The organism is Microbacterium ureisolvens (assembly GCF_015278315.1).
Lineage (GTDB): Bacteria > Actinomycetota > Actinomycetes > Actinomycetales > Microbacteriaceae > Microbacterium > Microbacterium ureisolvens.
In genome coordinates, this window is record NZ_JADIJE010000016.1 from 1 (window position 1) to 56,766 (window position 56,766).

General features: G+C 71.0%; 54 protein-coding genes (1 of these 54 only partly in view). 7 read left to right on the forward strand and 47 right to left on the reverse strand.

What is annotated here, in order from left to right:
- Positions 1 to 112: 112 nt before the first annotated feature.
- The 3 genes from IM767_RS18615 to tyrS all read right to left on the reverse strand — a co-directional run bounded on the left by IM767_RS18615 (position 113) and on the right by tyrS (position 2,532).
- A complete protein-coding gene (locus tag IM767_RS18615) occupies positions 113 to 289 on the reverse strand; it encodes a hypothetical protein (RefSeq protein WP_194398942.1) in 177 nt (58 codons plus the stop codon).
- Positions 290 to 375: 86 nt separating this feature from the next.
- Entirely contained in the window at positions 376 to 1,191 is an 816-nt protein-coding gene (locus IM767_RS18620; protein WP_109211816.1) for a DUF4184 family protein, read from the reverse strand.
- A gap of 39 nt (positions 1,192 to 1,230) precedes the next feature.
- The gene (gene tyrS / locus IM767_RS18625) at positions 1,231 to 2,532 is read right to left on the reverse strand and encodes a tyrosine--tRNA ligase (protein ID WP_109211817.1); all 1,302 of its coding nucleotides are present in this window, start codon (positions 2,530 to 2,532) and stop codon (positions 1,231 to 1,233) included.
- A 261-nt stretch (positions 2,533 to 2,793) separates the two neighbouring features.
- Here tyrS and IM767_RS18630 point away from each other — a divergent pair, with 261 nt between their 5' ends.
- The gene (locus IM767_RS18630) at positions 2,794 to 3,393 is read left to right on the forward strand and encodes a sigma-70 RNA polymerase sigma factor region 4 domain-containing protein (RefSeq protein WP_109211818.1); all 600 of its coding nucleotides are present in this window, start codon (positions 2,794 to 2,796) and stop codon (positions 3,391 to 3,393) included.
- Positions 3,394 to 3,397: 4 nt separating this feature from the next.
- On the forward strand, positions 3,398 to 3,994 hold the full coding sequence (locus IM767_RS18635; protein ID WP_109211819.1) for a hypothetical protein: 597 nt from the start codon (positions 3,398 to 3,400) through the stop codon (positions 3,992 to 3,994).
- A gap of 36 nt (positions 3,995 to 4,030) precedes the next feature.
- Here the strand turns inward: IM767_RS18635 and argH are convergent, their stop codons facing one another.
- The 19 genes from argH to infC all read right to left on the reverse strand — a co-directional run bounded on the left by argH (position 4,031) and on the right by infC (position 23,834).
- On the reverse strand, positions 4,031 to 5,461 hold the full coding sequence (argH, locus tag IM767_RS18640; RefSeq protein WP_109211820.1) for an argininosuccinate lyase: 1,431 nt from the start codon (positions 5,459 to 5,461) through the stop codon (positions 4,031 to 4,033).
- 73 nt (positions 5,462 to 5,534) lie between these two features.
- Positions 5,535 to 6,653, reverse strand: a complete 1,119-nt coding sequence (locus IM767_RS18645) for a heparan-alpha-glucosaminide N-acetyltransferase domain-containing protein (protein ID WP_239453462.1) — start codon at positions 6,651 to 6,653, stop codon at positions 5,535 to 5,537.
- A 19-nt stretch (positions 6,654 to 6,672) separates the two neighbouring features.
- Positions 6,673 to 7,596 carry an ornithine carbamoyltransferase gene (argF, locus tag IM767_RS18650; protein WP_109211821.1) on the reverse strand — a complete coding sequence of 308 codons (924 nt, stop codon included), beginning with the start codon at positions 7,594 to 7,596 and terminating at the stop codon, positions 6,673 to 6,675.
- A complete protein-coding gene (locus IM767_RS18655; RefSeq protein WP_109211822.1) occupies positions 7,593 to 8,825 on the reverse strand; it encodes an acetylornithine transaminase in 1,233 nt (410 codons plus the stop codon). The genes argF and IM767_RS18655 overlap by 4 nt, the downstream gene beginning before the upstream one ends.
- A complete protein-coding gene (gene argB, locus IM767_RS18660; RefSeq protein WP_109211823.1) occupies positions 8,822 to 9,721 on the reverse strand; it encodes an acetylglutamate kinase in 900 nt (299 codons plus the stop codon). Before argB ends, IM767_RS18655 begins: the two co-directional genes overlap by 4 nt.
- Complete coding sequence (gene argJ, locus IM767_RS18665; RefSeq protein ID WP_109211824.1) at positions 9,718 to 10,875, reverse strand: bifunctional glutamate N-acetyltransferase/amino-acid acetyltransferase ArgJ; 1,158 nt, start codon at positions 10,873 to 10,875, stop codon at positions 9,718 to 9,720. Before argJ ends, argB begins: the two co-directional genes overlap by 4 nt.
- Before the next feature lie 49 nt (positions 10,876 to 10,924).
- Positions 10,925 to 11,971 (reverse strand): N-acetyl-gamma-glutamyl-phosphate reductase, encoded by a 1,047-nt coding sequence (gene argC, locus IM767_RS18670; protein ID WP_109211825.1) that lies wholly within the window; start codon positions 11,969 to 11,971, stop codon positions 10,925 to 10,927.
- 289 nt (positions 11,972 to 12,260) lie between these two features.
- Complete coding sequence (locus IM767_RS18675; protein WP_109211826.1) at positions 12,261 to 13,235, reverse strand: hypothetical protein; 975 nt, start codon at positions 13,233 to 13,235, stop codon at positions 12,261 to 12,263.
- 125 nt (positions 13,236 to 13,360) lie between these two features.
- Positions 13,361 to 14,341: an NAD-dependent epimerase/dehydratase family protein gene (locus IM767_RS18680; protein WP_109211827.1), complete on the reverse strand. Its 981-nt coding sequence runs from the start codon at positions 14,339 to 14,341 to the stop codon at positions 13,361 to 13,363.
- A 69-nt stretch (positions 14,342 to 14,410) separates the two neighbouring features.
- Positions 14,411 to 16,948 (reverse strand): phenylalanine--tRNA ligase subunit beta, encoded by a 2,538-nt coding sequence (pheT, locus tag IM767_RS18685; protein ID WP_109211828.1) that lies wholly within the window; start codon positions 16,946 to 16,948, stop codon positions 14,411 to 14,413.
- Positions 16,948 to 17,997: a phenylalanine--tRNA ligase subunit alpha gene (pheS, locus tag IM767_RS18690; protein ID WP_109211829.1), complete on the reverse strand. Its 1,050-nt coding sequence runs from the start codon at positions 17,995 to 17,997 to the stop codon at positions 16,948 to 16,950. Before pheS ends, pheT begins: the two co-directional genes overlap by 1 nt.
- A gap of 73 nt (positions 17,998 to 18,070) precedes the next feature.
- Entirely contained in the window at positions 18,071 to 19,021 is a 951-nt protein-coding gene (locus IM767_RS18695) for an amino acid ABC transporter permease (RefSeq protein ID WP_109211830.1), read from the reverse strand.
- On the reverse strand, positions 19,018 to 19,665 hold the full coding sequence (locus IM767_RS18700) for an amino acid ABC transporter permease (RefSeq protein ID WP_109211831.1): 648 nt from the start codon (positions 19,663 to 19,665) through the stop codon (positions 19,018 to 19,020). The genes IM767_RS18695 and IM767_RS18700 overlap by 4 nt, the downstream gene beginning before the upstream one ends.
- Positions 19,666 to 19,746: 81 nt before the next feature.
- A complete protein-coding gene (locus IM767_RS18705) occupies positions 19,747 to 20,616 on the reverse strand; it encodes a glutamate ABC transporter substrate-binding protein (protein WP_109211832.1) in 870 nt (289 codons plus the stop codon).
- A 77-nt stretch (positions 20,617 to 20,693) separates the two neighbouring features.
- Positions 20,694 to 21,491: an amino acid ABC transporter ATP-binding protein gene (locus IM767_RS18710; protein WP_109211876.1), complete on the reverse strand. Its 798-nt coding sequence runs from the start codon at positions 21,489 to 21,491 to the stop codon at positions 20,694 to 20,696.
- 90 nt (positions 21,492 to 21,581) lie between these two features.
- On the reverse strand, positions 21,582 to 22,382 hold the full coding sequence (locus IM767_RS18715; RefSeq protein WP_109211833.1) for a TrmH family RNA methyltransferase: 801 nt from the start codon (positions 22,380 to 22,382) through the stop codon (positions 21,582 to 21,584).
- Positions 22,383 to 22,524: 142 nt separating this feature from the next.
- Positions 22,525 to 22,908: a 50S ribosomal protein L20 gene (rplT, locus tag IM767_RS18720; protein ID WP_109211834.1), complete on the reverse strand. Its 384-nt coding sequence runs from the start codon at positions 22,906 to 22,908 to the stop codon at positions 22,525 to 22,527.
- A 32-nt stretch (positions 22,909 to 22,940) separates the two neighbouring features.
- Entirely contained in the window at positions 22,941 to 23,135 is a 195-nt protein-coding gene (gene rpmI / locus IM767_RS18725) for a 50S ribosomal protein L35 (RefSeq protein ID WP_045297246.1), read from the reverse strand.
- A gap of 72 nt (positions 23,136 to 23,207) precedes the next feature.
- The gene (infC, locus tag IM767_RS18730) at positions 23,208 to 23,834 is read right to left on the reverse strand and encodes a translation initiation factor IF-3 (RefSeq protein WP_239453463.1); all 627 of its coding nucleotides are present in this window, start codon (positions 23,832 to 23,834) and stop codon (positions 23,208 to 23,210) included.
- Between the two features lie 321 nt (positions 23,835 to 24,155).
- Between infC and IM767_RS18735 the strand changes: the two genes are divergently transcribed.
- Positions 24,156 to 24,572 carry a DUF1844 domain-containing protein gene (locus IM767_RS18735; RefSeq protein WP_194398943.1) on the forward strand — a complete coding sequence of 139 codons (417 nt, stop codon included), beginning with the start codon at positions 24,156 to 24,158 and terminating at the stop codon, positions 24,570 to 24,572.
- A 31-nt stretch (positions 24,573 to 24,603) separates the two neighbouring features.
- On the opposite strand, the gene IM767_RS18740 is transcribed toward IM767_RS18735, so the two are convergent.
- From IM767_RS18740 to IM767_RS18775, 8 genes are all read right to left on the reverse strand, one after another.
- Positions 24,604 to 25,998, reverse strand: coding sequence for a pyridoxal phosphate-dependent decarboxylase family protein (locus IM767_RS18740; protein WP_109211835.1), 1,395 nt, complete (start codon positions 25,996 to 25,998; stop codon positions 24,604 to 24,606).
- Between the two features lie 104 nt (positions 25,999 to 26,102).
- Positions 26,103 to 27,518, reverse strand: a complete 1,416-nt coding sequence (locus tag IM767_RS18745; RefSeq protein WP_109211836.1) for a pyridoxal phosphate-dependent decarboxylase family protein — start codon at positions 27,516 to 27,518, stop codon at positions 26,103 to 26,105.
- A gap of 76 nt (positions 27,519 to 27,594) precedes the next feature.
- Entirely contained in the window at positions 27,595 to 28,440 is an 846-nt protein-coding gene (locus IM767_RS18750) for an SseB family protein (RefSeq protein WP_109211837.1), read from the reverse strand.
- Positions 28,424 to 29,170, reverse strand: a complete 747-nt coding sequence (gene priA, locus IM767_RS18755; RefSeq protein ID WP_109211838.1) for a bifunctional 1-(5-phosphoribosyl)-5-((5-phosphoribosylamino)methylideneamino)imidazole-4-carboxamide isomerase/phosphoribosylanthranilate isomerase PriA — start codon at positions 29,168 to 29,170, stop codon at positions 28,424 to 28,426. The genes IM767_RS18750 and priA overlap by 17 nt, the downstream gene beginning before the upstream one ends.
- Before the next feature lie 72 nt (positions 29,171 to 29,242).
- Complete coding sequence (gene hisH, locus IM767_RS18760) at positions 29,243 to 29,914, reverse strand: imidazole glycerol phosphate synthase subunit HisH (RefSeq protein WP_109211839.1); 672 nt, start codon at positions 29,912 to 29,914, stop codon at positions 29,243 to 29,245.
- Positions 29,911 to 30,519, reverse strand: coding sequence for an imidazoleglycerol-phosphate dehydratase HisB (gene hisB / locus IM767_RS18765; protein WP_109211840.1), 609 nt, complete (start codon positions 30,517 to 30,519; stop codon positions 29,911 to 29,913). The genes hisH and hisB overlap by 4 nt, the downstream gene beginning before the upstream one ends.
- Positions 30,516 to 31,610, reverse strand: coding sequence for a histidinol-phosphate transaminase (locus IM767_RS18770; protein WP_194398944.1), 1,095 nt, complete (start codon positions 31,608 to 31,610; stop codon positions 30,516 to 30,518). Before IM767_RS18770 ends, hisB begins: the two co-directional genes overlap by 4 nt.
- A 64-nt stretch (positions 31,611 to 31,674) precedes the next feature.
- Positions 31,675 to 32,067, reverse strand: a complete 393-nt coding sequence (locus IM767_RS18775) for a LysM peptidoglycan-binding domain-containing protein (protein WP_109211841.1) — start codon at positions 32,065 to 32,067, stop codon at positions 31,675 to 31,677.
- A gap of 261 nt (positions 32,068 to 32,328) precedes the next feature.
- On the opposite strand from IM767_RS18775, the gene lexA reads away from it, so the two are divergent.
- Together lexA and IM767_RS18785 are read left to right on the forward strand one after the other, a co-directional pair.
- Positions 32,329 to 33,009, forward strand: coding sequence for a transcriptional repressor LexA (lexA, locus tag IM767_RS18780; RefSeq protein WP_109211842.1), 681 nt, complete (start codon positions 32,329 to 32,331; stop codon positions 33,007 to 33,009).
- A 70-nt stretch (positions 33,010 to 33,079) separates the two neighbouring features.
- Positions 33,080 to 34,600, forward strand: coding sequence for a hypothetical protein (locus IM767_RS18785; protein WP_109211843.1), 1,521 nt, complete (start codon positions 33,080 to 33,082; stop codon positions 34,598 to 34,600).
- On the opposite strand, the gene metE is transcribed toward IM767_RS18785, so the two are convergent.
- Positions 34,597 to 36,945, reverse strand: coding sequence for a 5-methyltetrahydropteroyltriglutamate--homocysteine S-methyltransferase (metE, locus tag IM767_RS18790; RefSeq protein ID WP_109211844.1), 2,349 nt, complete (start codon positions 36,943 to 36,945; stop codon positions 34,597 to 34,599). The two genes, IM767_RS18785 and metE, sit on opposite strands and share 4 nt — an antisense overlap.
- 94 nt (positions 36,946 to 37,039) lie before the next feature.
- The gene (locus IM767_RS18795) at positions 37,040 to 38,002 is read right to left on the reverse strand and encodes a methylenetetrahydrofolate reductase (RefSeq protein ID WP_109211845.1); all 963 of its coding nucleotides are present in this window, start codon (positions 38,000 to 38,002) and stop codon (positions 37,040 to 37,042) included.
- Positions 38,003 to 38,291: 289 nt separating this feature from the next.
- Here IM767_RS18795 and IM767_RS18800 point away from each other — a divergent pair, with 289 nt between their 5' ends.
- Positions 38,292 to 40,220: a S9 family peptidase gene (locus IM767_RS18800; protein ID WP_239453464.1), complete on the forward strand. Its 1,929-nt coding sequence runs from the start codon at positions 38,292 to 38,294 to the stop codon at positions 40,218 to 40,220.
- A gap of 25 nt (positions 40,221 to 40,245) precedes the next feature.
- Here the strand turns inward: IM767_RS18800 and hflX are convergent, their stop codons facing one another.
- Positions 40,246 to 41,763, reverse strand: coding sequence for a GTPase HflX (hflX, locus tag IM767_RS18805; RefSeq protein ID WP_109211847.1), 1,518 nt, complete (start codon positions 41,761 to 41,763; stop codon positions 40,246 to 40,248).
- Between the two features lie 155 nt (positions 41,764 to 41,918).
- On the opposite strand from hflX, the gene IM767_RS18810 reads away from it, so the two are divergent.
- A complete protein-coding gene (locus tag IM767_RS18810) occupies positions 41,919 to 42,566 on the forward strand; it encodes a class I SAM-dependent methyltransferase (RefSeq protein ID WP_109211848.1) in 648 nt (215 codons plus the stop codon).
- Positions 42,567 to 42,593: 27 nt separating this feature from the next.
- Here the strand turns inward: IM767_RS18810 and dapF are convergent, their stop codons facing one another.
- The 14 genes from dapF to IM767_RS18880 all read right to left on the reverse strand — a co-directional run.
- Complete coding sequence (gene dapF / locus IM767_RS18815) at positions 42,594 to 43,481, reverse strand: diaminopimelate epimerase (protein ID WP_109211849.1); 888 nt, start codon at positions 43,479 to 43,481, stop codon at positions 42,594 to 42,596.
- Positions 43,482 to 43,522: 41 nt separating this feature from the next.
- Complete coding sequence (locus tag IM767_RS18820) at positions 43,523 to 43,945, reverse strand: GNAT family acetyltransferase (RefSeq protein WP_109211850.1); 423 nt, start codon at positions 43,943 to 43,945, stop codon at positions 43,523 to 43,525.
- Positions 43,942 to 44,859, reverse strand: coding sequence for a tRNA (adenosine(37)-N6)-dimethylallyltransferase MiaA (gene miaA, locus IM767_RS18825; protein WP_109211880.1), 918 nt, complete (start codon positions 44,857 to 44,859; stop codon positions 43,942 to 43,944). Before miaA ends, IM767_RS18820 begins: the two co-directional genes overlap by 4 nt.
- Positions 44,860 to 44,899: 40 nt before the next feature.
- Positions 44,900 to 46,450, reverse strand: a complete 1,551-nt coding sequence (gene miaB / locus IM767_RS18830) for a tRNA (N6-isopentenyl adenosine(37)-C2)-methylthiotransferase MiaB (RefSeq protein ID WP_109211851.1) — start codon at positions 46,448 to 46,450, stop codon at positions 44,900 to 44,902.
- Positions 46,451 to 46,563: 113 nt separating this feature from the next.
- Positions 46,564 to 47,562 (reverse strand): phosphotransferase family protein, encoded by a 999-nt coding sequence (locus tag IM767_RS18835; RefSeq protein WP_239453465.1) that lies wholly within the window; start codon positions 47,560 to 47,562, stop codon positions 46,564 to 46,566.
- 85 nt (positions 47,563 to 47,647) lie between these two features.
- Positions 47,648 to 48,598 (reverse strand): regulatory protein RecX, encoded by a 951-nt coding sequence (locus tag IM767_RS18840; RefSeq protein WP_109211852.1) that lies wholly within the window; start codon positions 48,596 to 48,598, stop codon positions 47,648 to 47,650.
- Positions 48,598 to 49,653, reverse strand: coding sequence for a recombinase RecA (gene recA / locus IM767_RS18845; protein WP_109211853.1), 1,056 nt, complete (start codon positions 49,651 to 49,653; stop codon positions 48,598 to 48,600). The genes IM767_RS18840 and recA overlap by 1 nt, the downstream gene beginning before the upstream one ends.
- 317 nt (positions 49,654 to 49,970) lie before the next feature.
- Positions 49,971 to 50,195 carry a DUF3046 domain-containing protein gene (locus tag IM767_RS18850; RefSeq protein WP_109211854.1) on the reverse strand — a complete coding sequence of 75 codons (225 nt, stop codon included), beginning with the start codon at positions 50,193 to 50,195 and terminating at the stop codon, positions 49,971 to 49,973.
- Between the two features lie 40 nt (positions 50,196 to 50,235).
- Entirely contained in the window at positions 50,236 to 50,544 is a 309-nt protein-coding gene (locus tag IM767_RS18855) for a helix-turn-helix domain-containing protein (protein WP_109211855.1), read from the reverse strand.
- A 165-nt stretch (positions 50,545 to 50,709) separates the two neighbouring features.
- Positions 50,710 to 51,171, reverse strand: coding sequence for a CinA family protein (locus IM767_RS18860; protein ID WP_109211856.1), 462 nt, complete (start codon positions 51,169 to 51,171; stop codon positions 50,710 to 50,712).
- Positions 51,168 to 51,740 (reverse strand): CDP-diacylglycerol--glycerol-3-phosphate 3-phosphatidyltransferase, encoded by a 573-nt coding sequence (gene pgsA, locus IM767_RS18865; RefSeq protein ID WP_109211857.1) that lies wholly within the window; start codon positions 51,738 to 51,740, stop codon positions 51,168 to 51,170. Before pgsA ends, IM767_RS18860 begins: the two co-directional genes overlap by 4 nt.
- 59 nt (positions 51,741 to 51,799) lie before the next feature.
- Complete coding sequence (locus tag IM767_RS18870) at positions 51,800 to 54,559, reverse strand: FtsK/SpoIIIE family DNA translocase (RefSeq protein ID WP_109211858.1); 2,760 nt, start codon at positions 54,557 to 54,559, stop codon at positions 51,800 to 51,802.
- A 113-nt stretch (positions 54,560 to 54,672) separates the two neighbouring features.
- Entirely contained in the window at positions 54,673 to 55,167 is a 495-nt protein-coding gene (locus IM767_RS18875; protein WP_109211859.1) for a GNAT family N-acetyltransferase, read from the reverse strand.
- 58 nt (positions 55,168 to 55,225) lie between these two features.
- Positions 55,226 to 56,766: the 3' portion of a ribonuclease J gene (locus tag IM767_RS18880; protein WP_109211882.1), read on the reverse strand. It continues 136 nt past the right edge of the window; only the last 1,541 of its 1,677 coding nucleotides appear in the window; the start codon falls outside the window, past its right edge; the stop codon is at positions 55,226 to 55,228.

Sequence of the window (56,766 nt, forward strand, 5' to 3'; positions counted from 1 at the left end):
CCGGCCTTCCGCTCTACCCTTTGGGGCGAACAACAAGAACATTACGCCGAACCCGCACCGACGTCGAATCGGCCCCACATCCCGGGCGTGTCGCACCCCGCCACCCGCGGAATCACGCGGATCTCGCGCGCTGAGCCGCCTCTGCCGCCGCCCGCAGATCGGCGGCAAGGCCGGCGGTCGCGGTGCGCCACAGCTCGCAGCCGCGGCATCCCTGAACGGCCTCGCGCAGCTCCGCCAGCTGCGCGCGCTCGGGCACCCAGCGCTCGGCGCCCGGGCGTTCCACGTCCATGTCCGCACGGTACGTCCGCGGGCGACGACCCGCAGAGACCCTGGTCGGAGCCTCGCTTCAGGCGTATCGTTCGCGCGATGCGACCATCAGCGTGTCGCCGCCGTGCGCTGTCGCATCACCTGCACCGCTATGCAGAGGGCGATCGTCGCCGCACCCCACACCGCGCACGCCGGCGGGAGCACCCGATACGCGAGGTGGGCCGGCGTGAACTCCTCGTCCAGCCCCCCGTACACCGCGAGGCCCCACACCCATGCGCCCACGAGCACCAGCGGCAGCGAGGCCCACCAGGCCCAGCGGACCGGGTCGGGCAGAACGCGGATGACGGATGCCCCGACCTCGCGTCGCGCGATCCACACGAGCATCCAGATCCCGATGATCGAGAGTCCGATCACGCTCGAGCCGTGCTGCAGCCACTTGTAGCCCGGCAGAGGTCCCCACACGTCTTCGAGCCCGGGAACCGCGGTCGTTCCCCAGCGGCCCTCGTGGGTGAACAGGTCCCAGACGATGTGGCTGACGACGCCGAGCGCGAGCGACAGCACGAGGAGCGACATCCGTCTCCACGACAGGCGTGCCGGCGAGGCCGCATCAATCCCGAAGGTCTCGCGGAGGGCCGCCGCGGCCCCGGCATCCCACTCGGCCGGCAATCGCGCCGCGAGGCGACGCGGAGCCAGCTCGCGCGTCGCGGGCCGGAGCACGCAGCGCCACACGAGCAGCAGCACCAGCGCCAGCGCGATAGTGACCGGCAGCCAGGCGAAGGTGTGGGTGATGCCGTAGTGCAGCGGCAGTCCCCTCACGAACAGCGGCAGGTCGGGGGTCATCGCGCCGATCGCGATGGCCGCCGGCACGAGCGGCGTGCGGATGAATGGCAGCGCGACGACCGCGTGGCTGGGAGTGAACGGCATCCGTCACTCCCCCGCCCGCGGCGCCGCGCTGCCCACGGGTCAGCCGACGAAGACGCCGGCCAAGGTCTTCTTGCCGCGGCGGAGCACGGATACGCCGCCGGGCAGTCCGCCTGACACGGTCGCCGACTCGTCGTCGACCTTGGCGCCGTCGAGCGAGACGCCGCCCTGGGCGATCGCCCGGCGACCCTCCGACATGCTCGAGACGAGGCCGGTGTCGACGAGTGCCTGCACGACGTTCGTCCCGCGGGCCACCGACGCGTTGGGCAGCTCCTCCAGCGCGTGGCGCAGCGTGGTCGCGTCGAGCGCGGCCAGATCACCCTGCCCGAACAGGGCCTCGGACGCGGCGATGACGGCGGCTGCGGCATCCGTCCCGTGCACGAAGGCCGTGACCTCGAGCGCGAGGCGCTTCTGCGCGGCGCGGCGGAACGGCTCGTGGGCGACCAGGCGCTCGTACTCCTCGATCTCGGCGCGCGTCAGGAACGTGAAGATCTTGAGGCGCGGGATCACGTCGGCGTCGTCGGTGTTCAGCCAGAACTGGTACATCCGGTACGGGCTGCACATCGCGGCATCGAGCCAGATCGCGTTGCCCTCGCTCTTGCCGAACTTGGTGCCGTCGCTGTTGGTGATCAGCGGGGTGCCGATGGCGTGGACGTGCGTGCCCTCGACCCGGTGGATGAGGTCGGTGCCGCTGGTCAGGTTGCCCCACTGGTCACTGCCGCCGGTCTGCAGGACGCAGCCGTACTGGCGGTACAGCTCCAGGTAGTCCATGCCCTGCAGGATCTGGTAGCTGAACTCGGTGTAGCTGATGCCCGCCTCGGAGTTCAGTCGCGCCGCGACGGCGTCCTTCTTGAGCATCGTGCCCACGCGGTAGTGCTTGCCGATCTCGCGCAGGAAGTCGATCGCGCTCATCGGCGCGGTCCAGTCGAGGTTGTTGACGATGCGCGCGGCGTTGTCACCCTCGAAGCTCAGGAACCGCTCGACCTGCGAGCGCAGGTAGCCGACCCATTCGCCCACCGTCTCCTTCGTGTTGAGCGTGCGCTCGGCAGACGGGCGCGGGTCGCCGATGAGACCGGTCGACCCGCCGACGAGGCCGAGGGGCTTGTGGCCGGCGAGCTGGAGACGCCGCATGGTGAGCAGCTGCACGAGATTGCCGAGGTGCAGGCTCGGTGCGGTCGGGTCGAAGCCGCAGTAATACGTGATCGGGTCCCCGGAGAGCAGGGCGCGCAGCGCCTCCTGATCGGTGGACACATGCACGAGTCCACGCCACACGATCTCGTCCCACACGTTCTCGAACGAAGGGTCGATCGCGGGCGCGGTCGCGCTCACGACGGTTTCTGACACGCGTGCCAGGCTATCAGCGACGGATGCCTCGACCCGCCCGCCGTCGGGCCTGCCGCTGCCGACCCGACCCCCGCCAGCCGCCGCCAGCGACCGCGTGTCGTCGGGCCCGGCTGGTGGCGGGCGACAGCTGCGACGACGAGAGATCACAGCACTTGAATACACAGGCTGATGTTGGTGGTGCTTCAGCCTGCAGGCTTGCACAGCTATCACTTGAGGCCTAAACTGTTGTGAGATTCAGCCCACAGCATAAGGATTTCCGCCATGTTCGTCGTCACCGCCGACCAGCGCGACAGCCGCACCAGCCCGGATCTCGTGCCCGAGGCGCTGCACGCGGTACAGGCGGTCGCCGGGCCGGGGCTCGCGCTGCCTCCCGAGCGGACGGCGGGCGATGAGGTCCAGGTGGCGGTGGCCGAGGCGGACGCGCTGCTCGCGATCGTCCTCGATCTCACCCGCGGAGGCCGGTGGAGCGTCGGCGTCGGCGTCGGCACCGTCGAGTCCCCGCTGCCGGCCAGCGTCCGTGCGGGCCGCGGCGACGCGTTCGTGAACGCACGCGACGCCGTGGACCGGGCGAAGAAGGCGGCCACGCGCCTGGCAATCACCGCGCCCGAGGGCGGTGAGGACGCCGAGGCCCTCGTCCGCCTCATCGTCGAGCTGAGGGATCGACGCACCGCCGAGGGGTGGGAGGTGTACGACCTCCTCGCGGAGGGGATCACGCAGCGAGAAGCGGCCGCGCGGCTGGGGATCACCGAGGGCGCGGTCAGCATGAGGGTGAAGTCGGCGGGCCTTCGCACGGAGGAGGCTGCGGCCCCCGCACTCGCCCGCGTGCTCGCCCGCCTCGACGCGACCGCCGTGCCAGACTGACGCCATGGTCTCCCCCGACGTGCTGCTCGTCGCCGCGCTCTCGATCTTCCTGTTCCTCGCGCTGTGCGGGGCGCTCGTGCTCGTCGTGATCAGCCTTCGCAAGCCGACCGATATCCCGCTCATCGTGGCCGGCGTGCTGGTCGTGCTCTGCCTGATCGTCGTGACCGTGTCCGCGTTCAACGTCCCGCTGCTCGTGGGTCTCGCCATCGCACTCCTCGGCACCGCGCTGGCGGTGCTGGGCGGGAACCCCGTCACGCGGCGCGTTCTCGACATCGCCAGTCACGGCCGCGTCGAGGAAGGCGACAACGGCGGCATCCTGCTGCGGGCGCCGTCGTCACCGGGCGTCGCCGGCGACGACGATGCGGTGCGCGAAGTGATGCGCGGCGGCACCACCATCGGCTACCTCGAGCGGCTCGCGGTGACGCTCGGGATCATCGCGGGCTTCCCCGAGGCGATCGCGGTCGTCGTGGCTCTCAAGGGCATCGGCCGCTTCTCCGAGTTGGCGGCCGCGGAGGCCCGCGAGCGCTTCATCATCGGAACCCTCGCCAGCCTGGTGTGGGCGTGCATCGTCGCAGGCCTCGTGCGCCTCGCGATCTGGTGACCGGCTCCGGCGTGATCGTCCGAGGCGGCTGATCGCCTACAGCCCGAGGGCGTGCGCTGCCGCCTGCACGCGCTCGATCAGCTCGGCGCGCTGCTCGGCGACCCGTACCGGGGCGGTGCCGCCGGCGCCCGTGCGGCTCGCTACCGAGCCCTCGACGCTCAGCACCTCGCGAACCTCCGGGGTGAGGTGCGCCGAGACCGTCGCCAGCTGCTCGTCCGACACCTCGTGCAGCTCGATGCCGTTCTCTTCGCACACCCGCACCAGATGGCCCGAGATCTCGTGCGCGTCGCGGAACGGAACACCTCGCTTGACGAGCCACTCGGCGACGTCGGTCGCGAGCGAGAAGCCCTGCGGGGCAAGCGCCGCCATGCGCTCGGTGTGGAACCGCATGGTCGCCACCATGCCGGCGAACGCCGGCAGCACGGTCTCGAGCGTGCGGACCGAGTCGAAGACCGGCTCCTTGTCCTCCTGCAGGTCGCGGTTGTAGGCGAGCGGCAGCGCCTTGAGCGTCGCGAGCAGGCCCGTCAGGTTGCCGATCAGGCGACCCGCCTTGCCGCGGGCGAGCTCCGCGATGTCGGGATTCTTCTTCTGCGGCATGATGCTCGACCCGGTGGAATAGCCGTCGTCGAGCGTGACGAACCCGAATTCGCGCGTGTTCCAGAGGATGATCTCTTCGGCGAACCGCGACACGTCGATGCCGATCATCGCGGCGATGAAGGCGAACTCGGCGACGACGTCGCGCGCCGCGGTCCCGTCGAGCGAGTTCTCGGCCGGCCGATCCAGGCCCAGCTCACGGGCGACCAGCTGCGGGTCCAGCCCCAGCGTCGACCCGGCGAGTGCGCCCCCGCCGTAGGGCGAGACGCCCGCCCGGGCCGACCAGTCGCGGAGCCGCTCGAGGTCGCGGACCAGAGGCCACGCGTGCGCCTGCAGGTGGTGCGCCAGAAGCACAGGCTGTGCGTGCTGCAGGTGGGTGCGGCCGGGCATGATGGCGTCGGGATGCGCCTCGGCCTGCGCGACGAGCGCATCGACGAGCCGCAGGATCTCGCGTGCGACGGTGCGCGAGTGGTCGAGCAGAAACATGCGGACGAGCGTCGCGATCTGGTCGTTGCGGCTGCGCCCGGCGCGCAGCTTGCCGCCGAGCTCCGGGCCGACGACGCCGATCAGCGCCTGCTCGAGCGCGCCGTGGACGTCCTCGTCGGATGCCGCGGGCAGCAGCGTCCCGTCGGTGACCCCCTGTGCCAGCTCATCGAGGCCGTCATGCATCGCGCGTTCTTCGTCGGCCGTGAGATACCCCGCGGCGGCGAGCGCCTTCGCGTGGGCATGGGAGCCGGCGATGTCGTACAGTGCGAGATCCCAGTCGAAGTGGGTGGAGCGGCTCAGTTCGGCCAGCTCCGGGGACGGCCCCGTCGCGAAACGGGCTCCCCACAGTGCGCCTTCGTTGGTGCCGTCGCCCTTCGATTCACTCACCCGTCCAGCCTACCGACGCCCCGCGGCGCGAACCGCCGGTGTGACACCCGCCGCGGGGGGGGTGCGGCATCCGTCACCTGAGGGGTGGGCCGTCCGGGAGGGTGACGCGGTCGGGCACCGCGAAGCGCGACGCCGCATCGAGCACGGTCTCGAGCGGACCGCGCCCGACCAGCAGCGCCCAGGCCGTGCACAGCAGAATGATCGCGATCGTGAGGGGCCAGAAGGGCTCGAGGGCGCGGAAGCCCGCCAGGTCGCCGACGCGGTCGAGCTCCGACGCGGCGATGGCGGCCCAGACCACGAGCTGCAGCGTGTACGCGGAGAGCGGCATCGCCCCCACGGCTCGCACGGGCAATGCCGCCCACACGAGCACCGTGCGGCATGCGAGCAGGCAGGCGCCGAGCACGGCGAGCGCGAACCCGCCGGAGCCGACCACCTCGAGCAGCCCGGTGGAGTGCGGACGGGCAGTCCACAGCGCGCCGAGGTACGAGGCTCTCTCGGCGATCTGGTCGGCGCCGGTCGCGGCATCCGTCCCGTACCCGACTATCGCGAGCGCCGCTCCCGCCGCGACCAGCCACACCTGCACCCGCAGGCGGCCGATTCCGGCTCGCGCGACCCCGAGCCCCGCGATCACGAAGGCGATCCAGGTCGTGAACGGGTAGTGCCAGCCGATCGCGAGCGACAGCGCGTTGCCGGTCGCGGTGCTCCACACGGGCAGTGCATCGAGCACGACCTGCACGAAGGGCAGGACGAGCGCGAGCGCGCCGGCCAGGGGCAGCAGCACGCGCGCCGGCAGCGACGTGAGCGGCAGCGCCAGCAGGAACATGAGCGCGTACGCCGGCAGGATCACGTAGACGGGCACACCTGTCGCGATCAGCAGGATGCCGATGACCCACAGCAGGCCGGCCCGGATGGCGAGCCGGCGCCGGGCCGTGACCATGCGATCACGGGGAAGCGGTCGCGGTCCCCCCGTCATCAGGCCGATCGAGACCCCCGCGAGCGTCGCGAACAGGATCGACGAGCGGCCCGACACGACGGCGATCCACGTCGACGGGTCGGCCAGGTCGAAGGATTCGCGGATCCACAACAGGTGCGCGGCGAACATCCCGAGCACCGCCAGCCCGCGCGCGAGATCGACCCCGCCGATGCGCGCGGGTCCGTTCAGGCGCTCCCAGCGCGTCGCGAGCCAGGTCACCGGCGGGCCCGTCCGGCGCTCAGTCCTGACGGAGCAGCCAGACCAGCAGCGCCTTCTGGGCGTGCAGCCGGTTCTCGGCCTCGTCCCAGACGACGCTCTGCGGGCCGTCGATCACCTCCGCGTCGACCTCGTAGCCGCGGTCAGCGGGGAGGCAGTGGATGAAGATGGCGTCGTCCTGCGCCAGGCCCATGAGCTCCTGCGTGACCTTGTACTGGCCGAGGTCGCGGAGGCGCTCGAGCTTCTCCTCCTCTTTGCCCATCGACACCCACGTGTCGGTGACGATGACGTCGGCACCGGCGGCCGCCTCGTTGGGGTCGGTGTACAGCGTGACGGATCCGCCCGTCTCGACGGCGCGGCGGTCCGCGTCGGCGATCACGTCGTCGCGCGGCGCGTACGTCTCGGGCGATGCGACCCGGACGTGCATGCCGGCGGTGACGCCGGCGAGCACGTACGAGTGCGCCATGTTCGACTTGCCGTCGCCGAAGAAGGCGAGCGTCAGACCCGCCAGGTCGCCCTTGTGCTCCTTGATCGTGAGCAGATCGGCGAGGAGCTGGCAGGGGTGGAAGTCGTCGCTCAGCGCGTTGACGACCGGCACGCGCGTGCCTTCCGCCATCTGCTCGAGGCCCGCCTGCGCGTAGGTGCGCCACACGATGGCGGCGACCTGGCGCTCGAGCACGCGCGCGGTGTCGGACGGCGTCTCCTTGCCGCCGAGCTGGCTGTTCGCGGTCGAGATGATGAGGGGCGAGCCGCCGAGGTCGGCGATGCCGACGGCGAACGAGACGCGCGTGCGGGTCGACGACTTGTCGAAGATGACCGCGACCGTCTGGGGCCCCTCGAGAGGCTTGAGCTTCCAGCGGTCCTTCTTGAGCGCGACCGCGAGATCGAGGATCTCGTCCTGCTCGGCCTGCGTCAGATCGTCGTCGCGCAGCAGGTGGCGGGTCATGCGGGAACCTCCGTGCTGGTGCTGAGCTGCGTCGGCGCATCGAGGACCAGCGCGTCTTCGACCGTCCGCAGCGACGCGGTGAACAGCTCGATGAACTCGTCGATCTCGACATCGCCGATCGTCAGCGCGGGCACGAGGCGGATCGTCTCGTCGTTCGGCGCGTTGATGACGAGCCCGTGCTCCTGCGCGGCGGCGACCAGCGCCTTGGCGACGGGATGCCGCAGCCCCACGCCGATCAGAAGCCCCGAGCCGCGGCATCCGGTGATGAGATCGGAGTCGATCGCCTCGATCGCCTGGCTCAGCTGGGCACCCCGCTCGGCGGCGTTGCCGACGAGGTCCGCACGCTCGATCTCACCGAGGACGGCACCCGCGACGGCCGTCCCGAGGGCGTTGCCGCCGAAGGTCGAGCCGTGCGTGCCGGGGTAGAACAGCTCGCTCGCGGCGCCGAACGTGATGAGCGCGCCGATCGGGAAGCCGCCGCCGATTCCCTTCGCGACGGTGATCGCGTCGGGGGTGATGCCCTCGTGCTGGAAGGCGAACCACTCCCCCGTGCGGCCGGCGCCGGTCTGGATCTCGTCGATGATGAGGAGCGCGCCGTGACGCTCGGTGATCTCGCGGGCAGCGGCGAGGTAACCCTCGGGAAGGGGCAGCACGCCGGCCTCGCCCTTGACGGGCTCGACGAAGAGCGCAGCCACCCGGTCGTCGATCGCCGCCTCGAGCGCCTCGACGGTGGAGTCGATGAACTCGACGCCCGGTGTCATCGGGAGGAACGGCTCCTGCATGTACGGCTTGCCGGTGAGGGCGAGCGTGCCCATGGTGCGGCCGTGGAACGCGTCGGTGAGCGCCAGGATGCGCGGGCGCTCGGTGCCGCCGTGCAGGCGGGCGAGCTTGAACGCGGCCTCGTTCGCCTCGGCACCGGAGTTGCCGAAGTACACGCGTCCGCCGTCTCCGGTGCCGGCCAGTCGCTTCAGCGTCGCCGCCAGCGCGAGCTGCGGCGGCGTGGCGAAGTAGTTCGACACGTGCGACAGGGTCGCCGCCTGCGTCGAGATCGCGTCGACGAACACCGGGTGCGCGTGGCCGAGCGAGTCGACCGCGATCCCCGCGAGAAAGTCGAGGTAGCGCTTGCCGTCGGCGTCCCAGAGGTACGAGCCCTCCCCCCGCACGAACATCTGCATGCGAGCACCGAAGCTCTTGACGAGGTCGCGCCCCGCATCGTCCTGCCACGTCATCCGAGCACCACCTCTGTTCCGATTCCCTTGCTGGTGAAGATCTCCACGAGCACCGAGTGCGGCACCCGTCCGTCGATGATGGCCGCGGTCTCGACGCCGCCCTCGACGGCCTCGAGGCACGCCGCCATCTTCGGGATCATGCCCGACTCGAGCGTGGGCAGCATCGCCTTCAGCTCCGTCGAGGTCAGGTGCGACACGAGCGAGTCGCGGTTGGGCCAGTCGGCGTAGAGCCCCGCGACGTCGGTGAGGACTACGAGCTTCGCGGCGCCCAGCGCGACGGCGAGAGCGGATGCCGCGGCATCCGCGTTCACGTTCAGCGAGTGCCCGGGATGGTCGAGGTCGGGCGCGATGCTCGAGACGACCGGGATGCGGCCGGCCTCGACCTGGTCGAGCACGGGCTGCGGATCGACCTGGACGACATCGCCGACGCGCCCGAGGTCATGCTCGACGCCCTCGATCACGACGCCTCTTCGGCGGCCGCCGAAGAGGCCGGCATCCTCGCCGCTGAGTCCGGTCGCGACCGGACCGTGAGCGTTGATCTTCGAAACGAGCTGCGGATTGATCTGCCCGGTCAGCACCATGCGCACCACCGAGATCGCCTCGGTCGAGGTGACGCGGTAACCGCCCTTGAACTCGCTCGGGATCGCGAGACGGTCGAGCATCGACGAGATCTGCGGGCCTCCGCCGTGCACCACGACGGGCTTGACCCCGACGTAGCGGAGGTAGGCGATGTCGGCGGCGAAGGCATCCTGCAGCTCTTCCGACACCATGGCGTTGCCGCCGTACTTGACGACGACGATCTGGTCGCGGAAGCGCTTGAGCCACGGCAGCGACTCGATCAGTGTCACCGCGCGGGCGCTGGCTTCGTCGGGATCGGTCTCTTGCAGGTCGGTCATGAGGAGTACGCGCTGTTCTCGTGGACGTAGTCGTGGGTGAGGTCGTTGGTGAGGATCGTCGCCGTCGCCGCGCCAACCTTGAGGTCGATGACGAGGTCGGTGGCGCGCGGCGTCAGGTCGACGTCCTCGCGCGGCGCATCGGGACCGCCCTTGGAGCAGACCCGCACGCCGTTCATCCACACATCGACGTCGTAGGGATCGAACGCGGCCCCGGTCGTGCCGATCGCCGCCAGCACGCGGCCCCAGTTGGGATCGTTGCCGAAGATGGCGGCCTTGAAGAGGTTGTTGCGCGCGACCGAGCGGCCGACCTCGACGGCCTCGGCCTCCGACGCGGCGTTGATCACCTCGATCGAGATGTCGTGACTCGCGCCCTCGGCGTCGCCCTGCAGCTGCTTCGCGAGGTCCTGGCAGACCTCCGCGAGCGCCGCCGCGAACGCGTCGGGATCCGGCGTGACGCCGGAGGCGCCGCTCACCATGAGCGTGACCTGGTCGTTGGTCGACATGCAGCCGTCCGAGTCGAGCCGGTCGAACGTGCGGCCGGTGGCGGAGCGCAGTGCCGCGTCGGCCTGGGCGGAGTCGAGGACGGCGTCGGTCGTGATCACGACCAGCATCGTCGCCAGGCCGGGTGCCAGCATCCCGGCGCCCTTCGCCATGCCGCCGATCGACCAGCCGTCACCGCTCACGACGGAGCGCTTGGGTCGCGAGTCCGTCGTCATGATGGCGAGGGATGCCGCCTCGCCGCCGTCTGCCGAGAGCTCGGCGATGCCCTGCTCGGTGCCGGCCAGCACCTTCGCCCGGAACGCCTCGTCGCCGGTGCCGATGAGCCCCGTCGAGCAGACCAGGATGTCGCCGGCGCTGATCCCCAGCAGCTCCCCCGCCTTCTCAGCGGTCTGGTGGGTGGTCTGGAAGCCGAACGAGCCGGTGAAGCAGTTGGCGCCGCCCGAATTGAGGACGATCGCCTCGACCACGCCGTCGCGGATGACCTCCTGCGACCACAGGATCGGGTTGGCCTTCGCGCGGTTGCTCGTGAAGACCGCAGCCCCGACCTTGAGCGGTCCGCGGTTGACCACCACGGCGACGTCGGGCTTGCCGGTCGATTTGAGGCCGACGGCGACGCCTGCCGCCTCGAATCCCTGGGGCGCGGTGACGCTCACGACGCGACTCTCCTTTGACTTCCGTTGTCGGGATACGTGCAGAAGGCGGTCATGGAGCGACCCCGTTCACAGACAGCGCGGTGCCCTCGGCGAGGCCCAGCGCGATGTTCATGGACTGCACGGCCGCTCCGGCCGTGCCCTTGACGAGGTTGTCGACCGCGGTGACCACGATCACGCGGTTCGCGTCGCGGTCGATCGCAAGGCCCATCAGCGCCGTGTTGGCTCCGACGACGTCGGCGGTGCGCGGGAACTGGCCCGCGGGCAGCAGCTGCACGAACGTCTCGTCGCCGTACGCGGTCTCCCACGCGGCGCGGATCTGCTCGTCGGTCGCGCCGGGGGCGATGGGTGCGGTGGAGGTGGCGAGGATGCCCCGCGCCATCGGCACCAGCACCGGGGTGAACGAGATGCCGATCTTTCCCTCCGCTCCGGCGCCCCGCAGCGCCTGGGCGATCTCGGGGATGTGGCGATGGGTGCCGCCGACCGCATACGGGTTGGCGGTGCCCAGGACCTCGCTCGCGAGGAGGTTCGTCTTGAGGCTCTTGCCGGCGCCCGAGGGGCCGACGGCCAGCACCGTCACGATGTCGGCCGAGTCGATGACGCCGGCGGCCACGCCCGGAGCGAGCGACAGCGAGACCGTCGAGGCGTTGCAGCCGGGAGCAGCGATGCGCGAGGCGCCGACGAGCCGCTCGCGCTGCTTGGCACCCGCGACGGGAAGCTCCGGCACGCCGTACGCCCACGGCTCGTGGAAGTCCCCGCCGTAGAAGCGGTCCCAGTCGGCCTCGGTCGTGAGCCGGTGGTCGGCCCCCGCATCGATGACGAGGGGCGTGTCGCCGAGCGCGTCGGTGTACTGCCCGGACTGCCCGTGGGGCAGCGCGAGGAAGACGATGTCGTGACCGGCGAGCACCTCGGGAGACGTCTCGGAGAGGGTCAGATGCGCGAGCGAGCGCAGGTGCGGCTGGTGCTGGATGAGCGGCTGTCCCGCGTTGGAGTGCGCGGTCACGGTGCGGATCTCGACGTCGGGATGCGCGGCGAGGATCCGCAGGATCTCGCCGCCCGCATAGCCGGATGCGCCGGAGACGGCGACCGAATATGTCATGGATTCCACCTTAGAGTCTGGGTGCGGGGGCTACAGGCGGCGACGCCCGCTCGCAGACGTCCATGACAGGACGGCGTACGGGGTCGCCTAGAGTCGGCGCTCGCCCAGACGGCGTCGGCGCGCGGGAGCGGCGCTCGGAAGGAGCGTCGGGAGTCCCTGGGTCGCCGAAGGCATGCGCCGACGATAGCCGCCGGTCCGCGGCATCCGCAAATCGAGCGCGGGTTTCGAATCGCGCACTTTGCAGCTCCCAAGGGCCGAGACCTGCAAAGTGCGCGATTCGAACGACCCGTTAGGCGTGCAGAGCCGCCCGGACGCGCGCAACCAGCTCGTCCGGCCGTTTGAGGAGCGGGGAGGTCACCTCAATGACGGTCCACCCCGCCGCGCGCAGCGCCGCGAGTCGCTCGACGTCCTGAGCCCACTGCTCGCCGTGCAGCATACCCAGGTACTCGATCGCCACTCTCTGTTGCGGATACGCGAGGTCCACGCATCCGACGAATCGCCCGCGGTCGTCGAACACGTCGATGTTCAGTTCCGGATCGGGCAGACCCGCCATCACCAGCGCACAGCGAACGTGCGATTCCCGCGGCGACCAGGAATCCTCGCGGATCAGGGCAAGAGCTGTTCGAAGCCGTTCGGCGCCACGACGACGGCCGGCAGCCAGCATCCGCTCGAGGTCCTCGATCGTCGCCAAAGGTGGCCTTCCGACGTGCGGGCGACCGCGGCCACTCCGCCATCGTCGACAGCAGAAGTCACCCAGCGCAACGAGGTCGAACAGCGGGAGGGTCCCGAGCGAAACCCACGTCGCCGCAGGCGATGACACGCGCAGACCTTCGTGCTCACTGACCTCGGTCATGCGCAGCAGCGTCCTGTGCCCCTTGACACCCGTCGCGCGAGGGAAAGGAACATGGCCGAGCGCGGAGACGTGGAGGTCGAGATCCACCGAAGCGGCGACTGCTCCGTGGGGCGTCAGTTGCAACGGCAGCGGTGCTCCCCACACGGCAGCAGCGGTCTCGTGGCTGAAGAAGTGGCCGGTATGCAGCCGCGGCGCATACTGCCGGGCACGCGCGACGAGGAGGGCGCGCTGCCGCGCGTAAGGGTCGTCGGTGCCGATGGGCTCCGACGCCCGCGCACGAACTCGCACGCCGAAGAACGGTGCGTCGAGGTCCCGCCGGCGCAGCCGGGCGCGTGTCACGCCGTTCGCGCGAGCGAGCCAGACCGGGAAGTCATCCGGAAGGTCGGCGGGCAGCGGCTCTCGAGGCTCCATCCCGCCACGGTGTCACGATGCGTCCGCAGCGTTGCTGCTTATCCACAGCCGGGGTTTCGAATCGCGCACTTTGCCGGATTTCGGCGGTCGGAGATGCGAAGTGCGCTACTTGAAATCCACGGTTGTCACACCTGGAGCTCGTGCAGCAGCTGGAGCTCGTCGGCGCGGCTCAGGCCGGCGCGGCGGTCGCGGTCGAGACCGCGTTCGCGCTCGTCGGCCAGGGTCCGCTCGAGGGTGTCGCGGAGCGGCCGAAGCCGGCCGCCGAGCAGCCGGTACGCCGCGTTCGAGCGGGTCCAGAACCCCGGCATGCCCGCGGGGAGCCACAGCGGGAGCGAGCGCGGGCCCATCCAGTACGCGACGTCGTGCTCCTCCAGCCACGCGTCGGCGGCCGGGACGACCGCACCGGTGTGCCCGGCGGTCTCACGGGCGTCGGCGAACAGCCGGTCGAGGCCGATCGGGTCGCCCACGGCGTTGACGACGCCGGTCCAGCGCTCCCGCCCGATCGCCTGGACGAAGTCGGCGAGATCGTCGACGTCGATCACCTGGGCGCCGCGGCCGTTCGCGTCGGGAGCCAGCACGTCGGCGTCCGCCGCGAGAGCGAAGCGGCCCACCCAGTACCCGAACCGGTCGGTGGGGTCGCCGGGACCCACGATGAGTCCCGGACGCACCACGGCCGCTCGGTGGCCGAGCGCCGCGCGGACGGATGCCTCGGCCCTGACCTTCGCCTGACCGTACTCCTCGTCCTCGTCGGGGCCCGCCGGTGCGAGGAGCTCCGCCGACTCGTCGGCGCCCGGCTCGTCGTTCGACGCGTAGACCGAGACCGTGGAGAGGTAGGTCCAGTGCTTGGCGCGCGCCGACAGCGCGTCCACGGCCGCCGCGACGTGCACCGGGTTCGACGAGATGTCGACGACCTCGTCCCAGTCCCTGCGCGCGACCTCGTCAAACGCGTCGGGATCGTTCCGGTCGCCCACGACGAGCGACGTCCCGTACGGAGCCTGCCTGCCACCCCGCGCGAGACACGTGACGGATGCCGCGGCATCCGCCCACCGCTCCGCGATGCGCCCGCTCAGCCAGCCCGTTCCGCCCAGCACCAGTACGTCGGTCATGGGTACACCCAACCAGACGCGCCGGGCGGCGGCATCCGTCTCCGCCTCCGGCAGAGTGACCGGGCGAACCTACTCGCGCAGCGTCGCGCCGAAGCGCTCGGCCGCGACGGCCACGCCCGCGAGCTTGGCCTCGGTCGCCTCGGCGGCCGTGAGCGTGCGGTCGGGCGCCCGGAAGCGCAGCGCGAACGTGAGGCTCTTCTCCCCTGCGGGAACGCCGTGGCCGCGGTAGTCGTCGACGAGCCGCAGGGACTCGAGGAGCGGCCCGGTTCCCTCGATGAGCGCGGCACGCACGTCGGCGGCGGGCACATCGGCCCCGAGGACCAGCGACACGTCCTGCGTCGCGGTCGGGAAGCCCGACAGCGAGGCCGCGACGACCTTCTCGCCCGCGAGCGAGAGCACGAGATCGAGATCCAGCTCGGCGACGATCACACGACCGGGAAGATCGGATGCCTCGGCCACCGCGGGCAGCAGCTCGCCGACGTAGCCGACCTCGGTGCCGGCGACCGAGAGCACACCGGTGCGTCCCGGGTGCAGCGCCGCGCGCTCGCCCTGCGCCACGTCGATGACGACGCCGGCAGCGGCGGCGACCGTGCGGATCGCGTCGAGGGCGTCGGACAGCTCCGCGGTCACCGCGGCGGTGCCGGGCTGCTTCGCGACGAGGCTGCCGGTGAGCAGCACCGCGAGGTGGCGCCGCTGCGGCGGGATCGAGGCGTCGAGCTCGGCGAGGGTGGCGGCATCCGGGCGCACCGCCAGCGGCGGCACGTGCGGGGTGCCGTACTGCACACCGGGCTCGGGGAGGAACACGACCCCGCTCTCGAAGAGCGACAGATCGGTGAAGCCGCGTGAGACGTTGCGGTGCGCGACCTGCAGGAGGCCTGGCACGAGCGAGCGCCGCAGGAACGGCGACTGGCCGTCGAGCGCGTTCGCGAGCTTCACGCTCGGGAGGTGCTCGCCGGACGCCGAGCCGTGGAGGTCGTTCTGCTCCTCGGTGGTGAAGCCGAACGACGGCGTCTCGACGTAGCCGGCGGCCGCGAGCGCGTTCGCCACGCGACGGCGCCCCTGCTGGAGCGGAGTGAGGCCGCGGCCCGACGGCGGCAGTGGAAGCACCGAGGGGATGCGGTCGTAGCCCTCGATGCGGGCGACCTCCTCGGCGAGCGTCCACTTGTCGGTGAGGTCGGGACGCCACGACGGCGGGATGACCTGCCAGCCGGCCGCGTCGTCCTCTGCCTCGACGACCTCGCAGCCGATGAGCCGCAGCGCGGCCTCGATCTGCCCCGGCGTGTAGTCCACGCCGATCAGGTGCTGGACGAACGTCGGCGGCAGTTCGATCCCGGGGATGAACACCTCGGCGAAGAGTGCCGCACCGTACTCGTCGTCGCTCGTGCCGCCGGCATACTCGACCATGAGGTCGGCGACGCGGCGCGCGGCGACGAACGGCACGAGCGGGTCGACGCCGCGCTCGAAGCGACGGGATGCCTCGCTCGGGAGCTTGTGCCGGCGCGCCGTGCGCGCGATCGACACCGTGTCGAAGGTGGCGGCCTCGATGAGCACGTTGCGGGTCGCGTCGCCCATCTCGGTGGTGCCGCCGCCCATGACGCCGGCCAGGCCGATGGGGCCGGACTCGTCCGTGATGAGGAGATCCTCTGCGTCGAGCGTGCGGACCTTGCCGTCGAGCGTCTCGAGCTTCTCCCCCGCCGTCGCCCGGCGGACGGTGATGCCGCCCTGCAGCTTGTCGAGGTCGTAGCCGTGGATCGGCTGGCCGAGTTCGAGCATCACGTAGTTCGTGATGTCGATCAGGATGCCGAGGGAGCGGATGCCGGCCAGCGACAGGCGCGCGATCATCCAGGCGGGCGTGGGCTTGGTCGGGTCGACATCGCGGACGACGCGCGCGACGAACTCGGTGACGCCGGCGCGCCCGCGGATCGGCGCGACGTCATCGGCGCTCACCGAGAAGCCGGAGCCCGGGGCGAGCTCTTCCCACGGACGATCCGCCGGGTCGCGGAAGGTCGCGCCGGTCGAGTGCGAGTACTCGCGCGCGACACCGCGGATCGACAGCGCGTAGCCGCGGTCGGGGGTGACGTTGATCTCGACGGCCACGTCGTCGAGGCCGAGGAGCTCGATCGCGTCGGTGCCGACCGGAGCGTCGATGCCGAGCTCGACCAGACGCAGGATGCCGCTGTGCTCCTCGCCCAGGCCCAGCTCGCGGGCGGACGCGATCATGCCGTCCGACACGTGGCCGTAGGTCTTGCGCGCGGCGATGGGGAACGGCCCGGGCAGCACCGAGCCGGGAAGGCTCACCACGACCTTGTCGCCGGCGAAGAAGTTGCGGGCGCCGCAGACGATGCCGTGGACGGCGTCGCCGCCGTCGGCCGCCGTCTCGCCCTCGGGCGCGACGCGTACCTGGCACCAGCGGATCGTCTTGCCGTTGGACTGCGGCTCCTCGACGAACTCGAGCACCTCGCCGACCACGATCGGCCCCTGGAGGTCGAAGCGGTGCACGTCCTCCTCTTCGAAGCCGACGCGCACGAGCGCCGCGAGGACGTCCTCGGGCGAGGCATCCGCCGGGACGTCGACGTACTCACGAAGCCATGAGAGCGGGACGCGCATCAGACCACCATTCCGAACTGCTCGCTGAAGCGGACATCGCCCTCGGCCATGTCGCGCATGTCCTGGACGTCGCTGCGGAACATGAGCGTCCGCTCGATCCCCATCCCGAACGCGAAGCCCGAGTACTCCTCAGGGTCGATCCCCGCCGCACGCAGCACGTTGGGATTGATCATCCCGCAGCCGCCCCACTCGATCCATCGCGCGCCGCCCTTGAACGTCGGGTGCCACAGGTCCAGCTCCGCGGAGGGTTCGGTGAAGGGGAAGAAGTTGGCGCGGAACCGCGTCTTGGCCTCGGCGCCGAACAGCACCTTGGCGGCGTGGTCGAGCGTGCCCTTGAGGTGCGCCATAGTGATGCCCTTGTCGACGACGATGCCCTCGAACTGCGTGAAGACCGGCAGGTGCGTGGCGTCGTACTCGTCGGTGCGGTACACCCGGCCCGGGCACAGCACGTAGAGCGGCAGGTCGCGCTCGAGCATGGAGCGCACCTGGACCGGACTGGTGTGTGTGCGCATCACGAGGTGGCGCTCCACCGGGTCGACGAAGAACGTGTCCTGCATCTGACGCGCGGGGTGGTCGACGTCGAAGTTGAGCGCGTCGAAGTTGAACCACTCGTGCTCGAGCTCGGGGCCTTCGGCGATCTCCCATCCCATGCCGACGAAGATGTCGGCGACCTGCTCCTGCAGGAGGGAGATCGGATGCCGCGCCCCCACGCGTGCGCGGGCCGCCAGGGCGGTGACGTCCACGCGCTCGGCCTCGAGGCGGGCCGCGGTCTCGGCCTCGGCGAGCTCCTGCTCACGCGCCGCGAAGGCCTGGTTGACGCGTCCGCGAGCCTGGCCGACGAGCTTGCCGAACTCGGCCTTCTTCTCGTTGGGCACATCGCGCAGGCGTGCGTTGAGCTTCGCCAGCGGCGAGCCCTCGGCGGAGTGCGCGGAACGTGCGGCCTTGAGCGCCGCGGTGTCGGCCGCGCCGGCGACGGCCTCGAGGGCGGCGTCGACGGCGGCGTTCACCGCCTCGGGCGTGATCTCGGTGGTTTCGGGAGCGTCGGACACGAGAGACGAGTCTACCGACGGGCGGCGACGCCTCCGGTCCGGTTGACGGGCTCACCCGCCGTGCGCGTTCTCGTCAGTGCGACGTTCCGTCGTACTGGCCGAGTCCGCGATTGGCCGCCGAGCGCTCCGCCACGTCTGCGCGCGCCTCGGCTTCGAGGAGCGCCGCCGGATTCATCGGGTCGACGCCCTTGCCGCGTCGCCGCCCGCCGCTGGCGGTGCGCCGGGCGAGCCAGCGAGCGAACCACGACAACGCGAGGTTGATGACGAGGTAGATCACGAGCGTCACCACGAACAGCGAGAACAGATAGCGGTTGCCGTAGAAGCTGCCGAGGTTGTTGATGTTGTTCCGGATGATCTCGTTGTAGCCGACGATGTATCCGAGTGACGTGTCCTTGAGGAGCACCACGAGCTGGGCGACGATGATCGGCAGCATCTGCCGGAACGCCTGAGGGAATTCCACCAGCATCTTCGACTGGAACTCGCGCATGCCCACGCTGAGCGCAGCCTCGCGCTGGCCACGGGGAAGTGCAGCAAGGCCGGCGCGGAGGATCTCGCCGATCAGCGTGCCGTTGTAGAGCACCAGCGCGATCACGACCGCCCAGAAGGCGCCCGTCGACGCCACGAGCAGGATGAACAGCATCATCAACAGGACGGGCATGCCGCGGAAGAACTCGATCACCCAGGCCGTCGGGATCCGCACCCACGGGATGAGCGAGCTGCGCAGCAGCGACAGCAGGATGCCGAGCGCGATCGCCCCGACCGCGGCGACGGCGGCCGCCTGCAGCGTGGCCACGACACCGCGGCCGATCGACGCCCACACGGTGGGGTCGGCGAAGATGTCCCACCGGCTCGGGTCGAACATGCCGGGCAGCGTGATGCCGCCCGATTCCCGAGGCGCCGCGAGGGTCATCACGATCCACGCCGCGCCCGCGAGGATCACAAGGACCGAGACCACCGAGAAGATCAGCGACAGCCGGCGCGCCCGCGGTCCGGGGGCGTCGAAGAGGACACTCGACCCACTCATCGCTTCACCACCCAGCGCTTCTCGAGCTGCCCGGCAGCGAAGCCGAGCGGCACCGTGACGACGAGGTAGAGCACAGCTGCCGTCAGGAGGATCTGGATCACGATGTTCCCGTTGTCATTCGCCAGCTGCCTGGTCGTCGCGAACAGTTCGACCACGAAGAAACCGCCCGCCACCGAGGTGTTCTTCGTGAGTGCGATGAAGACGTTGATGAGCGGCGGAATCGTCATGCGGAACGCCTGTGGGAGGACGACGAGCGAAACCGTCTGCCCGAATCCGAGACCGATGCTTCGCGCGGCCTCCGCCTGCCCGACGGGCACGCCGTTGATCCCCGATCGCAGCGCCTCTGCTACGAAGGGCGAGGTGTAATACGTGAGGGCGATGAAGGCCAGGATGATGTACGGCATCCGCAGGCCCAGCATGGGCAGCACGAAGGCCGTGAAGATGAAGACGAGCGTCAGCGGCGTGTTTCGCGCGATCTCGGTCCAGAACGCGGCGAAGACGCGGAGAGCCCCGACGGGCGAGATGCGCATCGCCGCGATGAGCGTGCCCAGCACGAGGGCGCACACGCCCGACACCGCAAGGAGGATGAGCGTGACGCGGAAGCCTTCGAGGAAGGTCGGCATCAGCGACCAGAGCTGCTCCATACGCCTCTTTTCAGGAACGGGGTGGCGGAGGCGGATGCCCCGGGCCGGCGTGCGCCGCCGGCCCGAGGCATCCGTCGTCTATCAGTAGCGGTCGGGGGTCGGCGGCTCGACGAACGGCAGCACCGTTCCGGCGGTCGCGTTCCACGCCTCTTCGTAACGACCGTCCTCATACGACTTCTCGAGCACGTCGTTGATCCACATGCGGAAGTCGGTGTCCTCGAGGGCGAGGCCGATTCCGTAGGGCTCCTCGGTGAACGGCTCGCCGACGACCTTGAACTCGCCCTCGTTCTGAGCCGCGAGGCCGGCGAGGATCACGTTGTCGGTCGACACCGCGACGACCTGGCCGTTGCGAAGCGGCTCGAGGCAGTTCGAGTAGGTGTCGGTGAGCACCGGCTCGGCCCCGATCTCGGCCAGCTTGGCGGCCGGGGTCGAACCCGTCACCGAGCAGACCGGCTGGCCGACGAGGTCGTCTTCGCTCTCGATGTCGTCGTTGTCGGCGAGGACGAGGATCGACTGGCCGGCCATGTAGTACGGACCTGCGAAGGAGACGACCTCCTTGCGCTTGTCGTTGATCGTGTAGGTGGCGATGACGATGTCGACCTCGCCGTTCTGGATGAACGGCTCGCGGTTGGCCGACACGGCCTCCTTCCACTCGATGTCCTCCTCGGCGATGCCGAGCTCGGACGCGATGATCTTGCCGATCTCGACGTCGAAGCCCTCCGGGACGCCCGAGGGGCCCATCAGCCCGAACAGCGGCTGGTCGAACTTGGTGCCGATGGTGATGGTGCCGGCCTCGGCGAGGTCGGCCATCGTGGTGCCTGCCTCGAAGGTGGGCTCGGCCACGGGCGTCGTCGTGGTCTCGCCACCCGGCGTGTCGCCGGAGGCGCACGCCGACAGCGCGAGCGCACCGGCGGCGGCCAGCGCGATCAGCGGAAGTCGCATTCGCTTCATGTCTTCGTCCTTTGCTGTGCGGGGACCGCTCGTGACGGTCCTCTGGGATCCCGGCCGTTGGGAACGGCGGGAGTTTCTCAGTGCTCGAGGATCTTGGAGAGGAAGTCCTTCGCGCGGTCGCTCTGCGGGTTCGTGAAGAACTGGTCGGGCGTGGCCTCCTCGACGATCGCGCCGTCGGCCATGAACAGCACGCGGTCGGCCGCCTTGCGGGCGAAGCCCATCTCGTGGGTCACGACGATCATCGTCATGCCCTCCTGCGCGAGGCCGACCATGACGTCGAGCACCTCGTTGATCATCTCGGGGTCGAGCGCGCTCGTCGGCTCGTCCATCAGGATGAGCTTTGGGTTCATCGCCAGCGACCTGGCGATGGCCACGCGCTGCTGCTGACCGCCCGACAGCTGGTTGGGCATCTTCTTGGCCTGATTGGCCACGCCGACGCGGTCCAGCAGCTGCATCGCCTTGTCGTCGGCGTCTTTCTTCTTCATTCCACGCACGCGGATCGGGCCGAGCGTGACGTTCTCGAGCACCGTCTTGTGGGCGAACAGGTTGAAGGACTGGAAGACCATGCCGACGTCCGCGCGCAGTTTGGCCAGCGCCTTGCCCTCTTCGGGGAGGGGGTCGCCGTCGATCGTGATCCGTCCCGAGTCGATCGTCTCGAGGCGGTTGATCGCTCGGCACAGCGTCGACTTCCCCGACCCTGAGGGGCCGATCACGACCACGACCTCGCCGCGGTTGACCACGGTGTTGATGTCTCTCAGGACATGGAGGTCGCCGAAGTGCTTGTCGACGTGGTCGACGACCACGAGCGGCTCGCCCCGACGGACGTTGATGTTCGAAGTGCGCGGCGCCGCTGCCGGTGCATCAGGTGTCGCCATGATCATCACCCTAGGGGTGCGCGGCGACACACGGCCATAGGAACTCTGCGCCTTTACCGATCCGTAACAGCTCTGGAATAGAGGCGGGCGTCAACCGGCCGCGCGCTGCGCGAAAGCGGTCTCATAGAGGCAGACGCTCGCCGCCGTCGCCAGGTTGAGCGACTCCGCCGCGCCGAAGATGGGCAGCCGCAGCGACAGGTCCGCCAGGGCGAGCGCCTCCGGCTCGAGACCTCGCGCCTCATTGCCGAACAGCCAGGCCGTCGGCTCGGCGAGGAGGTCGCGCGACGCGAGGAAGTCTCCGCCGCCGACGTCGGCCGCGATCACGCGCACGCCGGCGGCGTGCGCCTTCTCGACCGCGGTGGCGAGATCGACCCCCACCGCGACGGGCAGGTGGAAGAGCGAGCCGGTCGTGGCGCGCACGACTTTCGGGTTGTACGGGTCGACGGTGCGGCCGGTGAGGATGACCGCGTCCGCGCCCGCCGCGTCGGCGGCGCGGATGATGGTGCCGAGGTTGCCGGGATCGCGGACCTCCTCGCAGATCGCCACGAGGCGGGGCGAGGCGGCGAACACGTCCCGGACGGACGTCGGCGACTGGCGTGCCACGGCGACGATGCCCTGGGGCGTGACGGTGTCGGCCATCGCGTCGAGCACCGCCTCGGTCGTGTAGACGACCTCGAGGCCGGCATCCTTCGCGGCCTCGCGCACGTCGGTGTGCTTCTCGAGGGCGGTGGGGGTGGCGAAGATCTCGACGAGCGTGTCGGGCCGGTACGCGAGCGCCTCGCGCGCGGCCTGCGGCCCCTCCAGCAGGAACAGCCCCGTCTCCTGACGGGCGCTCCGCTTGGTCAGCTTCGCGACGGCGCGGACACGCGGAGAGCGAGGGTTCTCGAGCACGGCATCAGTCTAGGGTCGCGGCATCCGCGTTTCGTCTCGCTCGTACCTCACTCGCTCGACGACTGCTCGCCTCCTCGGCGAGGAAAGGCGAACGGGCGCCCTCCGTGCGGAGGACGCCCTTTCGGGAGAACGGATGCCGGTGTCAGGCGCTCTTCGGAGCGTTGACGTTCTCGGGCAGCGCCTGCTTGGCGGTCTGGACGAGCGACGCGAACGTCTTGGGCTCGTTCACCGCGAGCTCGGCGAGCATGCGGCGGTCGACCTGCACACCCGCGAGGCCGAGGCCCTGGATGAAGCGGTTGTACGTGATGCCGTTCTGACGAGCGGCGGCGTTGATGCGCTGGATCCACAGGCGGCGGAAGTCGCCCTTGCGCTTGCGACGGTCGCGGTACGCGTAGACGAGCGAGTGGGTGACCTGCTCCTTCGCCTTGCGGTACAGGCGCGAACGCTGGCCACGGTAACCCGAGGCGCGCTCGAGGATGACGCGACGCTTCTTGTGGGCGTTGACGGCCCGCTTGACTCTAGCCATTTTCTATCTGTTCCTAACTTGCGTCGGCGCGCTCAGCGGCCGAGGAGCTTCTTCGCGACCTTGGCGTCGCCCGGGGCGAGCACCTGCTCCTGCGACAGGCGGCGGGTACGGCGGCTGGGCTTGCCCTCGAAGTTGTGGCGGAGGTTCGCCTGCTGCTTCATGAGCTTCCCGCTGCCGGTGACCTTGAAGCGCTTCTTGGCGCCCGAGTGGGTCTTCTGCTTCGGCATCTCTTCTTCCTTCGTTTCACTTCCCGCCCAGGCGGGAGTCGGTATCCCGCGGTGCGGGAGTCTGTGGGGGCCTTACTCGGCCGTGGCTTCCTCGGAATCGGCGGCCGGAGTCTCGGCCGCGGGGGCCTCGGCGCCCGTCTGCGGCGCTCCGCCGTTGCGGGCCGAGCGTGCGGCCTCCTTGTTCGCGGCGCGCTGAGCGTTCTGCTCGGTCTTGACCTCGGACTTGTTCTTGTGGGGAGCCACGACCATCACCATGTTGCGACCGTCGATCGTGGGGTTCGATTCGACCGTTCCGAACTCGGCGACGTCCTCCGCGAACTTGCGCAGCAGGCGCACACCCTGCTCGGGGCGCGACTGCTCGCGACCGCGGAACAGGATCATCGCCTTGACCTTGTCACCGGACTGGAGGAAGCCCTCGGCGCGCTTCAGCTTGGTGATGTAGTCGTGGGCCTCGATCTTCAGGCGGAACCGGACCTCCTTGAGGACGGTGTTCGCCTGATTGCGACGCGCTTCCTTGGCCTTCTGCGCAGCCTCGTACTTGAACTTGCCGTAGTCCATGATCTTGACCACGGGCGGCTTCGAGTTGGGGGCCACCTCGACGAGATCGAGGTCGGCCTCCTGAGCCAGGCGCAGCGCCACCTCGATGCGGACGACGCCGACCTGCTCTCCGTTCGGGCCGACGAGGCGGACCTCGGGCACCCGGATGCGGTCGTTGGTGCGGGGATCGCTGATGCGGAACTCCTTGGGTAAGAGGGTTGGACCACCGCGACACACGATCGTGTCGCGGGCGGAGGAAGATCCACTCCACCCGTCAGGACGCTTTCAGCGCCGACTTCTTGCACCCTCTCCGGTGACGGAGTTCCCGCTCGGTCGCCCTGGCGGCTACCCCGAACCGGTGACGGTCGGGGCGGAGTGCATGACCCGGTAGCCTGGAACGGCAAGCGCGGGTGGGATGTGATCCACTTTCCGATCCGGTACAGAATGCACCGGAGACCGCAGCAGTCTATCAGAGAGAACGGCGTGGACACGATTCGAGACCAGGACGACCAGTCGACGAGCGCGACGGCGGTGGACCCCGAGCGTCAGGCGCGGTGGGAGGAGCAGGAGCAGGCCGCGGCATCCGCTTCCCGCGACATCGCCGACGTGCCGGCCGTCGAGGTCATCACCACCACCGCCGTCCACCTGCTGAGCGCGGCCGCGGTCAAGGTGGGCCTGGCCGACGACCCTGCCACCCAGACCGACCTCGACGAGGCGCGCAAGCTCATCAACGCCCTCGCCGGGCTCATCACCGCCGGCGCGCCCGAGATCAGCGACATGCACGCCCGCTCGCTGCGCGACGGACTGCGGTCGGTCCAGCTCGCCTTCCGCGAGGCATCCGTCATCCCCGACCCGATCGGCAAGGGTCCCGGCGAGAAGTGGACCGGCCCGGTCACCTGATCGGCCGACCCTCGCACGCCCCGGCAGCGTTTCAGCCGCGGATGCCGACGGCTGTGGCGCCCCGCGCGACAGCGTCGACCGTGCGGCGGACGGCGTCCTCGTCCGTGCCGTGGTTGCTGACGGCGAAGCGCACCACCGTCCGGCCGCGCCAGGTCGATGACGACGCCCAGACGGTGCCCTCGGCGCGCAGCCACTCCCCCAGTTCCGCGGTCGCGGCGTCGTCCCGCGACGCCAGGCACACCTGCGTGAAGGCCACGTCGTTCAGCACCTCGAGCCCCGGGACCTCCTCGAACCCTGCGGCGAGCGCGGTCGCGGCATCCGCAAGTCCGTCGACCAGCCCCACGACGCCCTGCCTCCCGAGCGCCCGGAGCGCTGCCCAGACAGGCACCCCGCGCGCGCGTCGCGACAGCTCCGGCACCCGGTCGTAGGGGTCGGAGATGCTCGCCACCGCGGGCAGGTACGCGGCATGCGCTCCCAGCGCGGCGACCATGGACGGCTCGTCCCGGACGATGGCGACGCCGCAGTCGTACGGCACGTTCAGCGTCTTGTGCGCATCGGTGGCCCACGAGTCGGCCTCGGCGAGGCCGCGCGTGAGGTGCTGCAGCCGGGGGCTGGCCGCCGCCCAGAGCCCGAACGCGCCGTCGACGTGCACCCACGCGCCGGCGCGATGTGCGACGGTGACGGCCGCCGCGAAATCGTCGAACGCGCCCGAGTGGACGTCCCCGGCCTGCAGCGCGACGATCGCCGGGCCCCCGCCGCCTGCCAGCGCCCGCTCGAGTCCGCCGACGTCGATGCGACCCTGCCCGTCGGCGCCGACCGTGACGGGTGCCCCGAGGCCCGCGATGCGCCCCGCCAGCACCAGGGACGTGTGAACGGCGTCGCCGGCGAGGAAGCGGATGTCGGGAGCACGCTGGAGCCCCGCGGTCGGATCGGCCCCCGCCCGACGGAGCACCGCGTCCCTGGCCACGACGAGGCAGGCGAGGTTCGCCGCGGTGGCGCCGGTCACGAAGCCGACACCGCTCTCAGCGGGGAGCCCCAGAAGGTCCAGCAGCCAGGCGCCCGCGACCTCCTCGACGGCGGCGGTCGCCGGCGTCGGCTGGCGTGAGCCGGTGTTCTGGTCCCACGCCGACACCAGCCAGTCCGCGGCGAGCGCAGCGGGGTACGTCCCGCCGATGACGAAGCCGTAGAACCGGGGCGACCCCATAGCCATGAGCCCCGGTTCCGCGGCCGCCGCCAGCTCCTCGACGACGGCGTCCGGCGCGGAACCCGCCTCGGGCAGGACGCGGTCGAGCCGCGCCAGCACGCCGTCGACGTCCATCTCGGGCCGGACGGGCCGATCCGGGAGCGAGTCCAGCCACTCCAGCGCCCGGCGATGGGCCACGTCGAGCGCCCGCCGGTACTGCTCCTTCTTCGCGCCGTCGTCCATGCCGGCCCCCTTCGCCGTGCCGATCCTCCGCCGGGATGCCGGCTGCCGCAAGGGCCGCGATCCCGAAGAACCCCGCGAGAAGGCTGTCCGAAGGGCACGCCGCCCTACGGCCGCCCGCCCTGCCCCGCCGGGACGACCCGCGCGAGCGCTGTCCGCGCGGCCTGGAGGGTGCGTTCGACCTGTTCGGCGTCGGTCTGCCAGTTGCTGACGGAGAAGCGCAGCACCGAGCGGTCGTGCCAGCGCGACGAGGATGCGAACGCGATGCCCTCCGCGCGCAGCGCATCCGCCCACGCGTCGGTCGCGTCGTCGTCGGCGAGGGCGACGCACACCTGGGTGAACACGACGTCGTTGAGCACCTCGACCCCGGGGAGCTCCGCGAGCCCGGCCGCGAGGGCGGCCGCGGCATCCGTCAGCCGATCGACGAGAGCGGCGACCCCGTCGCGCCCCATCGCGCGCAGTGCGGCGTACGTCGGCACGCCGCGGGCGCGACGCGAGAGCTCGGGCACGCGATCGTGCGGATCGGCGTGGTCCTCGCTCGCCGTCCGGCTGAGGTAGGTCGCCGACATGCCCATCGCCGAGCGCAGCGCGGCGCCGTCTGCGACGATCGCGATCCCGCAGTCGTACGGCACGCTGAGCGTCTTGTGCGCGTCGGTCGCCCACGACTCGGCGCGCTCCGCGTGCGCCACGAGGGCGCGGGAGCGATCGGATGCCGCGGCCCACAGCCCGAATGCGCCGTCGACGTGCACCCACGCGCCGTGGACGTGCGCGGCGTCGATCGCCCGGCCGAAGTCGTCGAAGGCGCCCGAGTGGATGTTGCCGGCCTGCAGCACGACGATGGTCGGTCCGTGGTCGAACGTGAGCTCCACCTCGAGGGCCGCGACGTCGATGCGTCCCTCGTCGTCGGCGGGGACCACGATCGGCGTGCCCAGGCCGAGCATCCGCACGGCGTGGTCGACGGTGTCGTGCCGCTCGGCGCCGACGATCACCCGCACGCGCGGGCCACCCGCGAGACCCAGCACCGCGGTGTCCCAGCCGACCTCCCGCAGCACGGCGTCCCGAGCGGCGGCCAGGCACGTGAAGTTGGCCACCGTGGCTCCGGTGACGAAGCCGACATCCGACTCCGGCGGCAGGCCGAGCAGCTCGAGCACCCACTCGCCGGCGAGCTCCTCGGCGGCGATCACGCCCGGCGTCACGGCCCGCAGCGCGGTGTTCTGGTCCCACGCCGACACGAGCCAGTCCGCCGCGAGCGCCGCCGGCTGCGTGCCGCCGATCACCCAACCGAAGAACCGCGCGCTGGGCATGCCCATGAGGCCCGGCTCGACGGCGGCGGCGAGGTCGCGGACGACGGTCTCGGCATCGGCCCCCCGCGCCGCGAGCTTGCGGCCGAGCGCGCTCTTGACGTCCTCGATGCCCGTCCGCGGCGGAATGGGACGATGATCGAGCGCCGTCAGCCAAGCGGTCGCGGATTGCGCCGCGGCATCCAGGGCGCGCGTGTACGCGGTGGACTGGGGATGCTCCATTGCGACCTCCTGCGCCCGGCGGCTTCCGTCGGGAACGAGGAGGACTCTACGCCCGGGAGGATACGTCTGTCTCGGGTCAGGCGCGCACGAGCTTGACGGCCAGCGAGTCGACGAGCACCGCGATGCGGTCGTCGGCGGCCCAGCGCTTGGCCAGCCGCGCCAGCACCGCGTCGAGCTCGGCCTTCTCGAGGCCGTCCATGAGATGCAGCCGCACCACCAGCTCGGGCCCGCGCAGGCGCGCGTCGGGGTCGCCGGACTCGACCGCGAGGTCGATCACCGACAGCTCCCCGCCGATGCTCTCCTGCAGGCCGGCGAAGACCTCGGGCGAGAGGTGACTGGGCTCCCACGCCTGCCCCTGCCCGATCGCCCACACGGCGGGGCGTCGCAGGACGAACTCCGTGTCGGAGCCGGGGTCGACGACGATCAGATCGGTGTCGTCGGCGGCCGCCGACAGGGCGGTGCGCACGCCGTCTGCGGGGACCGGCCGGGCCGCGGCATCCCACCGCCCCATCGCCTCGACCGACGTGAACACCGGCAGCACCCGACGACCGTCGGGGGCGGCGACCGTCACGATCGAGAGCTCCTGGGTCTTGTCGACCTCGAGGCCGTGCGCTCCGATGCCGTGGTCGCCCTTCTCGGCAACGAGCGGGATCAGCAGGCGCGCGGTGCGGTACGCGTCGACGACCTCGCGCTGACCGCCCGAGCCGGCGCGGAACGCGTGCAGCGCCGCCAGCAGCGCCGGGTCGGCGGAGCCGTCGTCGGACGCGTGCGGGTTCGCCTGGAAGCTGCGTCCCTGCCAGGGGACGCCTGCCGAATCGCCGGTGCCGTGGGCGTGCTCGGCGCCGTGGCCGTGGCCCGCGCTTTGGCCGTGCCCTGCGCCGTGGCCGTGCTCGGCGCCGTGGGGGTCAGTGTCCGGCGACATCCAGCGCCTCGGCGAGCGTGAACGCACCGGCATAGAGCGCCTTGCCCACGATCGCGCCCTCCACGCCCAGCGGCACGAGGTCGCGCAGCGCCGCGATGTCGTCGAGGCTCGACACGCCGCCCGAGGCGACGATCGGCTTGGGGGTGCGGGTGGTCAGCTCGCGCAGGAGGTCGAGGTTCGGCCCCTTGAGGGTGCCGTCCTTGGTGACGTCGGTGACGACGTAGCGGCTGCAGCCGGCCGCCTCGAGACGGTCGAGGACCGTCCACAGGTCGCCGCCCTCGCGGGTCCAGCCGCGGGCGGCGAGCGTCGTGCCGCGGACGTCGAGGCCGACCGCGATCGCGTCGCCGTAGCGGCCGATCACATCGGCCGCCCACTCGGGGTTCTCGAGGGCCGCGGTCCCGAGGTTGATGCGCGACGCGCCGCTCTCGAGTGCCGCCTCCAGCGTGCGGTCGTCGCGGATACCGCCCGACAGCTCCACCTGCACGCCCTTGACCTGCTTGATGACCTTGCGGAGCACGCCGGCGTTGCTGCCGCGGCCGAACGCCGCGTCGAGGTCGACGAGGTGGATCCACTCGGCGCCCTGCCGCGCGAAATCGAGCGCCGCGTCGACGGGATCCCCGTAGCTCGTCTCCGTGCCGGCCTCGCCCTGCGTCAGGCGGACGGCCTTGCCGTCGGCGACGTCGACGGCGGGCAGAAGGACGAGCTTGGGTGTGGACGCGAAATCGTTCATGGCTCCTGGCTCAGGCATCGAAAGTCGTGGGGAGGGATGTCGAGAGCAGGGTCACCCGCAGACGGCACGGTCTCAGAGGGTAGCCCCGCGAAGCCCGTCGATCCAATTCGTCAGGAGACGGATGCCGGCATCGCCCGACTTCTCGGGGTGGAACTGCGTCGCCGCCAGGGGGCCGTTCTCGACCGCCGCGAGGAACGGCGTGCCGTACTCGCACCACGTCAGAACGGGCTCCGGGAACGGCGGCTGGACGTCGAGGAGCCACTTCTGGGCGCCGAACGAGTGGACGAAGTAGAAGCGCTCGTCTTCGATGCCTCGGAACAGGCGCGTGCCCTCGCCGGGCTGAACGGTGTTCCAGCCCATGTGGGGCAGCACCGGCGCGTCGAGCTCGGTCACCACACCCGGCCACTCCCCCAGGCCTTCGGTGTCGACGCCGCGCTCGACGCCGCGCTCGAAGAAGATCTGCATCCCGACGCACACGCCGAGCACGGGGCGTCCGCCGGCCAGCCGGCGCTCGATGAGCTCGTCGCCGCGGCTGGCGCGGAGCGCCTCGGCGACGGCGCGGAAGGCGCCGACACCCGGGACGAACAGTCCGTCGGCGTCCATCACGAGGCCGCGATCGGAGGTCAGCCGCGCGTCGGCACCGGCGGCGACCAGCGCCTTCACGGCCGAGTGCACATTCCCCGAGCCGTAGTCGAGGACGGCGACGACCGGCCGCTCCTGATCGGTGGCCGGGGTGGACGTCACAGCGCCCCCTTCGTGCTCGGAATGCCTTCGACCAGCGGGTCGAGGGCTTTGGCCTGCCGGAACGCGCGTGCGAACGCCTTGTACTCGGCCTCGGCGATGTGGTGCGGGTCGCGTCCCGAGAGCACGCGCACGTGCACCGTCAGCGCGCCGTTGAACGCGATCGCTTCGAACGTGTGACGCACGAGCGACCCGGTGAAGTGGCCGCCGATGAGGTGGTGCTCGTAGCCCTCGGGCTCCCCGGTGTGCACGAGGTACGGGCGGCCGCTGATGTCGACCACGGCCTGTGCGAGCGCCTCGTCGAGAGGCACCAGGGCGTCGCCGTAGCGGGAGATGCCCGCCTTGTCGCCGAGCGCCTGCCGGATCGCCTGACCGAGCACGATCGAGATGTCTTCGACCGTGTGGTGGGCATCGATGTCGGTGTCGCCCGATGCCCGCACAGTGAGATCGGTCAGTGAGTGCTTCGCGAACGCCGTCAGCAGGTGGTCGAAGAAGGGCACGGTCGTGTCGACGCGGCTTCGCCCGCTGCCGTCCAGATCGAGTTCCAGTTCGACGGTCGACTCGCTCGTCGCGCGTCTGATCGAGGCGGTCCTGGGTGCGGCGCTCATGCGGCCGATCCTACCGAGGCGAGGGCGTCGAGGAACGCGGTCGTCTCCTCCGCAGTGCCCGCCGTCACGCGGAGGTGGGCGGGGATGCCGACGTCGCGGATGAGCACGCCCTCGTCGTACAGCGCGTGCCAGGTGGCGGAAGGATCGGACACGCCGCCGAACAGGACGAAGTTCGTCCACGACTCGTGAGGCGTGTACCCGAGGGCTTCGACGGTGGCCGAGATGCGGTCGCGCTGTGTGACGATCTCGTCCACCATGCCGAGCATCGTCGGCGCGTGGCGGAGGGCGGCCGAGGCCGCCGCCTGCGTCAGCGCGCTCAGGTGGTACGGCAGACGCACGAGCCGCAGCGCGTCGATCAGCGCAGGGTCGGCGGCGAGATACCCGACGCGTGCCCCGGCGAACGCGAACGCCTTGCTCATCGTGCGAGACACCACGAGCCGCTCACGGCCGGGCAGGAGGGTCAGGGCGGAGCGGGCATCGCGCGGGGCGAACTCGAAGTACGCCTCATCGACGATCACGATGCCGTCGGTCGCCTCGTACGCGGCCTCGACGACGTCGAGCCCGAGGGGCGTGCCGGTGGGGTTGTTCGGCGCGCAGAGGAAGACGACGTCAGGGGACGCATCGGCGACCTGCGCCGCCGCATCGTCGGCATCGACCGTGTAGTCGGCGGCGCGGGTGCCGGAGATCCACTCCGCTCCGGTGCCGCGGGTCAGGAGCGGGTACATCGAGTAGGTCGGCGTGAAGCCGAACGCCGTGCGTCCGGGCCCGGCGAAGGCCTGCAGGATGTGCTGGAGGACCTCGTTCGAACCGTTCGCGGCCCAGATCTGGTCACGCTCCAGCCCGTGTCCGAGGTAGTCGGCAAAGCCTTCGCGGAGCGCTGTGAACTCGCGGTCGGGGTAGCGGTTGACGTCGCGCAGGGCCAACGCGATCGAGTCGAGGATGTCGTCGGCGACCTCTGCCGGAACGGGGTGCGTGTTCTCGTTGACGTTCAGGGCGACCGGAAGCGGCGCCTGGGGTGCGCCGTAGGGCTTCTGCCCTCGGAGATCGGCGCGGAGGGGAAGGTCTTCGAGACGTGCACTCACCCCTCCCATGGTAGAGCGGCAGCGAAGACGAGGCGGCCGCGTGACGGCTCTTCGGCCCCCGCAAGTGGGACGGTCAGTGGTCTGAGTCGTAGGCGGCCGGAATCGCGAGGTTCTGACCGGACTGGACCAGCACGCTGTCGAGCCCGTTGAGCCGGACGATGCCATCCACGACGTCGCGGGGATCGTGGCCGGGCGCCACCTCTTCGGCGATGCTCCAGAGCGTGTCACCGGGAGCGACGGTCACGGTGCTGAACGAGCCCGCTGCAGAGCCCGCATCGCGCGAGGCGAGTGCCGCGCCGCCGCCGAGCACCGCCGCGCTCAGCGCGATGATCGCCGGCAGGGCCGCAAGAACCGCGAGCACCCGGCGACCACGCACGGTCAGCCGCAGCCGCGTCGCGCGGCGCGCCACGGCGCGGGTCGCGCGCGCCGGCGAAGGGACGGACGTCGTGTAGCCGATCGCGGTCATGCTCTTCTCCTCCTGATGGGGAGAGATTCGCATTCTCCGCCCGGCCGGGGGCGGCGAATGCGAACCTCTCTTCCGAAGCTATCTTCGAGTCTGTACGATGTCAACACCGGATTACGAGGACGATCTCTCGAACGCGACACGCGGTCGGGATGTTCCCTTCGCGCGTGTGATCCGGATACGGTTTCGATACGAGAACCCCACCACGGGCCTCCGACATTCGAAGAAACAGCGCTCGCGGGCGGGCGCAGGACGGAGCCGGACATGAGCGACGCGGCCGGGCGCGAGAAGCCCCAGACTCGTCGGCGCAAGAGCCTGAGTGACAAGCAGATGGCCATCCTCGAGGTCATCCAGCGGTCCATCGCGCGTCACGGCTACCCGCCGAGCATGCGTGAGATCGGCGACGCGGTCGGCCTGAAGTCGCTCTCGAGCGTCACCCATCAGCTCAACCAGCTCGAGCTCAGCGGCTACCTGCGTCGCGACGCCGGCAAGACGCGGGCGATGGAAGTGCTCATCGACCTCCCCGGCACGGCGACCGAGAGCCCCGCCGATGCCGCCCCGTCCGTCGGCGACGCCGCACTGGTGCCCCTGGTCGGCCGCATCGCCGCCGGTGTGCCCATCACCGCCGAGCAGCAGGTCGAGGAGATCTTCCCCCTCCCCCGCCAGCTCGTGGGCAAGGGCGATCTGTTCATGCTGAAGGTCTCGGGCGACTCCATGATCGACGCAGCCATCTGCGACGGCGACTGGGTGGTGGTGCGGTCGCAGGCGACGGCCGACAACGGCGAGATCGTCGCCGCCATGCTCGACGGCGAGGCGACGGTCAAGACGTTCCGCCAGCGCGACGGCCACACCTGGCTGCTCCCCCGCAACTCGGCGTTCGAGCCGATCCTCGGCGACGAGGCCACCGTGCTGGGCAAGGTCGTGGCGGTGCTGCGGGCGGTGTGAGGCGGCGCGCCACGAGACGCGCACGCCGAATGGGTGGTGGGCACGGCTCGAGACGCGCTATAAGGGGGGAATGACCGATGCGATCGCCGCTGACGACGCCGCCGCGCTCCAGACGCGCCTCGACGCCCTCGAAGCCGAGAACGCCCGCCTGAGGGCCGGAAACGACGCCGCACCCGACAGAGCGATGACCGGTCCGGCCGGCAGCCGCTGGAGGGCGTTCTTCTCCGCCCTGTGCATCGTCATCGCGGGCATCCTGGTGCCGATCTCCATCGTCGCCGCGTGGGCCCGGCTCGAGCTCGTCGACGAGTCCGCCTTCGTACAGACGCTGGCTCCGCTCGCCGACGATCCCGCCGTGCAGCAGATGATCATCGACGAGACGGTCGAGGCCGTCCAGGCGCAGGTCGACTTCGAAGAACTCACCGCGAACGTCTTCGAGGGGATCGACCAGCTGGGCCTGCCGCCACGGGCCTCGCAGGCGCTGCAGCTGCTCCAGGCGCCCGCGGCGGAGGGCCTGCAGAACCTCCTCGCGCAGACCGTCACGCGTGTCGTCGAGTCGGATGCCTTCGCAGACACGTGGACGGCGACCACGCGCGCCGCGCACCGCGCGCTCACCACGGCCGCCACGTCCGACGGCGGCGGCATCGTGGTCATGAACGACCAGGGGCTCGGCATCCAACTCGGCGCCATCGTCGAGCGCGTCAAGCAGAACCTCGTCGACCGCGGAGTCGGGATCGCCCAGCTCATCCCGGCCGTCGACCGGGTCGTCATCATCGGGACCGGTGACACGCTCGTCAGCATCCGCACCGCCTACGCCATCGCGACGACGCTCGGATGGTGGCTGCCGATCATCACGATCGGGCTGTTCGTGCTCGGCATCCTCATCGCGCGGCGCCGCAGCACGGCCGTGCTCGGCACGGGTATCGCCTTCGCCATCGGCGGCGGCGTGCTGGCACTGGCGTTCGCCATCGGCTACCCCGTCGTCGGCCAGACGGCGGCTCAGCTGGGGGTGTCGGCGCCGGCGATCGACGTGGTCTACCAGAGCCTCATCGGGTCGATGCAGCAGACCGCCTCCATCGCGGTGCTCCTCGGCCTCGTGATCGCCGTGATCGGCTGGTTCGCCGGCCGCTGGGCGCCGGCCGCCCGGTCACGGCGGGCGGTCGCGAGCGTGAACTCCTCGCTGCGTCGGCAACTGGCAGGCCACGGCCTGCGCACGGGCCGCTTCGGGGCGTGGCTCTACCGCTATCGCGCACTGGTCCGCACGCTGATCATCGTCCTCGCAGTCATCTGGCTGTTCGCGCTCCGTCCGCTGTCGGCGGGCGACGTCTTCCTGGTGCTCATCGTCGCGCTGCTCGTGGCGTGGATCCTGGAGCTGCTCCAGGTGCGCCCCGACGAGGCGCCCGCCGTCATCGCCACCGAGGACGAGGTCGTCCCCGACGAGTCCGGCATCGCCGGCGACGCGGACACTCTGGTGATCGACGCCGACACCGTCGTCGTCGGCGCCCCCGACACGGTGGACACGGAGGTGATCGACGGGACGCCGGGTGCTGCGGCCGGCCCGGCCGCAGCACCCGGATCGACGAAACGCCCCTAGGCCGGCACCGCCGCCCGCGCCGTCTGGGCCGCAGCGACCAGGTTCCGCAGCGAGGCGACGGTCTCGTCGTAGCCGCGGGTCTTGAGCCCGCAGTCGGGATTCACCCACACGCGCCGCAGCGGAAGCTCGGCGACGGCGCGGTCGAGCAGCTCGGTGATCTCGTCGACGGACGGGATACGGGGCGAGTGGATGTCGTACACGCCCGGTCCGATGCCGGCCGCGAAGCCCGACGACGCGATGTCGCCGATCACCTCGCCGCGGCTGCGCGCCGCCTCGATGGAGGTGACGTCGGCGTCCAGCGCCGCGATCGCGTCGATCACCGCGTCGAACTCGGAGTAGCACAGGTGCGTGTGCACCTGCGTGGACGCCGCCGCGCCCGCCGTCGCGAGCCGGAAGGATCCGACCGACCACTCCAGGTAGGGCGGCTGGTCTGCACGCTTGAGCGGAAGCAGCTCGCGCAGAGCCGGCTCATCGACCTGGATCACGCGGATGCCGGCCTCTTCGAGGTCGGCGATCTCGTCGCGCAGCGCCAGGGCGACCTGGTTCGCCGTCTCGCCGAGCGGCTGGTCGTCGCGCACGAACGACCACGCCAGGATCGTCACGGGGCCGGTGAGCATGCCCTTCATCGGCTTGTCGGTGAGCGACTGCGCGAACGTCGACCACGCCACGGTGATCGGCGCCGGGCGCGACACATCGCCCCACAGGATCGACGGCCGCGTGGCGCGTGAGCCGTAGGACTGCACCCAGCCGTTCTCGGTGACCGCGAAGCCGTCGAGGTGCTCGGCGAAGTACTGCACCATGTCGTTGCGCTCCGCCTCGCCGTGGACGAGCACATCGAGGCCGATGTCCTCCTGCAGCGTCACCACGCGTGCGATCTCGTCGCGTAGGAACCGCTCGTACTCGGCGCCGGCGAGCTCACCGCGCCCGTGACTCGCCCGCGCGCGGCGGATGTCGCCGGTCTGCGGGAACGACCCGATCGTGGTCGTGGGCAGCAGCGGAAGGTCGAGTTCGGCCTCCTGGGCCGCGACCCGCGCGTCGTAGTCGCCGCGCTCGAAGTCGCGCGACTCGAGCCGCGACGCACGCCCGCGTACCGCCCCGTCGCGCACGCCCGGTGCGCTCCGGCGGTCGGCGAGAGCGGCGGATGCCTCGCCCAGCGCCTCCGCGATCGCCGGGCGACCGCGCACGAGCCCGGTGGCGAGCGTGACCACCTGGCCGACCTTCTGGTCGGCGAACGCGAGCCACGACGCCAGGCGCGGGTCGAGGGCGGTCTCGTCGGCCACGTCGTGCGGCACGTGCTGAAGCGAGGTGGAGGTGCCCACCGCGATGTCGGCCGCGCCGAGCGCGGCGAGCTGCGACAGCGTCTCCCACTCTCCCTCGAGATCGCCGCGCCAGATGTTGCGGCCGTCCACGACGCCGCCGACGAGGGTCTTGCCCGAGAGCCCGCCGACCACGCCGGGGACACCGCCGCGCGTCAGGTCGACGGCGATGGCCTCGATGGGCGCGGCGCCCAGCGCGCTCCACGCCTGCTCCGAGAGCTGCGCGTATCCGGCGGCCACGAGGATCGCGGGCCGCTCCGCCGCAGCGCCCAGCACGGCGTAGGCGCGGGCCGCGGCATCCGCCAGTCGCTCCGGCACCGCCGGGAGGCTCTCGCTGACCAGCGCGGGCTCGTCCAGCTGCACCCACTCGGCGCCGGCCGCCCGTAGACCCGCCAGCAGCTCGGCGTACACCGGCAGCAGGTCGTCGAGGCGCTCGAGCGGGTCGAAGGCCTCTTCGCGACCGTCGGCACTGTGCGCGGCATCCGTCGCCTTCGCCAGCGCGAGAAGCGTGACCGGCCCGACCACGACCGGGCGCACGGTGAAGCCGTCGGCCTTCGCCTCGGCGACCTGGCGCGCGAAGCGGTCGCTGGAGAGCGCGAAGACCGTCTCGGGCCCGATCTCGGGAACCAGGTAGTGGTAGTTGGTGTCGAACCACTTCGTCATCTCGAGGGGCGCGTCCTCGCCCGCCCCTCGCGCGGCGGTGAAGTATGCCTCGAGGCCGATCCGGCCATCGGCGTCGCGCAGCCCGGCGAACCGCTCGGGCAGTGCGCCTACGGTGACGGCGGCGTCGTGCACCTGGTCGTAGAACGAGAACGACTCGGGAATCGACGAGTCGTCTCGCCCGAGACCGAGCGCCGCCAGGCGCTCACGGGTCGCGCGTCGCAGCTCCGCTGCGGACTGCTCGAGCGCGTCGGCGTCGATCGCGCCAGACCAGTGCGCCTCGACGGCGCGCTTCAGCTCGCGGCGGCGGCCGATACGGGGGTAGCCGAGGATCGTGCCCTTCGGGAACGGATGGCGAGGGTCGGTCATGTGCGTCTCTCTTTCGTATTTCGGTGGTCGGACGGGAGGGTTTCCGGGGTCGCCGAAGAGACCGTCGAAGCCTCGACGGATGACGGCGCCCGCGTCAGTGGACGGGGTCGGGCACGCGGGACTCGGCGGTCAGCGCGCCGGCTTCGCGAAGAACCTCGAGGACCGTGTCGTGATTGTTGAAGGCGTAGAGATGGATGCCGGGGGCACCGCCTTCGGCGACCTCCCGCGCGAGGCGGGCCGCGTGCGCGATCCCCACGTCGCGCTGGCCCTCCGCCGTCGATTCGAGGTCGAGAGCGAGCGCGAGGTCGGCGGGGTGCTGCTCGCCCGTGAGCTCGAGGACGCGTCGCAGCCGCGCGGGCGACGTGATCGGCATGATCCCGGGCAGGATCGGGATGGTGACGCCGGCCTCCCGGGATCGCTGCACGAATGCGAGGTAGTCGTCGGCGTGGAAGAACAGCTGCGTGATCGCGAGGGTGGCGCCGGCGGCCTGCTTGGCCAGCAGCGCGTCGATGTCTTCGAAAGGGCGACGGGAGCGCGGGTGGCCGTTCGGGAACGCCGCCACCGCGATGTCGACGCCGGGGCGCTTCTCGACGCGCACTGCGCCGGGCACTCCGGGCACGGGCGTCTCCGCATACGGCGCGCGCTCGGCCTGGACGCGGTCGATGAGCTGCACGAGCTCGGCCGCGCTCGCGAGGTCGCCCAGGAACGCGTCGTCCTCCGAGGCGCCGGCCGGCGGGTCGCCGCGCAGCGCGAGGAAGCTGGTGATGCCGGCATCCAGGAACTCCCGGATGAGGCTGTTCGCGCCGGCGTAGGTGTTCCCGACGCACGTGAGGTGGGCGAGCGGCTCGACGTGCGTCTCGCGGAGGATGTGCGTCAGCAGCTCGAGCGACCGGCCGCCGGTCGACCCGCCGGCGCCGTAGGTCACCGAGATGAAGCGAGGGTCGACCGAGGCCAGATGACGGATCGTCTCATGCAGCGCGGCGAACCCCGCGTCGGAGCGGGGCGGGTACACCTCGAAGGAGATCGGCACGGGAGGAGTGCTCAGGTCGATCGACATGGGCCTGCTTCTCAGGATCGGCGGACAGGGCTGAGCCGAACGGGAAGGCCCGGGCGGCCGCGGCACCTCACTCCGCCGGGCCTCTGTCGAGCGCCTGGCGGCGGGGGTGTCATCGCGGGCGGGTGCCGGGCTCGGCTGTCGCTCCTGCCCGGTGCCCCGAGGTTCGGGGCGTCCGTGAGGACGACCGGGCGACGATGCGTCCACGGTAGCGGAGGGAATCGACACGATGCGGCCTGTGACGTTCTGTTTCGTCGGTCGTGCGCGACCGCTTCGTCGTAGCGTGGTGTGCGTGACGACCCCCGACGTGCTCCCCTACGGCAGCTGGCCCTCCCCTATCTCGGCCGCGGAGGTCTCCGCGGCCTCGCCGCGGCTCGAAGGAGCCCGCTTCGTCGGGACGGGGCGCGACCCCGAGGTGTGGTGGGGCGAGTCGGTCCCCGAAGAGGCCGGGCGGTCCGCGGTGCGCCGGCGAGCGGCATCCGGCGACGTCGTCGACGTCCTGCGCTCCCCGTGGAGCGCGCGCTCTCGCGTGCACGAGTACGGCGGCGGCTCGTGGACCGCCGACGACGACGGCACGCTGTACTTCGTCGAGAAGGCCGACCAGCGCGTGTGGCGGCAGGCGCCCGACGGCGATCCGCACCCGCTCACCCGCGACGCGGGCGATGTCCGCTACGGCGGGCTGACCCTCCAGCACGGCCGATTGCTGGCGGTGCGCGAGGACCACACGCGCGGACGTGCGCCGGTGCGCGACATCGTCGAGATCCCCCTGGACGGTTCCGGGGCCGAGCGCCCCACACGACTCCCCTCGCTCGCCGGCGGCAGCGACTTCGTGGCTCACCCCGCGCTGTCGCCGAGCGGCACGCGCCTGGCCTGGGTCGCGTGGAACCACCCCCACATGGCGTGGGATCGCGCTGAGCTGCGCGTGGCGCGCCTGGACGGAGCCGAGTGGACGACCGCGGCCGGCGGAGAGTCGTCGCCGCTGCAGCCGGTCTGGACGGACGACGACGACCTCGTCTACTCCGACGACCCGACCGGGCGGTGGAACCTGTGGCGGCTGAGGCTCACCGCCGACCTGCGCCACGAGCCCCTCGCCGCCGTGAACGCCGACACCGGCGGCCCGCTGTGGGTGCTGGGCACGCGCTGGTTCACCGCGCTGGAGGACGGCCGCATCGTCGCGGTGCGCACCGACGGCTCGGACCAGCTCGTCGTGCTCGATGACGGTGCGTCGCGCCCGGTGGCGGTCGACGCAGTCACCCGCCTGTCGATCGAAGACGCCCGCGGCACCCGGGTGCTCCTCTCGGGCGCCGGCTCCGGCGGCGCCGGCCTCTGGGAGGTGGACGTCGACGATGAGGCGACGACCCGCCTGATCGTGGGCGGCGCGACCCCGTGGGGCGGGGAGTGGATGCCGCGGTCACGGGCGGTGACCTTCGCCGGGCCGCACGGACCGGTGCACGCCTTCGACTACCCTCCGACGAATCCGCGGGCGGCGGGTCCGGATGGCGAGCAGCCGCCCTACGTCGTGTTCGTGCACGGCGGCCCCACCGATCACGTCGGAGGCGCGGCATCCGGCAAGATCGCCTATCTCACCAGCCGCGGCATCGGAGTGCTCGACGTCAACTACGGCGGCTCGAGCGGGTACGGACGCGCGTACCGTGAGCGCCTCCTCGGGCAGTGGGGCGTCGTCGACGTCGACGACGTCGTGGCCGCGGCGCGCGGTCTCGCCGCCTCGGGCGCCGCCGACCCGAAGCGGCTCGCGATCGCCGGCGGCTCGGCCGGAGGCTGGACGGTGCTGTGCGCCCTCACGAACTCGGACGCCTTCGGCGCGGGGATCAGCCGTTACGGCGTGGCGGACCTTCGGCGCTTGGCCGAAGACACCCACGACTTCGAGGCGCGGTACCTCGACGGCATGGTCGGACCGCTCCCGGAGGCGGAGGCGGTGTATACAGAGCGGTCGCCCCTTTCGCACCTGGATCGCCTGCGGACACCGCTGCTCATCGAGCAGGGGCTCGACGACCGCGTCGTCCCGCCGTCGCAGTCAGAGGCCGTCCGCGATGCGCTGGCGGAGAACGGTGTGCCCCACGCCTACCTCGCGTTCGAGGGCGAGGGCCATGGCTTCCGCGGCGCGGAGACGCTCGTGCGCACGATGGAGGCAGAGCTCGCGTTCCTGGGGCAGATCTTCGGGTTCGAGACGCCCGGCGTGCCGCCCCTCGAGCTCGACTGAGCGCGAGGGACGGCGAAGCCGGGTCTCAGACGGTGAACGGGGACAGCCGTGCCGCCAGGTGCTCGCCGACCCGCGCGTGCACCGCGGTGCCGCCCTCCTCGTGCTCCTGCGACAGGATCATGCCCTGCTCGTGGATCGCCGACACCAGGTCGCCCCGGTCGTACGGCACGAGAGCGCGCACCTCCACCGCGGGAAGCGGCAGCGCCGCCTCGATCGCGGCACGCAGCTCTTCGACGCCCTCGCCGGTGCGCGACGAGGCGAAGATCGCCTTCGGCTCGAGGCCGCGCAGCACCAGACGGGTGTCGTCGTCCACGAGGTCGGCCTTGTTGAAGACCACCAGCTCGGGAAGGTCGCGGGCGCCCACGTCGCCGATCACATCGCGCACCGTGGCCAGCTGAGCGGCCGGGTCGGGGTGCGAGCCGTCCACGACGTGCAGGATGACGTCGGCCTCGCCGACCTCCTCGAGCGTCGAGCGGAACGCCTCCACGAGCTGATGGGGCAGGTTCCGCACGAAGCCGACGGTGTCGGTCAGGGTGTAGACGCGGCCGTCGGCCGTCTCGGTGCGCCGGACCGTGGCGTCCAGGGTCGCGAACAGCGCGTTCTCGACGAGCACGCCGGCACTCGTGAGCCGGTTGAGCAGCGACGACTTGCCGGCGTTGGTGTAGCCGGCGATCGCGACCGACGGGATCGTGTTGCGCTTGCGTTCGGCGCGCTTGGCATCGCGCGCCGGTGCGAAGTCGCGGATCTGACGCCGCAGCTGCGCCATGCGGGTGCGGATGCGGCGACGATCGAGCTCGATCTTCGTCTCACCGGGACCGCGCGAGCCCATGCCCGCGCCGCCGGCGCCCACCTGGCCACCGGCCTGACGGCTCATCGACTCACCCCACCCGCGCAGGCGCGGGAGCAGGTACTCGAGCTGCGCCAGCTCCACCTGGGCCTTGCCCTCGCGGCTCTTGGCGTGCTGGCTGAAGATGTCGAGGATGACGGTCGTGCGGTCGATGACCTTGACCTTGACCACATCCTCGAGGGCGCGACGCTGGCTCGGCGCGAGCTCGGTGTCGGCGATCACCGTGTCGGCGCCGACCGCGGCGACGATGTCGCGCAGCTCCTCCGCCTTGCCGCGGCCCACGTAGGTCGCGGGGTCGGGGTGCGGGCGTCGCTGCAGCACGCCGTCGAGGACGACGGCGCCGGCGGTCTCGGCCAGCGCAGAGAGCTCGCGCAGCGAGTTCTCGGCGTCCTCCGTCTCGCCCTGTGCGTGCACACCGACCAGCACCACGTTCTCGAGGCGCAGCTGCCGGTACTCGACCTCGGTGACGTCTTCGAGCTCGGTAGAGAGCCCGGGCACGCGGCGCAGCGCGGCACGCTCCTCGCGGTCCCACTGCTCGCCGTCGGTGTCGGCGAGCCCGATGGTGGCCTCGTCCTGGAGCGCCTGGGCGGCTCCGAAGACGTGCACCCCCGAGCGCGCTTCGGCGCGCGCCAGCACGCGATCCACCGGGTCGACCGGCGTCTCGTCGGTGCTCTGGGGGGTTGTCGTATCCGTCATAAGTTCCTTCGTTGATCGGTGGATGCCGTTTCCGCCGTTCACCTGGCGGTTCGAGGCATCCGTGAATTCTAGTGTCGCTCAACCGGGCCCTGACCCAAACCCCGATCGCTGACCCGCTCCCCCTGAGACCGGCGCCTCCGCTAGGCTCGTCCCCCATGGGGAGCGATCACTATTTCAGTGCCGCGCCCGCAAGTCCCGAGAACCTGCGCCGCATCCGCGTCAGGTTGGCCGGACGCGAACTCGAGGTCACGACTGCCGGGGGAGTCTTCAGTCCTGACCACGTGGACTCGGGGACCGCGGTGCTGCTGTCGAACACTCCCCCGCCGCCGGCCGGGGGTCACTTCCTCGACCTCGGCTGCGGGTGGGGGCCGATCGCGCTGAGTCTTGCGCTCGATGCGCCTCGCGCGACCGTGTGGGCGGTCGACGTGAACGAGCGGGCGCTCGATCTCGTCCGCCGCAACGCCGCCGACCTCGGTCTCGAGAATGTCAACGCGGTGACCCCCGACGATGTTCCCGACGACGTGATGTTCCGCACGATCCGGTCGAATCCCCCGATCCGCGTCGGCAAGAACGAGCTGCACGGGCTGCTGGAGCGCTGGATCCCACGACTGGACGAGCGGGCGGATGCCTGGCTCGTGGTGCAGCGCAACCTCGGGTCCGACTCGCTGCAGCGGTGGCTCGCCGCGACGCTCGACCGTCGCTTCAGCGTGCACCGCGCTGCCACCGCCCGCGGCTTCCGCGTGCTGAAGGTGCGCCGGCACGGCTCGCCGCCGAGCGAGCCCATCGACCTGCCCGAGCTCTGATGCTGGTGCGGCGCCGCGTCGTGCGCGTCAGGCGAGCGTGACCTCGCCGGTGTAGACCAGGGTCGCCGGGCCGGAGAGCAGCACGTGGCGCTCACCGTCGACCTCCGGCATCCGCACGCCCAGCGTGCCGCCGGGCACGTCAACCACCCAGTGGTCCGGGGCCGCGGGACCGGCCCAGTGCCGCACGGCGAGTGCGGCTGCGGCGACACCGGTGCCGCAGCTCAGCGTCTCGCCGACCCCCCGCTCGAACACGCGCATGCGGATCGACCCGACGCCCTCGCGCACGAGCGGGTCGCTCGGCACCACGAACTCGATGTTCGCGCCGTGCGGCGGCTCGGGCTGCAGGAGCGGCTGGGCCGCGAGATCCAGCTCCTCGAGCTCGGTCTCATCGGGCAGGGCCACCACGACGTGCGGGTTGCCGACGTCGATGCCGACGCCCGGGCGGGGCGCTCCCCCGCCGCGCGTGCGGACGAGCACCTCCGACTCGTCCACGGTGAACGGGCCGAGGTCGACCTCGTACCCCTTCTCTCCGAGCGTGCCGTCGCTGCGGGTGACTGTCTTGACGCCCGCGCGCGTGCCGATCGCGAGAGGGGCGCCGTCGACGTGGGCCCAGCCGACGTCGACGAGGTAGCGCACGAACACCCGCACGCCGTTGCCGCACATCTCGGCCTTCGAGCCGTCGGCGTTGCGGTAGTCCATGAACCACTCCGCTCCCGACGCGGCGGCCTCGGCGCCCTCGGGGATCGCGGCGGCCCGCACCACGCGCAGGATCCCGTCGCCGCCGATGCCGAAGCGGCGGTCGCACAGCACGGCGACCTGGTCGTCGGTGAGGTCGAGCGTTCCGTCGGGGTCGGGGACGATCACGAAGTCGTTGCCGGTGCCGTGGCCCTTGGTGAACGCGATCGTCTGCGGCATCGTCCCAGTCTAGGGTCGCGGGGCGTCGCACCCGGCCGCGCTCAGTCGGCGATCAGCCGCTTGCCGGTGTTCCACGTCTCGAACGGCTCATAGCCCAGCGAATCGTAGAAGCCGCGGGCGACGCCGTTCTCGGGCCGCACCATCAGCTGCACCTTCGGGCAGCCCATGGCCAGGAGGCGCTCCTCGGCCTCGGCGACGAGCTTGCGGCCGATCCCCTCGCCGCGCCGGTCGGGTGCGCTCGCGAGGTAGTAGAGCCAGCCGCGGTGGCCGTCGTAGCCGGCCATGACGGACCCGACGACCAGGCGCTCGTCGACGGCCACGAGGAACAGCTCCGGCTGCACCGAGAGCTTTCGGCTGATGTCCTGGTAGGGGTTGTTCCAGGGTCGCGTGAGTCCTGCGGTCTGCCAGAGCGACACGACGGACTCGGTGTCGGCGAGGTCGAAGGGCCGGACGACGATGCTCATGCGCTCGAGTCTGCCAGGGCCGCGGCATCCGTTCCGGGCTCGACCCACCGCACGTCGTCGTACCGCTTGAACCACGACACCTGCCGACGCGCATACCGGCGCGTGAGAGCCTGGGTCTCGGCGATCGCCTCGGCCTCGGTCATCTCGCCCGTCAGCTGCGCCAGCGCCTGGGCGTAGCCGATGGCGCGGCGGGCGGTGACACCCCGCTCGAGGCCCTGCTCGCGGAGGGCTCGCACCTCGTCGATGATCCCGTCGCGCCACATCGCCTCGACCCGCGCGTCCAGCCGCCCGACCAGCTGCTCTCGAGGCACCGTCACGCCGATGACGCGCGTGTCGCCGTGCCAGAGGACCGGCTCGTCGGGAAGGGCCGCGCCGTGCGTGCGCTCACCGAGCTCGAGCACCTCGAGCGCGCGCACGATGCGTCGCCCGTTGCGCGGATCGACCTTCGCCGCCGTCGCCGGATCGAGTTCGCGCAGGCGCGCGTACAGCGCGCCGGGACCATGCTCGTCGAGCTCGGCCTCGAGGCGCGTGCGCAGCTGTTCGTCGCGCGGCGGAAAGCGGAAATCGAACAGCACGCTCGACACGTACAGCCCCGATCCGCCCACGAGGACGGCGTCGGCGCCGCGCTGGTGGATCTCGCCGATCGCTTGGCGCGCGGCGTCCTGATACCAGGCCACGGCCGCGTCGTCGGTGACGTCCAGCACGTCGAGAAGATGATGACGGATGCCGCGCCGCTCGTCCTGCGGGAGCTTGGCTGTGCCGATGTCCATGCCCCGGTAGAGCTGCATGGCGTCCGCATTGACGATCTCGGCGGGACGCCCGGCCGCGGCCAGCGCCTCGGCGAGGTCGAGGGAGAGCGCCGTCTTGCCGGTGCCGGTGGCGCCGACGACGGCCCACAGCCGTCGCGGGGTCATCGACCGTCCGTCCGTCTGCGCGAGGTCGTCCACCGCCCGGTCAGACGCCGATGCGCAGCGTCGGCAGTCCGAGCGACACCGCGCGCGGGGCGCCCGTCTCGCCGGCGGGTGCCGGGATGCCGCACGACTCCGCCTGCGACCGATCCCACGCGTCGCCCGAGCGGGTGCGGCGGATGCGCAGCGGGGCGCCGTCGGCCGAGTCGGCGAGGAGGTGGAACGGAGCGGCGTGCGTCACGACGACCGAGACCACGTCGCCCGGACGCGGGACGTCGGAGCCCGCGGGCACCTCGAAGTGCACGAGCCGGTTGTCTTCGGCGCGGCCGGTGAGACGGTGGGTCTCGGCGTCCTTCTTGCCCTCGCCCGTCGACACCAGCACCTGCAGCTCGCGCCCCAGCTGCTTCTGGTTCTCTTCGAGGGAGATGCGCTCCTGCAGGGCGACGAGACGCTCGTAGCGCTCCTGCACGACTTCCTTGGGCACCTGGTCGGGCATGGTCGCCGCCGGGGTGCCCTCGCGGATCGAGTACTGGAACGTGAACGCGCTCGCGAACCGCGCCTGCTCGACGACGCGCATCGTGTCTTCGAAGTCCTCGTCGGTCTCGCCGGGGAAGCCGACGATGATGTCGGTCGAGATCGCCGCGTTCGGGATCTTGGCGCGGACGCGGTCGAGGATGCCGAGGAACCGCTCGCTGCGGTACGACCGGCGCATCGCCTTGAGGATGCGGTCGCTGCCCGACTGCAGCGGCATGTGGAGCTGCGGCATGACGGCCGGCGTCTCGGCCATCGCGTCGATCACGTCGTCGGTGAAGGCGGCGGGGTGAGGGCTCGTGAAGCGGATGCGCTCGAGGCCCTCGATCTCTCCGGCCGCGCGCAGCAGCTTGCCGAACGCCTGGCGGTCGCCGAACTCGACGCCGTAGGAGTTGACGTTCTGGCCGAGGAGGGTGACCTCCATCGCGCCGTCGTCGACGAGAAGGCGGATCTCGTTCAGGATGTCGCCGGGACGACGGTCCTTCTCCTTGCCGCGGAGGCTCGGAACGATGCAGAAGGTGCAGGTGTTGTTGCAGCCGACCGAGATGGAGACCCAGCCGCTGTAGACGCTGTCGCGCTTGGTCGGCAGCGTCGAGGGGAAGATCTCGAGCGACTCGAGGATCTCGAGCTCGGCCTCGCCGTTGTGGCGCGCGCGCTCGAGCAGGCTCGGCAGCGACCCCATGTTGTGGGTGCCGAACACCACGTCGACCCACGGCGCCTTCTGCTGCACCGCGTCCTTGTCCATCTGGGCGAGGCATCCGCCGACGGCGATCTGCATGCCCTCGTGCTTGTCCTTGCGCGACTTGAGATGACCGAGGGTGCCGTAGAGCTTGCCCGCCGCATTGTCGCGCACGGCGCACGTGTTGATGACCACGACATCCGCCTCTTCGCCCGCGTCGGCGCGGACGTAGCCGGCGCTCTCGAGCGAGCCGGAGAGGCGCTCGGAGTCGTGCACGTTCATCTGGCAGCCGAACGTGCGCACCTCGTAGGTGCGGACCCGGCCGTCGACATCATGCGCGGCCGGCGACGGCGCGATGAGAGTCGGGGATGCGGAAGGCGAAGACATGATTCCGCCATTCTACGAGCCGCGGGCATGCGCGGAGCCTGGGCGCCGCCGCATGCTCCGCCGGAAACGGCGTGGGGTTGCGATGAGCCGCCTGGTCGTAGGGTCGCGGTCCGTCAGGTGCGCGTCGGGGTGGTCGAGGATTCGAGGAACCGCAGCGCCTTCTCGATGTTCGCACGGGCTCCCTGCTCGTACCCGGCCACCCACTCGCCCTCGTACCCGCGCATCGTCGGCTCGGTGGCGAGGATCAGCGAGAAGTACAGGCGCGAGAGCTGAAGCCGCGTCTCGCCCGTCGGGCTCGCCAGCTCGCGGGCGAGCATTCCGCCCGCCTCGGCATCGCCAGCGAGCAGGGCAGGGTCGGGTGCGCCCGTGCCGAACTGGTCGGCTCCGACCAGTTCATGGAGCGGATCGCCCCACAGGGTGCGCTCCGTGTCGATGATGCCCACGATGTCGAGGGTGTCGGGATCGACGAAGATGTTCCCCGCCCACAGGTCGGTGTGGACCACCGCCGGTCGCTGCACGCTCTCGAGGGCCGGCGCGTGCGCCGCCAGCGCGGCTCGGACCCGGTCCGCCGGAAGCCCGACGTTCCAGCGGCGTGCGTCGTCGAGCACCGCGTCGACCATCAGCGCGAAGGCGTCCTTCCATGTGCCGGCGGTGAGGCCCGCCGCATCCGCCGGATAGCCGAACGACGGCGCCGGCACACGGTGGAGGCGAGCCATGACCGCGCCGAGGTTGCGCCTCACCGTGGCGGCCTGGGCGTCATCGAGCTCGAGTCCGAGCCACGGCACTCCGGGGAGGTGCTCGGCGACGACGAGGTCGGCGTCGATGAGCCTGCGGCTGAAGTCCGTGTGGAGGACCCGCGGCACCGGCACGCCGCTCCCCTCGAGCATGCGGTAGGTCAGCGCCTCGGTGCCGAGCAGCCCGCGCTCGTACGTCGAGAGGCGGGCGGTGTCGGCACCGACGATCTTGGCCACCGCACGTCGGCCGTCGTCGAAGTGCAGGCGGAACGCCGTCGCGAACATGCCGCCCGTGAGCAGCTCGGCGGAAACAACGTTTCCCACCGGAGCCACGAGGTCGGTCAGCAGCTCTTGGTCGACGGTGAACTTCGTGAGCACCCGATCACCCTAGCGGCGCCGCCGTCGACCGCGAGGCGAGCCGACTGCAGCCACGCGCACACCGCTCGCGTCCGCCGCGAGGGACCTACTCGAACCGCACCCGGCCCGACGGACGTCCGGCCTCGTCCAGCGCCTGTCTCGCGGCGTTGAGGGCGGACGAGCCGCCGTAGCCGCGGCGGGCGAGCTGACCTGCGAGGCGCCGGAGCGCGACGTCGCGTTCGAGTCCTCGCATGGACGCGGCTTTGGACCGCGCGAACTCGAGGGCGCGTTCCGCGTCGTCGTCGGGCAGCTCCGCGAGCGCCGCGTCGGCGATGTCGCGCGGCACACCGCGCTTCGCCAGGCTCTGCGCGATGGCCTGCCGCCCCTGCCCCTTGCGGTCGACACCCGCGTGCACGACCTGCTCCGCGAGCCGGGCGTCGTCCAGGTAGCCGCGCGCGAGGAACGCGTCGACGATCGCTGCGACGGCGTCGCCGTCGAGATCGTGCTGGCCGAGGTAGGTCTTGGCCTCTGAGACCGAGAGCTGGCGGGCTCGCAGCTTCTTGAGCAGGCCTCGCTCGGCCGCCTCCTCCGAGCCGGCGGCCTCGCGGCTGTCCGGGCGATCCGCGATTGCTGCGCGATCCCCGGTGGTTGCGCGATCTCGGCGGTCTGCGCGATCTCGGCGGTCTGCGCGAGTGGCGCGCGAGCGTCCTCTGCCGGCACGCTCGGCGTCGAGATCGATCGGCCGCGCGGCGGGGACGGCGGCGGAGGCCGCCGGTTTCCAGCCCGCTTCTTCCGAGCGAGAGCCCTCGCCCGCGTCGGGCTCGTCCTCCCACTCGGTCCGCCACTGCGCGGCTGCCGGCGTCGGCGGCGTCCGGGCAGACGGCGGTGCGGAGGCCGCTCCACGATGAGAGGGCACACGCGCCTCGAGCTCTTGGCGGACGTCGGCCGCCGTCTTGGCGTACGCCTTCGCGCCCCGATCGCCGAAGAGCGAGGTCACGGGGGCGAGTCCGTCGCCTCTGACGTCGGACTCGTCCCCGCTGTCGACGAAGCGGACCATCAGGCCGGGCGGCGCGCCGCCAGCTCGTCTCCGACGGAGCCTTCGACGGCGCCGCGCGGCACGCCGATGCCGAGCTTGGTCTTGATCTTCGACTCGATCTCGGCGGCGACGTCCTCGTTCTTGAGGAGGAAGTTGCGCGCGTTCTCCTTGCCCTGGCCGAGCTGCTCGCCCTCATACGTGTACCAGGCGCCAGACTTCTTGACGATGGCGTGCTCGACGCCGAAGTCGATCAGGCTGCCTTCGCGCGAGATGCCGACGCCGTACAGGATGTCGAACTCTGCCTGCTTGAACGGCGGCGCCATCTTGTTCTTGACGACCTTGACGCGTGTGCGGTTTCCGACCGCCTCGGCGCCGTCCTTCAGCGTCTCGATGCGGCGGATGTCGAGGCGCACCGACGCGTAGAACTTCAGCGCCTTGCCGCCCGCGGTGGTCTCGGGCGAGCCGAAGAACACGCCGATCTTCTCGCGCAACTGGTTGATGAAGATCATCGTGGTGTTGGTCTGGTTGAGACCACCGGTGAGCTTGCGGAGCGCCTGCGACATGAGGCGCGCCTGCAGACCGACGTGCGAGTCGCCCATCTCGCCCTCGATCTCGGCCTTGGGCACGAGCGCGGCCACGGAGTCGATGACGACGAGGTCGATCGCCCCGGAGCGCACCAGCATGTCGGCGATCTCGAGCGCCTGCTCACCGGTGTCGGGCTGCGACACGAGCAGCTGGTCGATGTCGACGCCCAGCTTCTGTGCGTAGTCGGGATCGAGCGCGTGCTCCGCATCGATGAACGCCGCGATGCCGCCGGCGCGCTGCACGTTGGCGATCGCGTGGAGGGTCAGCGTCGTCTTACCCGACGACTCCGGCCCGTAGATCTCGATGATGCGGCCTCGCGGGAGTCCGCCGATGCCGAGGGCGACATCGAGGGCGATCGAGCCGGTGGGCACGACCTCGACCGGTGCGCGCTCGTCGCTGCCGAGGCGCATCACCGAACCCTTGCCGAACTGCCGGTCGATCTGGGCGAGGGCCGATTCCAGGGCCTTCTCGCGGTCAACGGGTGATGGCATGACGTGCTCCTTCGTGCTCGCGTTCCGTCGCCTGTAGGCTGTCGCGCTCCGGCCCGGTGGGACGGATGCTGCGACAAGGCGTGAGGTGTCGTTCGACGCTGTTCACGTTAGGGAGGGGCTCCGACATCGGTCTTCGCTCCTTCCCCGAACGTGGAAAACACGTCCTCGACACCTGCTGTGCAGGAGCCTACGCCTGTCTCGAACGAAGATTCGATGAGACACGCCGCGAAGCGATGCCGACTGGTTCCCCGGCAGGCGAGGATCGAGCCGCATCGAAGACGACCACATGCGCGAAGCGGCGCCCGAAGATGCAGGACTCAGCGACGCCGGGGTTCGAGCCGGCCTACGCCGTAGCGGCGCTCGGCCGGCACGTCGAGCTCCTCGCACAGGGCCAGCCAGACCTCGCGCGGGTCCACTCCTGCCGCAATCGCGTCCGCCGCGGTGCGGCCGCCGACCTTCGTGAGGAACAGGTCCGTCACGACAGCGTTCGCGCGCGCACCGAACTCATCCGCGACAGCGCGATTGAACTCACTGCGACGCATACGGGAACGGGACCCAGAGCTTTCGTGAAGCGACTCGGGTTCAGCGCAGCGACAGCTCGGCGTCGACCGAGGCCACCAGGTCGTCGGGGACGACATCGGGGAAGGTCTGCAGGCCCTCGAGCACCGAGATGCGATCGCCGACCTCACGCATGATCGTGGAGATGGGGACGTCCAGTGCTTCGGCCACCGAGGCGAGGATCTCGCTCGAAGCCTCCTTCTGGCCGCGCTCCACCTCGCTCAGGTAGCCCAGCGCGACGCTCGCGCGGCTGGCGACCTGCCGGAGGGTGCGTCCCTTCTGCTGGCGGAAATCACGAAGCACTTCGCCGATTTCTTGACGTACCAGGATCATCGGGGCCCCTCCTTACTTCTGATTCCACCGTCTTCCGGGTGCCCAACAGTACAGCACCGGATGATGCCAATCTAATCCCGCGAACTGGGCAATGGGTGGGAATCACCGAATGTAACCGAGACGAAACACCGTCTGTTCCCGTCGAAGGACAGGATCACGGATGCCTCACAGCAGGGTGAGCGCGAGCTCGAGCACCCTCTCCACAGTGCTGGTGCGGATGTCGTCCCGTGTTCCCGAGAGCGACAGCGCCGACACCACGGCGGTCTCCGGCGTCGCGACGGCGATGTACACGGTGCCGACCGGGTTGCCGTCCTGCGGATCCGGGCCTGCCACCCCCGTGGTGGCCAGCCCGACGTCGGCGCGGAGCACGCGCCGCACGCCCTGGGCCATCTGCTCGACGACCGTCGGATCCACGGCGCCGCGGGCGGCGAGCAGGTCGGCCTCGACGCCCAGTGCCGAGGACTTCAGGTCGGTGGCGTACGCGACGATGCCTCCGCGCACGTGCGCGGAGGCGCCGGGGACGTCCACGAGCGCGGCCGTCAGGCGCCCGCCCGTGAGCGACTCGGCCGCCGCCACCGACCAGCCGCGGACGTCCAGCGCCCGCAGCACCGCGGCGGCGTCGCTCACGCGCTCTTCCGCTTGGCGCGGGCCGCGCGCAGCTCGGTGACGATGTAGTCGATGCCGCTCAGGATCGTCAGGATCACGGCGATGGTCATCAGCACGCCGTTGACCCAGAAGATCCAGTCGCCGACGAGCGTCCACAGCGGCAGGAGCGCGATCGAGAGCGCCACACCCTGCGCGAGCGTCTTCAGCTTGCCCATCCACGCCGCCGCGAGCACGTGGTCGCTCACGACCATGAAGCGGTAGACGGTGATGCCGATCTCCCGGACGAGGACCACGACGGTCACCCACCACGGCAGCTCACCCAGGATCGACAGCCCTATGAAGGCGAAGCCGGTGAGCACCTTGTCGGCGATGGGGTCGAGGAGCTTGCCGAGATCGGTGACGATGTGGTGCTTGCGGGCGAGGTAGCCGTCGATGCCGTCGGTGGCGATGGCCACGATGAACAGCGCCGCCGCCCACCACCGCAGTGCGCCGTCTGCTCCCCCGTCGGCCAGGAGCATCCACAGGAAGACGGGGGCGCACAGGATGCGCACGATCGTGATCGTGTTGGGCAGCTGCCGCGGGATCGCCATGGCCCCGAGCCTATCTGCGCGGGTCGGATCGGGTGGACGCACGGACGAAGCAGGCGTCGTCAATCGCGGCCGGTGAGCCCCCAGGCGTCCTCGGAACCCTCGTCGGCGTCCTCCACGGGGTAGCCGTCGTACTGCGAGGCGACCGCATCCGGCCCGTACCGGTCGTCGGCGGTCGCGGCCGGCGCGGCCGCAGCGGGCGCGGCAGGAGCGGCGGGGGCCTCGTCGGGCACGTCCTCGCCGCGCAGGCGGGCCAGCACGCCCGGGAGCTGCTCCACGGTGACCAGCACGTCGCGGGCCTTCGAGCCCTCGGACGGACCGACGATCTCGCGCGACTCGAGAAGGTCCATGAGCCGGCCCGCCTTCGCGAAGCCCACGCGCAGCTTGCGCTGCAGCATGGACGTCGATCCGAACTGGCTCGACACCACGAGCTCGGCGGCCGCCAGCAGCAGTTCGAGGTCGTCTCCGATGTCGGCGTCGATCTCCTTCTTCTCGGCGACCGCGGCCACGTCGGCGCGGTACTCGGGCCGCGCCTGGTGGGTGACGTGCTTGACGACCGCCTCGATCTCGCTCTCGCTGACCCATGCCCCCTGCACGCGGAGCGCCTTGGACGCCCCCATCGGCAGGAAGAGGCCGTCTCCCTGGCCGATCAGGCGGTCGGCGCCGGGCTGGTCGAGGATGACGCGCGAGTCGGTGACGCTGGTCACGGCGAACGCGAGACGAGACGGAACGTTGGCCTTGATGAGACCGGTCACCACGTCCACGGACGGGCGCTGCGTCGCGAGCACGAGGTGGATGCCGCTGGCGCGCGCGAGCTGCGTGATGCGCACGATCGAGTCCTCGACGTCGCGGGGGGCGACCATCATCAGGTCTGCGAGCTCGTCGACGACGACGAGGAGGTAGGGGTAGGGCTTGAGCACCCGCTCGCTGCCCGGCGGCAGTGTGATCTCGCCCGCGACGACGGCCTTGTTGAAGTCGTCGATGTGACGGAAGCCGAAGGAGGCGAGGTCGTCGTACCTCATGTCCATCTCCTTCACGACCCACTGCAGCGCCTCGGCGGCCTTCTTGGGGTTCGTGATGATGGGCGTGATGAGGTGGGGAACACCGGCGTAGGAGGTCAGCTCCACGCGCTTGGGGTCGATGAGCACCATCCGCACGTCGGCGGGCTTGGCGCGCATCAGCAGGCTGGTGATCATCGAGTTCACGAAGCTCGACTTGCCCGAGCCGGTGGAGCCGGCGACCAGCAGGTGGGGCATCTTCGCGAGGTTGGCGACGACATACCCGCCGCCGACGTCTTTGCCGACGCCGATCGTCATGGGGTGGGTCTGGTTCGTCGCCGTGCTCGAGCGCAGCACGTCGCCGAGCGTCACGATCTCGCGGTCGGTGTTGGGGATCTCGACGCCGATCGCGCTCTTGCCGGGGATCGGCGCCAGGATCCGGACCTCGTTGGAGGCCACCGCGTACGCGATGTTGTTCGTGAGCGCCGTGATGCGCTCCACCTTGACGCCGGGGCCGAGCTCGATCTCGTACTGCGTCACGGTCGGTCCGCGCGAGAAGCCCGTCACGCGGGCGTCGACGTTGAACTGCTCGAGCACGCTCGTGATGGCGCGCACTGTGTCGTCGTTCGCCTGGGAGCGCGCGACGTGCGGCGTACCCGCGGCGAGGGAGTTGACCGAGGGAAGCCGGTACGGAGCCGCAGGCGAGTCCACCGCGGTCATCGACCCGATGCCGTCCAGCCCGGGAAGCGTGCCGTCGTCTTCGATGACCTCTGCGTCGTCGCGCAGCGAGGTGCGCGACGAGGTCGCGGCCTTCGCCGCCGACAGCACGGCGGGGTCGATCACCTCGGTGAGGGCGTCCGTCGCGACGGGAGGCGGGGTCATCGGCTGCGCGATCGCCTGGTCGAAGCCGCCCTGCGACGATCCGGCCGGCAGAAGCTCGGTGAGGTCCTGAGACCCGATGCCGCCCTCGGGGTCCTTCTCGCGGCCCGTCTTGTTGCGGCGCCAGAACGGCAGGGACGAGTCGCCCTCGTCGTCGTCGGAGGCGGCGGCCGCGGCATCCGTCTTCGGCTTCTCTTCCCGCGGCTCGGCGCCGAACAGCCAGGCGTACAGTTCGCCCAGGCGGCGCCCGATGCGGTTCGGGGGCGTCTTCGTGACGATCAGGATGCTGAGCGCCGCCAGCAGCGACAGCACGATGTAGGCGCCCACGTCGGTGAGGAGCATGGCCAGCGGCTCGCCGAGCATCCAGCCGAAGAGCCCGCCCGCTTCGCTCAGCGCGGGCAGCCCTTCGCTCGGCTGCGGACGGCCCCCGGCGACGTGGCAGAAGCCGGCGATCGTCACGACGAGCAGTCCGAACCCGATGCCGACCCGCCCGTTGTCGTGAACGGATGACGGATGCCGGAACATCCAGCCCGCGAGCAGCAGCAGGAGCACCGGCATGACGAAGGCCTCACGCCCGATGAGCATTCCGACCGTGTAGGCGCTGATGGTCTTGGCGACCTCGTTGCCGATGAAGAACCACTCGTTGACGGCGCCGGCGACGGCCAGCAGCACCAGCAGGAAGGGGAAGCCGTCGCGCCGCTGCTCCTTCTCGAGCGTCTCCGGCCCGAAGGCGCGGAAGAGCCCGCCGGTGGCGTGCGCGAGTCCCATCCACGCGCGGACGATGACGGGCGGCCGTTCCGGCTCGTTGACGTAGCGCTTGGGCGCGGGGGCGGGCTTCGTGGCCGCGGGCTTGCGCGCCGTCGACGACGACGCGTTCCCGCGCGCGTTCGTCGACGCGCTCGAAGACGCGCGCGACCCCTTGGTCGGGCTTGAGCTCCTGGCCATCCCTCCACGCTACGGCGAGCGCCCGACATTTCCGCGGAACCACGCCGCCCGCGGGCCCGACACGCGGGCGCGTGATCCGTCGCGGCACGAGCGGCGGAGGCGGGACGGATGCCTCAGCGCAGGCGCTTGACCATGGTGTCGCGGCCCGCTCCGCTCTGGGTGACCGCGAAGCCCTCGCTGCGGTACAGGGTCGCGGCGAAGTTGCCGCGCTCGACGCTCAGGCTGATGCGCGCGAACCCCTGGGCGGCCGCGTGCTCGCACAGTCGCTGCAGCAGCGCCCGACCGACGCCGTGGGCCCGCCAGATCGGGCGGACGCCGATGATGAGCTCGGGCACCCCGGTCCCCACGTAGGCGAAGCCCGGGTCGCTGCGCGGCAGCATGCGGTACCACGCGGCCCCCACCGGCTCGCCGTTCGCGTCCTCGGCGATGAAGCCCGCGTCGCCCGGCCGCAGCCAGCCCGCCACGTAGCGCCCGTGCTCGGCGCCGGCGATCACCTCATGGCGCGGCCGTGCGCCGCCCTGCCGCCAGTTGGCGGCCTCGACGACCATGTCGCCGAGGAACGCGCCGTCGGCGGACGTCGCGGGGCGGATGCGGAACGAAGGGACCACGACGCCGATCGTACGGGTGGCGTGTTACAGATCCGTGTCCGGCCCGACCGCGATTTCGCTACGCCTCGATCACCAGCGGCACGATCATCGGGCGGCGGCGCAGCGACTGGTTGACCCAGCGGCCGATCGTGCGGCGCACGACCTGCGACAGCGCGTGCTGGTCGCGGACGCCGGACTTCGCCGCCTCGGCGAGGGCCGCCGCGATCTTCGGCTTGACGTCCTCGAACACGGCGTCGTCTTCGGCGAAGCCGCGGGCGTGCACCTCGGGGCCCGAGATGACCTTGCCCGTCGAGGCGTCGACCACGACGATCACGGAGATGAAGCCCTCCTCGCCGAGGATCCGGCGGTCCTTGAGGTCGGCATCCGTGATCTCACCCACTGTCGAGCCGTCCACGTAGACGAAGCCCAGGTCGAGCTGACCGACCACGCCGGCGTCGCCGTCCTTGAGGTCGATCACCGTGCCGTTCTCGGCGAGGATCGTGCGCTCGGGATGGATGCCGGTGTCCTGCGCGAGGCGGGCGTTGGCCATGAGGTGCCGGTACTCGCCGTGGACCGGGAGCACGTTGCGCGGCTTGAGGATGTTGTAGCAGTACAGCAGCTCGCCCGCGGCGGCGTGCCCCGAGACGTGCACCTTGGCGTTGCCCTTGTGCACGACGTTGGCGCCGAGCTTGGTGAGGCCGTCGATCACGCGGTACACGGCGTTCTCGTTGCCGGGGATGAGGCTCGAGGCGAGGATCACGGTGTCGCCCGGGCCCGGCTCGATGGCGTGGTCGAGGTTCGCCATGCGGCTGAGCACAGCCATCGGCTCGCCCTGCGACCCGGTCGACATGTAGACGATCTGATCGTCAGGCAGGTCGCGCGCCTTCTTGTAGTCGATGAGGACGCCCTCGGGCACATGGAGATAGCCGAGCTCCTCGGCGATCGTCATGTTGCGCAGCATGCTGCGTCCGAGGAGCGCGACGCGACGGCCGTGGGCGGCCGCGGCATCGAGCACCTGCTGCACGCGGTGGACGTGGCTGGAGAAGCTCGCGACGATGACCCGGCGCGGCGCTTTGCCGATCACCTGGTCGAGCACCGGCCCGATGGACCGCTCCAGCGGCGTGAAGCCGGGAACGTCCGCGTTGGTCGAATCCACGAGGAAGAGGTCGACGCCCTCCTCCCCCAGTCGCGAGAACGCGCGGAGGTCGGTCAGCCGGCCGTCCAGCGGCAGCTGATCCATCTTGAAGTCGCCGGTGGCGAGCACGAGGCCCGCCGGCGTGCGGATCGCCACGGCCAGCGCGTCGGGGATCGAGTGGTTGACCGCGACGAACTCCAGCTCGAACGGCCCGAGGTTCTCCTTCTGGCCCTCTGCCACCGTGAGGCTGTACGGCTTGATGCGGTGCTCTTTGAGCTTCGCCTCGGTCAGCGCGAGCGTCAGCCCCGATCCGATGATCGGGATGTCGCTCTTGAGCTTCAGCAGGTACGGCACCGCGCCGATGTGGTCCTCGTGGCCGTGCGTGAGCACGACGCCCACGATGTCGTCGAGCCGCTTCTTGATGGGCTCGAAGTCGGGCAGGATCAGGTCGACGCCCGGCTGGTGCTCCTCGGGGAAGAGCACGC

Coding starts and splice junctions, on each gene's coding strand:
- IM767_RS18615 (WP_194398942.1), bottom strand. CDS start 289: ATGGACGTGGAACGCCCGGGCGCCGAGCGCTGGGTGCCCGAGCGCGCG.
- IM767_RS18620 (WP_109211816.1), bottom strand. CDS start 1,191: ATGCCGTTCACTCCCAGCCACGCGGTCGTCGCGCTGCCATTCATCCGC.
- IM767_RS18630 (WP_109211818.1), top strand. CDS start 2,794: ATGTTCGTCGTCACCGCCGACCAGCGCGACAGCCGCACCAGCCCGGAT.
- IM767_RS18635 (WP_109211819.1), top strand. CDS start 3,398: ATGGTCTCCCCCGACGTGCTGCTCGTCGCCGCGCTCTCGATCTTCCTG.
- argF (WP_109211821.1), bottom strand. CDS start 7,596: ATGACCCGCCACCTGCTGCGCGACGACGATCTGACGCAGGCCGAGCAG.
- IM767_RS18655 (WP_109211822.1), bottom strand. CDS start 8,825: ATGACGTGGCAGGACGATGCGGGGCGCGACCTCGTCAAGAGCTTCGGT.
- argB (WP_109211823.1), bottom strand. CDS start 9,721: ATGACCGACCTGCAAGAGACCGATCCCGACGAAGCCAGCGCCCGCGCG.
- argC (WP_109211825.1), bottom strand. CDS start 11,971: ATGACATATTCGGTCGCCGTCTCCGGCGCATCCGGCTATGCGGGCGGC.
- IM767_RS18675 (WP_109211826.1), bottom strand. CDS start 13,235: ATGGAGCCTCGAGAGCCGCTGCCCGCCGACCTTCCGGATGACTTCCCG.
- IM767_RS18680 (WP_109211827.1), bottom strand. CDS start 14,341: ATGACCGACGTACTGGTGCTGGGCGGAACGGGCTGGCTGAGCGGGCGC.
- pheT (WP_109211828.1), bottom strand. CDS start 16,948: ATGCGCGTCCCGCTCTCATGGCTTCGTGAGTACGTCGACGTCCCGGCG.
- IM767_RS18695 (WP_109211830.1), bottom strand. CDS start 19,021: ATGAGTGGGTCGAGTGTCCTCTTCGACGCCCCCGGACCGCGGGCGCGC.
- IM767_RS18700 (WP_109211831.1), bottom strand. CDS start 19,665: ATGGAGCAGCTCTGGTCGCTGATGCCGACCTTCCTCGAAGGCTTCCGC.
- IM767_RS18705 (WP_109211832.1), bottom strand. CDS start 20,616: ATGAAGCGAATGCGACTTCCGCTGATCGCGCTGGCCGCCGCCGGTGCG.
- IM767_RS18710 (WP_109211876.1), bottom strand. CDS start 21,491: ATGGCGACACCTGATGCACCGGCAGCGGCGCCGCGCACTTCGAACATC.
- rplT (WP_109211834.1), bottom strand. CDS start 22,908: ATGGCTAGAGTCAAGCGGGCCGTCAACGCCCACAAGAAGCGTCGCGTC.
- rpmI (WP_045297246.1), bottom strand. CDS start 23,135: ATGCCGAAGCAGAAGACCCACTCGGGCGCCAAGAAGCGCTTCAAGGTC.
- IM767_RS18740 (WP_109211835.1), bottom strand. CDS start 25,998: ATGGACGACGGCGCGAAGAAGGAGCAGTACCGGCGGGCGCTCGACGTG.
- IM767_RS18745 (WP_109211836.1), bottom strand. CDS start 27,518: ATGGAGCATCCCCAGTCCACCGCGTACACGCGCGCCCTGGATGCCGCG.
- IM767_RS18750 (WP_109211837.1), bottom strand. CDS start 28,440: ATGTCGCCGGACACTGACCCCCACGGCGCCGAGCACGGCCACGGCGCA.
- priA (WP_109211838.1), bottom strand. CDS start 29,170: ATGAACGATTTCGCGTCCACACCCAAGCTCGTCCTTCTGCCCGCCGTC.
- hisB (WP_109211840.1), bottom strand. CDS start 30,519: ATGAGCGCCGCACCCAGGACCGCCTCGATCAGACGCGCGACGAGCGAG.
- IM767_RS18770 (WP_194398944.1), bottom strand. CDS start 31,610: ATGGGAGGGGTGAGTGCACGTCTCGAAGACCTTCCCCTCCGCGCCGAT.
- IM767_RS18775 (WP_109211841.1), bottom strand. CDS start 32,067: ATGACCGCGATCGGCTACACGACGTCCGTCCCTTCGCCGGCGCGCGCG.
- lexA (WP_109211842.1), top strand. CDS start 32,329: ATGAGCGACGCGGCCGGGCGCGAGAAGCCCCAGACTCGTCGGCGCAAG.
- IM767_RS18785 (WP_109211843.1), top strand. CDS start 33,080: ATGACCGATGCGATCGCCGCTGACGACGCCGCCGCGCTCCAGACGCGC.
- metE (WP_109211844.1), bottom strand. CDS start 36,945: ATGACCGACCCTCGCCATCCGTTCCCGAAGGGCACGATCCTCGGCTAC.
- IM767_RS18795 (WP_109211845.1), bottom strand. CDS start 38,002: ATGTCGATCGACCTGAGCACTCCTCCCGTGCCGATCTCCTTCGAGGTG.
- hflX (WP_109211847.1), bottom strand. CDS start 41,763: ATGACGGATACGACAACCCCCCAGAGCACCGACGAGACGCCGGTCGAC.
- IM767_RS18810 (WP_109211848.1), top strand. CDS start 41,919: ATGGGGAGCGATCACTATTTCAGTGCCGCGCCCGCAAGTCCCGAGAAC.
- dapF (WP_109211849.1), bottom strand. CDS start 43,481: ATGCCGCAGACGATCGCGTTCACCAAGGGCCACGGCACCGGCAACGAC.
- IM767_RS18820 (WP_109211850.1), bottom strand. CDS start 43,945: ATGAGCATCGTCGTCCGGCCCTTCGACCTCGCCGACACCGAGTCCGTC.
- miaA (WP_109211880.1), bottom strand. CDS start 44,859: ATGACCCCGCGACGGCTGTGGGCCGTCGTCGGCGCCACCGGCACCGGC.
- miaB (WP_109211851.1), bottom strand. CDS start 46,450: ATGTCTTCGCCTTCCGCATCCCCGACTCTCATCGCGCCGTCGCCGGCC.
- IM767_RS18840 (WP_109211852.1), bottom strand. CDS start 48,598: ATGGTCCGCTTCGTCGACAGCGGGGACGAGTCCGACGTCAGAGGCGAC.
- recA (WP_109211853.1), bottom strand. CDS start 49,653: ATGCCATCACCCGTTGACCGCGAGAAGGCCCTGGAATCGGCCCTCGCC.
- IM767_RS18850 (WP_109211854.1), bottom strand. CDS start 50,195: ATGCGTCGCAGTGAGTTCAATCGCGCTGTCGCGGATGAGTTCGGTGCG.
- IM767_RS18855 (WP_109211855.1), bottom strand. CDS start 50,544: ATGATCCTGGTACGTCAAGAAATCGGCGAAGTGCTTCGTGATTTCCGC.
- pgsA (WP_109211857.1), bottom strand. CDS start 51,740: ATGGCGATCCCGCGGCAGCTGCCCAACACGATCACGATCGTGCGCATC.
- IM767_RS18870 (WP_109211858.1), bottom strand. CDS start 54,559: ATGGCCAGGAGCTCAAGCCCGACCAAGGGGTCGCGCGCGTCTTCGAGC.